The following is a 46,657-nucleotide window of genomic DNA, read 5'->3' on the forward strand; positions in this document are numbered from 1 at the left end:
CTCTGTCAGTGATGAGCAGGCAAAAACGCTTTTCCCTCAGGGATGGAAGACTCTCAAACCCTATCTGCGTTTAGTGAAACTTTCATAAAACACGCAGAAACAGAGTAACCAAAGGGGACTATCAGGGTGCGGCACAGTGTCAACAAGCGAACGCCAGAAGTAAAATACGCAAGAACCATGCCTTCTGTGGTCAAAAGTAAAGCTGTGTCGCAATCAGCGTTTTTAATGCAAAAATTAGCGAAACAAAGAGCGTTTTCTTTGCAGGCTAAGCTTGAGACTACTGATGACGTGCCTGCGGATATTGTCCGTCATCTTTCTACGTCTCTCGCAGCGTTTGAACTTATTATTGTACCTGGTTTAGATGGCTCTGCCCGTCATCATTGGCAGTCTCTTTGGCAGGCACTCTTTCAGGCAGAAGGCATTCCCGTTGGAAGGGTCAATCAGGAAATTTGGTCAAGGCCCCACTATAAAGGTTGGATAATGACGCTGGTTGCTACTGTCAAAAAAAGTAAAAAACCGGTGCTGTTGGTGGGGCACAGTGTAGGCTGCGTGCTGATAGCGCATGCTGTTAAGGAGGGCCTCTTGCCAGATACAGTGGCAGGAGCCTTGCTGGTTGCTCCAGCTGATGTCGAGAATGGGCCAGAACAGGATATTTCTCGTGTTGCGGCGTTTAGCCCGGTGCCGCTTTCTTCGTTACCTTTTCCTGCATTGGTCGTTGGCAGTCGTAATGATCCATGGCTGAGTGTTACGCGGGCTCGTACGTTTGCCCGGCATTGGAACGCTTCTTTTGTTGATGCCGGTCGTAAGGGGCATATCGGTAACCAGTGTGATCTGGGATACTGGCTGGATGGTCTGATGTTTCTGGATCGGTTGGCCCAAACTGTTCTGATCGAGAAGACGGGCTTACGGCGTCTGCATAAAAAAACACTGCAATAGAGAGCAGGTGATGATTTTTCATAACGCTGACATTCTATGGGTTCTTTCTTGTTATGGACGCTGTGTGGGTTAACAATGAAAAATAATGTTATCTCTTAGAATATAAATTTATTTTTTGGATATTAATAAAACTATTATTGGATAAAATGATTTTTATAATAGCTACATTTGTTTTGTTTTCTGTTCAGCGTAAAGACGGCGCTTTGCGTCTCTTTGGGCGGGCTATTCTTTTTTTGCCTGAGTGTATGCTCTGAAAAACCATTTCCAGAAAATATTCTTTAAAAACGGTTTTGAAAGTAATGACTCATAATGGGCGATCAGGCTTATAGGTCTCGTGAACAAAAATTGGGTAAAAACAATTTATTTTCGGCTGTCAACGCATTCGGAAAGAGTGATCTTGAGACTGTATGGGATCTTCTGCAAGCAGACTCCAATCCACTTTTGGATGGTTTGCTAGCAAGGAGTGGTGGCGGCAAGGTAGCTTCTGAAATACATTTTTCTATGGCATTGTCTTTACTTTTATCAGAGAAATTATTGTTAGAAAAAGAAGAGAGTCTGTATCTGTATCGTTTTTTGCAGGAACTCTATGCGGTGCACCCTCATCTTTCTAGGGCCGCATGCTCTGATTTGATGGCGTTGTACGATCGGAATCCTGCGGTGCGTGACTATGGCACGGCTTTTTTAGAATTTAAAGGCTATCATGCACTGCAATGTTATCGTGTTGCGCATATTTTGTGGGAGGAAAAAAGGGAAACAGCTGCCAGATTTTTCCAGAGCCTCATTTCGGAGCGATGGAATATTGATATCCATCCTGCCGCTGTTCTGGGTGAACGTCTTATTCTCGACCATGGAACCGGAATTGTAATTGGTGAAACAACTATTATTGAAGAGGATGTTGTACTTTTTCAGGGTGTAACACTAGGGGGTACTGGTAAAGAGAGTGGGAAGCGTCACCCAACGGTGCGGCAAGGGGCAATAATAGGGCCTGGCAGCAAAATACTTGGGGCTATTGAAATTGGGCAAGGGGCGAAAGTGGGTGGTGGATCGGTCGTTGTGAAAAATGTTCCGGCTTTTACGTGTGTCTTTGGTAATCCGGCGCAGGTTGTCGGGCGTCATACTCACTTGCCCGCGCTGACATTTGACCAATCTCTTCCGGCCATAGACTATATATTATAACAAAAATAATCGTTATATATTAATACACACAAAAAATTCTGTTTTTTGTTGACGTTTGATAGAGAGGTGTTACGCTCAGAGTTACGGGTTCCTATTCAGGATTACCGACAATATGCTGGAGCGGAAAAATGGTTTATCCGGTTCGTCTACAAATGCGATGTTGTTAAATAGTTGTAAAAATAAATTATTAATATTTTTATAGTATTAAAGCCATAAGGTATAGTTGTTCATGACTGAAATTCAGCCTACATCTGCAGGTGCGTCTGCGCTTGATCGTAATTTGTCAGCAAGGCAGCTTTCTACAGCGCACGTTACCCGCGTCCAGAATTTGGAGCGTACACCGCGCTGGCTGCACCGGCTTTTGCCGTGGGTCAATGTTGGGGGCGGTGTTTTTCGTGTGAACAGGCGCCGCATCATCTCGTCACGATTTGCTGGTGTGGTTTTTGCGGGACAGGGCAATACTGTCGTTCCCACTCCTGAAAGTCTTTCTCTTTTTCCCGGTTTTTCCGGTCAGAAGCCAGCAGATATTCATGCTATCAGTAAGGCGTTTAAATCACAGAAACTACCGACAGGAAAAGAGGTTTCGCTTGATGATGGTAGCCTTCTGATTGTTGTGGAAGGGCAGGTACAGCAAAAAGCGACAACGTTAGAAGGGCGGCAAGTCAGGAATCTGTTTCTAGCGGCCGGTCAAAGTAGTGTTGTTCGGAACGATGCACAGCATGGCCCACTTGTTGCTACTAGTGACACAACAGTGCTTACGCTTTCTCCTGCTCTGGCAGAAGAATATCCCTGGTTGACTGATGCTTTTGACCAGATTGAACGGGAAGGGGAAGCAGGTGTTGGCGTAAACCAGTATGGAGAGGCAGCCATTCAGGTTCTGTCCAGTGTTGATGGTGAACCAAAACTGCCAACAACATTCGTGGATTATCAGGATCATCCACGTGAATATTATCTGCATTCCCTGCAAACTGTTTTGCGTACGCATACGCGCATTACCGATCTTTATAGTAATGAGTTTGACCAGTTGCGCGAGCAGGTTAGGGTGGTCATAGACGTTATTCGGGAGCGTGAAGAGTGGGAGCTTCTCAATAATTCTGAATTCGGTCTGTTGCGGGAAACTGCGATCGCTCAGCGCCTTCCAACACGAAGTGGGCCGCCCACACCGGATGATTTGGATGAGCTACTCAGCAAAGTTTGGAAAAAGCCCGGTTTTTTCTTAGCGCATCCCAAAGCAATTGCGGCTTTTGGCCGTGAGGCAACGCGCCGGGGTGTTCCGCCGCCAACAGTAACCCTTTTTGGTTCACCTTTTTTGACGTGGCGCGGCATTCCTCTTGTTCCATCAGACAAAATTCCGGTCTCGGAACTAGGAGAAACCAGCATTCTACTGCTTCGGGTTGGGGAAGAAGAGCAGGGGGTTATTGGGTTACACAATACGGGCATCACGGGGGAGGTCGAGCCAGGACTTTCCGTGCGTTATAGCGGCACCGACCAGTTCTCTGTCGCGTCTCATCTCATCACACGGTACTTTTCTGCTGCTGTTTTGGTCGAAGATGCCATTGCCCGGCTCGATAACGTGCTGATTGGAAATTACTATGACTACGCACCCTGATGTTGACGGTGCGCCCTCCATCTCGGCGCACCAGTCTTTGCTTGCCCAAGCTTTTCGGGATGTTCTGAACGAGGGAGCGGCTGACGCTGCTCCCTTTGGTAACCAGAAGCTTACATCACCCGCCTTTGCGTCAGGGGCTGATGCATCCCGCTATGAGCCTGTCTGGTCAAGAACTCCCGTAACTGGGCCTGCTGCGCCAGACAGTTCGTTTGGTGCAATTTCAGAAAAAGCTGTCTCACCATTTTTCTCGGGTGCGGTGTCTCTGCCTAGCCACTCTTTTTCGCCTGATACAGCGGCACAGGGATCAACCGCTCCGTATTTTCTGCACGCTTCTCAGAAACCGGGTAGCGTAGTGAAAACCCTTTCTGGTTATGATATCCGGCAGATTAAAAACGATTTTCCAATTCTTAATCAGTCCGTCAACGGACATAAGCTGGTCTGGCTGGATAACGCAGCAACAACACAAAAGCCGCGAGCCGTAATTGACGCCACCTCTCGTTTTTACGAGCGGGATAATTCAAACATCCATCGTGCAGCGCATACTTTGGCTGCACGTGCTACCGACGCTTTTGAAGGGGCGCGTGAGAAACTCCAGCGTTTTATTGGCGCACATGAAGCTGCTGAGATCGTTTTTGTAAGAGGTACAACAGAAGCCATTAATCTGGTGGCGCAAAGTTATGGACGTGCTAATATTGGCGCTGGTGATGAAATTCTGATTACGACGATCGAGCATCACGCTAACATTGTGCCGTGGCAGTTGTTGGCCAAACAGACAGGAGCCGTCTTACGGGTTGCTCCTGTGAACGACAAAGGCGAACTTCTGCTTGAACAGTTCGCAGCTCTTTTGTCCGGACGCACAAAAATTGTTGCCGTGACGCATGTTGCCAATGCGCTGGGTACAATTAACCCAATTGAACAGATCATCGCTTTAGCGCATGCATATGGTGTGCCAGTTTTGGTTGATGCCGCGCAATCCTCGCCCCATTTGCCACTAAATGTGGCCGCGTTGGATGCAGACTTTCTGGTGCTGTCTGGCCATAAGGTTTACGGCCCTACCGGGATCGGTATTCTTTATGGTAAACGCGAACTCCTTGAGGCTATGCCGCCCTGGCAGGGTGGCGGGCACATGATACGGGATGTCACCTTCACTCATACGGAGTTTCAAGGGCTACCCGAGAAGTTTGAAGCAGGTACGCCAGACATAGCTGGCGCTGTTGGGTTGGGGGCTGCGGTAGATTATCTGGAGCAGATAGGCCTGCCGGCCATTGCAGCGCACGAACATGCGCTGCTTGAGTATGCCACTGCTGAATTTGAGCGCTTACCGGATGTTAGGATTATCGGGACGGCTGCGGCCAAGGCGAGTGTTTTGTCTTTTGTGGTTAAAGGGCATGATGTGACCGATGTTGCAAAATATCTGGACAGTTACGGTATTGCTGCGCGCTCTGGGCACCATTGTGCACAGCCTGCACTTAGGCGTTTTGGTGTAGAGGCCACGGTGCGGGCATCTTTCGGTCTCTATAACAGTTTTGAGGACGTAGATACTCTGGTCTCTACGCTCAGGTTACTGGTAAGGCACTGAGCATGGTTCTTGCGGTCTTGAGTGCGGTGGGCGGCGGTATTCTGATTGGGAGTGCCGTCGTTTTTTTGAAAGCGACAACAGGGCATATTCTCGGAGTAAGTGGTATTCTGGGTAATGCATTCTCGCGTCCCGTAGCGGGTTGGCGTTGGGCGTTTCTTGCTGGCGTGATTGGTGCTGCGGTTATCGTGCGCGCTACGGGAGCGCCTGTACCCGAAAGTTTCCGTCATTTGGCATGGCAACGCCTGCTGGTTGCTGGCCTGTTGATAGGCGCAGGCACCCGATTGGCGAATGGGTGTACGAGTGGCCATGGTGTGTGTGGGCTCGGAAATCTGTCAGGACGCTCTCTGATTGCGGTTTTGGTTTTTATGGTAACGGCCGGGCTTATTGTCTTTCTCCAGCATATCGGGGGCTGGTTCTTATGAAGAAGACTATGGTGGCCGCGCTCTGTGGTTTTATTTTTGGCTTGGGTCTAATTGTTTCAGGCATGTCAGACCCCGCCAATGTGTTGGGTTTTCTGGATGTGACAGGCGCGTGGAACCCTCTTCTGGCTTTTGTTATGGGGGGTGCTGTTGCTGTGACACTTCCCGGTTTTTGGTGGCTGCGTAGGCGGCAATTTTCAGATGTGCAACACTGGCCGAGCCGCTGGCCGCCTAATGTGGCCCTTATACTGGGTTCAATCCTGTTTGGTATTGGCTGGGGGCTGACTGGCGTGTGTCCCGGCCCGGCCCTTGTTTTGCTCGGGCTGGACGGTTGGAAAGCGTGGCTTCTGGTTGTGAGTATTCTACTGGGATGGAAAGGCACGCAGTACTTACAGAGCTATTACTCGAGATACAGGGGGTAATCGTCTGCTATCGCTAGGTGTGAAAGCAGACGACCATGAGAAATGCTCTTTAGGTATTGTGCTGAGCTATGCTTTTTTCCGTAAAATCAGAGGCTTCATGGCGTTCCGGTAAGTGTTCTTCTGCGGGGCCGCTTATGCGATTAACACGACGGCCGCGCTGCACTGCTGGGCGAGCTAACAGGCGGTCTGCCCATGCTTTTACATGAGGATAGGCCTGAACATTCAGAAAGTCTGATGCACCGTATAGCCCGCCTTCTACCAGACCGCCATACCATGGAAAAATTGCGATATCGGCGATGCTATAGGTTTCACCAGCAATATAAGGCACGTCCTGTAGGCGGCGTTCAAGAACGTCTAGTTGTCGTTTGGTCTCTAAAGTAAAGCGGTTGATGGGATATTCCAGTTTTTCAGGTGCATATGCGTAGAAATGGCCAAAGCCGCCACCAACGTAAGGAGCACTTCCCACCTGCCAAAAAAGCCAGTTAAGGCATTCTGTGCGGCCGTGAATATCTTGTGGAATAAAGGCCTGAAATTTGTCTGCTAGATAGAGCAGAATAGAGCCAGATTCAAAAACTCGGAGTGGTGGAGTGATACTATGATCAACAAGGGCAGGAATTTTTGAATTGGGGTTAATGGCAACAAAGCCTGACCCGAACTGGCTCCCTTCAGAAATATTGATGAGCCACGCATCATAGTCAGCATCTGCATAGCCAGAGGCTAGAAGTTCCTCAAGCAAAATGGTGACTTTAACGCCATTGGGTGTGCCCAATGAATAAAGCTGAATGGGGTGGCGCCCAACGGGAAGGGCTTTCTCATGGGTAGCCCCAGCAACAGGCCGGTTGGTGGCGGCAAACTTACTACCATCTGAGCCGTGCCACTTCCAGACTTTGGGTGGCTGATAAGGCGTGATCTGGTTGCTCATAAAACTATTCCATCTGTGACATTGATAGTCAAAGTGACATGCTCTTCACCTCAAAACAACGATATAATTCGTCCATATAAAAAACAACGAAATATAACGATTTAATATATTGACTACATTTAAATCAGGTGGAATCATCTGTTTCAGTTTGTGGCCGACTGATGTCACCAGCGGAGTCAAAGTATGATGCGCAGTTACTACCAAATGTCGGTCTGGAGCCGATGTAGGAGCAATCGGTTGGTAGGCCGAAGTGTTTCCCAAATTTGCCGATAGGAAACTGTCGGCTCTGCAAGATGTGCAGAAGGTAGAGTGTTATGGTGACATCCAAAATTCTCGAAATCGATGGTGTTTTTGTCGGTTCCTTTATTCAGGATTGTAAACGGTGTGAAACTGCGATTTTACGCTGTTAATGAAGCCGTGAAATCCTTTCACAATCATATCTCGATCGCTCTGGTGCTCTAAGCCGTCAGATTGTCCGGCAGTTCCGTCAGATTAAAACGTCTTATGCCTTGGCCTGAGAGCAGTTTCGTAAATACCCAAGAAAGTTCAAATACAATGAGTAAATTTCGTCCTTTACAGGACCGTGTTGTGTTGAGGCGTATTACCGCTGCTGAAAAAACAGCTGGCGGAATTATTATTCCTGACACAGCCAAGGAAAAGCCGGTTGAAGCTGTGATTGTGGCGGTTGGGCCGGGGGCGCGTGATGAACGCGGTCAGGTTGTGCCGCTGAGCGTTAAAGAGGGGGATCATGTACTGTTTGGTAAATGGTCTGGCACAGAGGTCAGTATTGCAGGAGAAGATTTGCTGATTGCTAAGGAATCTGATCTTTTCGGTATTCTTGATAATACACAGTAATGTAAAATTTTTATTGAAAGTGGATTAATAAAATGGCTTCTAAAGACGTAAAATTTGCAACAGATGCCCGTGCGCGCCTGCTGAATGGTATTGATATTCTGGCTGATGCCGTCAAAGTGACGCTTGGCCCCAAAGGCCGCAATGTCGTTCTGGAAAAGAGCTTTGGTGCGCCGCGCATCACCAAGGATGGTGTGTCTGTTGCTAAAGAGATTGAACTGGCTGACAAGTTCGAAAATCTTGGTGCACAATTGGTGCGCGAAGTCGCAACCAAGACAAATGATCTGGCCGGCGATGGTACAACTACAGCCACGGTGCTGGCCCAGTCCATTGCCAAAGAGGGTCTGAAGGCTGTTGCCGCAGGTTTTAACCCGCAGGACGTGCGGCGTGGGATTGAGCACGCAACTAAGGCGGTTATTGAGGAATTACGTAAGCGTACCAAAGCTATTTCTGGTCATGAAGAAACGGCTCAGGTCGCGACAATTTCTGCGAACGGTGAAGTAGAAATTGGCCGTATTATTTCTGATGCGGTGCAGAGAGTAGGCAAAGATGGCGTTATCACAGTTGAAGAAGCTAAAGGCTTCGAGACAGAGCTGGACGTTGTTGAAGGGCTGCAGTTCGATCGGGGTTATATCTCCCCCTATTTTGTAACCAATACAGAAAAATTGATTGCTGATCTGGAAAACCCCTACATTCTGATCCACGAAAAGAAACTCTCTTCTCTTCAGCCGCTTCTTCCCTTGTTGGAAACGGTGGTGAAGTCCGGGCGGCCCCTTCTGATTATTGCTGAAGATGTGGATGGGGAAGCGCTGGCCACGCTGGTGGTGAACAAGCTTCGGGGTGGTCTAAAGATTGCTGCCGTCAAGGCTCCTGGTTTTGGCGATCGGCGCAAGGCTATTCTGGAAGATATTGCTATCCTGACAGGTGGTGAGGTTATCAGCGAAGATCTAGGGATCAAGCTGGAAAATGTGACACTGCCCCAGTTGGGTCAGGCACGGCGTGTTGTGATTGACAAAGACAATACTACGGTTGTGGACGGGGAAGGGAAGGAAGAAGCAATCAAAGGCCGTGTCGGTCAGATCCGTGCGCAGATTGCGGACACTACGTCTGATTATGACCGTGAGAAACTTCAGGAGCGTTTAGCCAAGATTGCTGGTGGTGTTGCGATTATCCGTGTTGGTGGAGCAACCGAGACAGAAGTGAAGGAACGACGTGACCGTGTAGATGATGCATTGAACGCAACCCGTGCTGCCGTTGAGGAAGGCATTGTGCCAGGTGGTGGTACAGCGTTGGCGCGTGCCACAGAGGTGGTGGCACATCTGCATTTCCATAATGAAGACCAACGTGTTGGTGGTGATATTGTGCGTAAGGCACTTCAAGCGCCATTGCGCCAGATTGCTACGAATGCAGGTGAAGATGGTGCCGTAGTTGCAGGTAAGGTACTGGAAAGCTCTGATTATAATTATGGATTTGACGCGCAGCTTGGTGAATATAAAGACCTTGTTGCGGCTGGGATTATCGATCCGACCAAGGTTGTCCGGACAGCCTTGCAGGATGCGGCTTCGGTTTCCGGTCTGGTTATCACCACGGAAGTGCTGGTGACAGATAAACCGGAGCCTAAAAGTCCACCCGCACCGTCCGGAGCAGATCACGGGTTCTGAGGATCGTTTTTTGTAAGAGAAAGAGAGAGGGCATCGCCTTATGACGATGCCCTCATCTGTTTTGAAAGCTTACCAATTTTTCAATGAAAGTAATGGAGCTAACTTTATGACAGAAAAGCTATATGTGGTTGATAAAGAAATACAGCGAGACAAATCGGAGTTTGTTTCGTCCGATGTGTTCCGCGAAGCAATGAGCCGCCTCAGTGCGCCTGTGGCGTTAGTCACAACAGATGGGCCTGCCGGTCGGTATGGTCTTACTGTGTCTGCTATATGTAGCGTGAGTGTTGAGCCGCCTACCGTACTGGTTTGCCTTAACCGTGATAACCGGTCTCACGCAGCCTTCTTGAGAAATGGTGTTATTGGTATCAGTATTCTCGAACCCGGTCATGAAGAGCTCGCCTTTCGTTTTGCGTCAAGCAAAACTGATCAGAACGAAAAATTTCTTGGCGCAGACTGGGTTGAACGGCTCGGCGGCGCCTCCGTTCTTGCCAATGCCGCGGTTACGCTAGTCGGGCGTATTGCACAAACGCTCTCATCTGGGTCACACGATATTCTTGTTGCTCATATTCATGATATTGGGTTGCACACGGAGAATACCAAAGGCTTAGTCTGGTTTGACAGAGCGTTTCATCATCTCCCTGCGCAAACATAAGAGTTATATCGTAAAAAATAAGTGAATTATGGGGCGGAATAGCAATCTAAGTTGTTATAATGGCCGCATAAATATAAGCCGTAGTCATAGACACTGCTTTGGTACAGCAGAGTTTATGCGTCCAATCGATGAAGTGTCTGCTACGGCCAGCAAGCATAAAATTGGCTATTATTGCGAATATTTGGAAGAATATGTCGTATTCTGTGCAGCTTTAATTGCGTGGGCTTGTTCTTGGGGGACAGGGACAGTCATGGGTTTAGATCGGTCATAGTACTTCAGGTTGCCAGAGAGCTGCAATATTTTCCGCTCATCCGCCGGAATACCGTTGACGGAAATCAGAAAAATCAAAAAATATGCATAATTCATAAATGCATAAATAGAATCGTAAAATTATAATTGACTACTATTTTTTGTGGTGGAATATTATATTCCATGATTATGCCGCTATGCCTATGAAAGAGGTAGTGACCATGTGTGTGTCCGATGTAGGTGGAGCAGGCTCTCGTAACACCAGACTTGCTAGTCTTACGAGGAAGTTAGTTAACTGCTCTATAAAAATAATAATTCCAACTAGAGTTTTAGAACTGAAATGTGGTGAATTATATGAGGCGGGATTTGCCATGTGGTCCTTTTTATCGGGCGTTAGGCAGATAATAGAAAGCGAACTCTCACCAATAAGATACGGCAATTTAGCGATGTATTGCCAAATATTGAGCGCTAAAAGGCGTAGGTTAAAGGTGTCGTATTATGCGTAAAAATTACACATTAGCGTTCTACAAGGCGCAAAATGTATCCAGTGCCAGTATGGCGCCCACCACATTACTCCGGGTTACGCAGTTGATGACTGCTGTCTGCTTCGTGCAGCCCTTATTTTTGGTTGAAGGCGCGTATGCTCAGCAGATTTTAAAACCACAGAATAAACCCGCTTATTCTCGGGGTAAGAAAACTGGTAAGCTTGGTTCTTCTGCTTCAATTGCGGCATCTGATGCTGAGCAAATTCAGGTCACTAGTTCAGGATCAATAAGAGCCGTCGAGCGGCGCCTAAGGCATAATCCTGGTAATTTTACTGTTATTGACAGTAAAGAGGTGGAAAAAGGTCGTGCTGCTACGTTGGAAGATGCTCTTGCGTTTCAGCCGGGTATCTTTGCGCAGGCAACAACTGGGAGCACGGGGAATAAGATATCGATCCGTGGGTCTGGCGCAGGATCATTTTATGGTGGTTACAGCCTTGGTATGAAATATCTGGTGGACGGGCTGACTGTAAGTGGCGTTGGCGGCTTTCAGGAGGATAGACTCAATAATACCGGATATCAAAGAACAGAAGTGCTGTATGGCGCAAACGCTTTTGATTATGCGGCAACCGCATTGGGTGGTGGTATTAACTTTGTGACCCATACAGGAGTTTCTGCGCCTGGTTTAATGGCCCATTTTGAGGCAGGTAGTTACGGAACACTCAAGGAGCAGGTTAGCCAGGGTGGCACATTCGATCATGGTAAGGGTGATTACTATGTGACGGTCGCGCGTACTAATAGGCAAGGCTTTCAGACCGCTACAGCAATGCACAGAACGGATGTCGTGGCCAATCTAGGCTACCGCTTTACCGATAGGCTGTCAGCACGCCTCCTTTTCCGTTGGGACGAAGGAGCTGGACACTTTGGTGGGTTGCTCACAAAAGATCAGGTAAAACATAGCCCAACCATAAACCCTAATGATTGGGGAAACCGACCAACCCATAGCACAATGCTTGGATTTAAAACTGATTATATATTCGATGATGATTCCAAACTTGAATATGGCATAACATGGAACAACTATCCATTATTTAACGCTACACACACGTACCAGTTTAATTTATGGAGGTCGACCGACCTCAATAACTCTCTAAAATATAATAGGAAAGATAATTTTTTTGGCCATGAGAGTGAAACAAATATTATTCTCAGCGATGTTCATATGGTTGCAGGAGATTCTAGATACTATACATCAACTGCACTTTCGACAGAAAACAACCGTGATACATGGACACTCCGTGACCGTGTAAAATACGCAGGTTCTCATGATTTGGTATTTTCTGTAGGTAATAATTCAAGGTTGTTTAACAAACTCTGGCTTACAAGCGGGTTTTCTGTGATATGGATTGACAGAAATATCAGGTTGGTTGACCGCCTTGTTCCGGCAGATAATCTTCAAAGCCGTGAGCATTATAATAATGTTTTCATAACGCCTAGAGTTGGCTTGCGTTATGAAATCAACAGAAATATTGATTTATTTGCCAATTTTAGCCGGACTATTGATCCGCCGGTAACGTGGCAGTATCACAATGTTCAGGGTGGAAGCCCTTACAATAATACTGGATCTGTTGGCCCACTAAAAGCCCAGCGCGCTAATACTGTAGAAGTTGGTATTCGGGGTAAATTGGGTAGGTTTGAAGGCAGCTTGGCACTCTACCGTAGCTGGGTGCGTGATGAACTGCTTACGGTTGTGGTCACACGGGCTACCAACACGACTGCTGAAATAACGGCAACGTCTAATGCTAGCCCCACCGTGCATCAGGGTATTGAAGCTGGCCTCAATACCAACCTGTTCAACTTTAAACGATATGGGTCGTTAGGATTTAGGCAGGCTTTAACCGTAAATGATTTTCATTACATGCATGATGCAACGCTTGGAACAAACAAAATTCCATCGTTACCAATTTGGATGTATCAGGCAGCGTTACAATATAAACATCCTATTGGTTTATATGCAGATTTTGATTTTAGGGCATCTTCAAGCTATTATGTTGATTACACGAATACTGTCAAAGCACCGAGTTACGGTATTTTCGGCCTTAAAGTAGGATATGAGTCTCCATCGAAAACATGGAGTACATTTCTTGATTTTCGGAACTTAGCGAATAAACACTATGTCACGGCTGCGTACCAATCATATAATTTGGGCGGTAAAGATGCTGCCGTCTTTTATCCAGGTGATGGTCTTAGCGTTTTTGGAGGGGTTACTGTCCATTTTCCGCATGTAGGCAACAGTCTTTAATATTGGTGCTGGCATAGGCACCGGATACAGGTCTGTTGTGTCATTTTTTCGTGCAATCATATTGTTGAATAAAATGTTTTAACGAACGAGGTGAAGTAGATGGGAATTTCAACGCAACCTAAGCTTGCTGATGGTTTAACTGTGGATATTTTGCATGCACGTGCGCAAAGGGTGCTTGCCTCTATTGCTCAGGGTGCCGCGGATCGTGAACGTGAAAGGCGACTTCCGTATGAGCAAATCAAGCAGTTAGCATCAGCGCAGTTGCTGACTTTCCGCATTCCTAAAAAATATGGTGGAGCAGGAGGTCGCGTTCAGGACGTAATACGATTTTTAATTGATTTAGCGAGTGTTGATTCTAACACTGCGCAGGCATTAAGGCCCGCTTTTGCGTTTATAGAAGACCTACTTATTGATGGAAGCGAGGCAGAAAAAGATCTTTGGTTTCAACGCTTTCTTGCTGGTGAGGTTGTAGGTAATGCCGGGTGGGAGGTTGGCGGAGCGAATGGTGCTATTGCCACAAGATTAAAACGGGATGGGAACAGTTTTCGGGTTAATGGTAGCAAATATTATAGTACCGGTGGGCTATATGCTGACTGGATTGCGGCAGTAGCGCTTGATGAGAATGATCAACCCACTTCGTTTATCGTGCCGCGTGAACGTGAGGGGTTGATATTGCAAGATGATTTTGACGCAATGGGGCAGAGATTAACTGCTAGTGGGACTACAACACTGCATAATGTTGTTGTTTACCAAAATGAAATTCGTAGACGTCATTCTGAAACTGCTGAACGTACGATTATAACCCCCTTTTTCCAGCTCTATCTTGGTGCAGTTGAAGCTGGAATTGCCCTTAATGTTTTGAAAGATGCAGTTTATTTAGTGAAGAATCATGTGAGGCCGATTAAACATAGTTCAGCTGAAAAATCTGCCGATGATCCTTATGTAAGGCATACGGTCGGTGAAATTGCAGCCCGAGCGTATGCAGCTGAAGCGGTCGTAATACGCGCTGCAACTTCTATCGATCATGCATGGGAAAATAATTTTCAGAACGGAACAGTAAATCAAGCTGCTATAGAGGTAGCAAAGGCGCAATTTGTGGCGATAGAAAATACCCTAAAGGCAGCAGAACTTGCATTTGATGTTGGTGGGGCTTCAGCCACGGCACGGAAACACAACCTTGACCGTCATTGGAGAAATGCAAGAACAGTAGCCAACCATAACCCTAGAGATTGGAAAGCTGCTGTGGTGGGAGCGTGGGAAATATCGGGTGAAGAGCCTCCACGCTCAGGTTTGTTTTAAAAGGTATATATAACCTTCACGCTACAACATGTTGTTGGTTAAGCAAGAGGGTAATTGAAGTGAACTGAATACTTGAGAGAGTGGTTCATTTAGTAAACTCTCTTTCAAATGAGTTTTTTTGAAAGAGAGTTTACTGAGTATATAGAATGATGAGTTGTCAGTTTTACGGATGCACAGATGTTGGGCGATGATCCATTAGTCTGAAGAGAATGAGTTTGCTCATAATTTGTGTCGGGCGGAGCGGGTTAGTAGCGCCACGTTTTATCCATGGTGCGCGAAATATGGCTACATGAGCGCTTCGATAATCCGTTGAATGAAGGCTCTAAAAGAGGAGCATGACACGATTGTCGATCTTCTTGTGGGACTGGCAGATAAGGGTTTTCCTGTTCAGGAGTAGCTTGTCAGTCTTCGTCCAACGCTAGCTTCCCATGGGTCATGTAATGAACGCCATGGGAAGCTCAAAAATCATATTTTTGTCAGAGTAATATTAGTCAAACCCAACAGAAACCCCGGCAAAAATGCCGAACCCATCTCCCACTAGTAAAGCAGATGGTTCTGTATTGCCGCTTCCGTACACAGGAACGACCCCAGTTGCGTAATGCTTATTCGCGAGGTTATGAAAGCTGAGATAAACTTGACGATGCTTTTGGGGCCATTGGTAGCCCATATTGAAGTTGTAAATATGGTAAGGTGCAGCCCGGTATCGATTATCATAAGATGCAAGAACAGAGGACGCGACTTCTGCATCAACGGCTGCATAGAAACCGTTTTTCAGATCCAAATGCAGTTCTCCCTGATAGTAATGTTGGGGAATGCCAGGAATGTGGTTATGGCCCCATACCGGGTCATGATTGAACCGAAAGTCCTGATAGGTATAGGCTTGCCGTAAAGAAATGACGTTTCCGGCCCATTGGTAGAGAGTGGAGTGAAGCGCAAATTCGACACCCTGATGTGTAGTGGGCGAGGCGTTACCATAGGTGGCGTTATTATAGAGCTGTGAGGTAGGTGTCATGACAGAAAGTAGTTCGTTATGCACAGCCGAGTGGTAATATGACAAACTCCATTGTGTGCCAGCATAGTCTCCGCTCGTTCCAACTTCAAACGTGGTGGCAGTTTGAGGTTTCAGCATGCTCCAGTCTTTGGTTAAGCCTGTTGCAATACCGCTAGTATAGAGATTGCCGGAAAGATACTGCCAATCCTGTGCTGGTTGGATACTACGGCTTACATTGCCGTAAACCTGAATATGCGGGTTAATGACATATCGGAAACCGGCACGTGGAGAAAAATAAAGAGCATCCTGATGAAAGCGGCTCTTTTCTGGGTATGTCTGGCTACCTGAACGGGGGGAATAATCCAGTGCGCCAGCGACCGTTAACCAGAAGTTATGAAAAACTTCTGTATTGTTGCTAACATGAAAGACATTGTCACTTCCGCCTAGGTGAGAGCGGGTTACTAGCGTGCCCATTGCGACACCCGGATAAGCCTCTGTCCTGCGAACACGATTGTCAATGGTAGCGTGCAAATCATGCGTTGTGTAAACCCCTGCATCGGTGTCGCTTTTTAGGCCGAAGAGGGTGTCATGGCGTTGGTAGCTAAGCACGCCGGATGCGTAATCAATATCATAAAGAGAAGAGGTATTGCCCAGTTCGTGATCCATTGGGGCATTCATGTAAACAAAGCCAAGCATAAGCTTGGAGTTGTCATCTATACGTATGCTGACACGGTCGGCCGCATATTTGGTGCCCGGTTCAATGGTTTTTGTGCCCCAGTAACGGTAGGGTTCCTGTGCTTGTTTAGGGTTTTGTGCAACCTGTGAACGGGTCAGATAATAGGGGTTTCCTTCTGATGTTTGGCGATAACGAAAGAAAAACCGGTTATCGATACGATCATTAAATTTATAGCCATAATTGAAATTGATGCCAAAATTTGTTGATTTTGTGCTTTCCTGATACCCAGAGCGATAAGAATTGGTGACACTGATATAATAGTCGTGTTTGCCAATAACTTTGCCTGAACTGAGCTGTTCCTTAACGTAGCCAAAGCTGCCAGCCTCTACCCGAGCTTGATACGTTTGGACATCATAACCGGTATTGGTGACATAGTTGATGGCCCCACCAAGCATAAGAGAGCCGTAATCAAACCCATTCCCGCCACGCAACACTTCAGTGTATTTTATGCCAAGAGGCTCTTGTAATTCGTTGACGGTGCCAATTGGTGTGGTCAACGGTAAGCCATCAAATAGGAACAGAATACCAGAACGTGTTGCGTTAAGGCCTGTCTGGATGCCTGAACCACGAATGGAAATGCGTAGATCATCTGATCCGCAAGGTGCTTGGGCAAAAACACCAGCTTGATATTTGAAAGAGTCGGCGTTTGTGGCGCTTCGTCCACGCAGCATGACGGATGCATCAATAACGCTGGTTCCGCCGGGGATACGCGATAGCCTGCGCTCTGCTTGCATAACGGCAGGTGTATGGTGGTGTGTGACCAGAATCTGTTCTGCCGTATGGCTGGCATGGGTTGATGTGTGGTCGTGATGCATACCCTCCATATGGTCTTCTTGTGGAGCATTGGCGTGCGTGTGAACGTGAGGGGTTTTTACGTGCGCGGCTGAAATAGTATGTGCACTGCCAGAGGCAGGTTTATGTGGAATTGTACTAGCTAACGCTGTTGAGGCTGTAACCAGTGCTGAACTGGTCAAAAGAAGACCCGTTCTAAAGCGAGGTAGCATAAAAAAGGAACACACACGCGAAGCACGAACCTTAAGGGGAGGGCGAGGTGCGAAGATGTGATCCATACTTTTAATCCGTTAGGGTGAGATATAAGATAATTATGCGAATTGAAAATGTGGAATATAACAACGAATGTTCATGGTAAATATATAAACAACAAAATGTATCGTATGTTGTAAATTTAACACTATGGGGAGGCGTGTCTGGTCTCTGGTTTTTATGAAAACCATACCAAGCAGAGCTTCTGCATGTGTTATTTCAATTTTTTAACTAATGTATTGGAAAACATATTTATTTTTGTTTTTCAGTAAAAATAAAATCTCTCTCATAAAAGGGAGAAATGAGGAGAGCCATACGTTTATATTTAGACAAGAACGAATTACGTAAAAAATAAGTTATATATAAAAAGCACGATATATGTGAAATTGAGGGGTGTTAGCCAGTCTGGTGCTGACACTAGAAAGACCGTTTTAGGTTGGAGAGCAGGTTTGAGAGTTCGATTAGCTAAGGCAGTCTGGGGATGACAGCGAGGTTTTATCTGAGAGAAGGTCGGAGGCTTCTTTCTCCGGTTCTTCTTGTCGCTGGTTGGCAGGTAGCGAGTGCATGCGGTCTCATTTCTGCGCGAATATTGCCTTCTCCGGTTCAGCTTAGCCGTACTCTGTGGGGATTGATTAAGGATGGCTCGTTGCTCACCAATCTGCTGGTCTCTCTTGAGCGGGTGAGTTTTGGTTTTAGTCTTGCTCTCATAGTCGGGGTAACGTTGGCGCTGCTTTCTGGGTTGTCCAGATGGGGGGAGGACATCATTGATGCTCCCCTTCAAATTCTCCGTACCCTTCCGGCGTTGGCGCTGGCTCCTCTTTTCATCTTATGGTTCGGTATTGGGGAAGAGCCAAAAATTCTATTGGTGTTTTTGGGAGCACTTTTTCCAATTTATCTTAATTTACATAAAGGGATTCGGAATATTGATCCTAAGCTTTTGGAGGTGGCCCGTACACTTGGTCTTTCTCGTGCTCAGACCATTAGGGATGTTATTTTACCGGGTGCGTTGCCAGACCTATTACTAGGTGTGCGTTACGCGTTTGGTATTGCATGGCTGATGCTTGTCGTGGCCGAACAGGTGAATGCAGAAAGTGGCATTGGCCATATGATGATGGATGCGGAAGATTTTTTACGAACTGATATTATTTTGGTTGGCTTGATAGTTTACGGCTTGCTGGGATTGATTTCTGACCGACTTGTAAGGACTGCGGAGCGTTGGTTGCTGGTGTGGCAAAGGCAGGGCGGTACGCGCGTATGAACCATATTATTTCAAACGGAGAAGAGGGGCTGCGCCCGTTGGTAAGGGAAGCAGCCGATGTGCGTATTACCAATTTAAGCCGTCAATTTTCTGGCGGCCCTCCCGTGTTGGATCATTTATCTTTGACTATTCCGGCGGGAGAATTTGTTGTGTTGTTGGGCCGTAGTGGCTCTGGCAAGTCTACCTTATTACGCACGTTAGCTGGGCTGGATCCGGTCGAGTGTGGAGAGGTGCTCCGACCCGCGGCAGTTTCAGTCGTATTTCAGGAAAGTCGTCTGCTGCCATGGCGGCGTGTCTGGCAAAATGTGGTTTTGGGACAAAAAGGGCCTGCAGCAAAACAACGAGCACTGAGCGTTTTGGCAGAAGTTGGTTTGGAGCATCGGGTTGAAGCATGGCCGCTTACTCTTTCTGGCGGCGAAGCGCAAAGAGTGGCTTTGGCACGTGCGCTTGTGCGTGACCCCTCTTTTCTGATGTTGGATGAGCCTTTTGCCGCGTTGGATGCGTTGACCCGCATTCAGATGCAGGCACTTGTTTTAACATTATGGCGAAAACACCAGTGCACCACTTTGCTAGTAACCCATGATGTAGATGAGGCCCTGATTTTAGCGGATCGGGTATTAGTGTTGGAAAACGGGCGGATCAAGATTGATCTTCCAGTTCCTCTGTCGCGCCCCCGTCGGCATGCTGACCCTGTGTTTGAGGGGTTACGATGCGAACTGTTGCATGCCTTAGGCGTGCATGACAGCGAATAATTTCTATTTTTGAAAGGGAGAAAACGATATGACCAAAGCACCAGAACGTTCAACCGACACCTCTGCCAGCTCTTTTATAGCAGATCGCTGGTCTCCTCGTTCTTTTGCGCCTGCTCCGATATCTCATGAAAATTTGGTGGCTTTTCTGGAGGCTGGACGCTGGGCGCCATCAGCTTATAACGGCCAACCATGGCGCTTTCTCTATGCCAGACGGGATACGCCAGATTGGGAGCGTTTTCTCTCATGGCTTATTCCGTTTAATCAGGCATGGGCACAACATGCGTCTGCCCTGGTCTTTATTGCGTCTCAAACAGTCACATTTTCCAATAGCACCGGAGAGCCGGTTCCCGCACCTACGCATGCGTTTGATGCCGGTGCTGCAGCGGTTCTGATTCAGCTAGAGGCTTCTCATGCAGGGTGGGCAACACACCCTATTAGCGGGTTTGATCATGCGTTGGCGCGTGCCGGGCTGGAATTGCCGGAAGATTATGCGCTGCATGCAGCACTTGTGATTGGTCAGCAACGCGATAAGAGCTACCTGCCGGAAGCCTTACAAGGAAAGGAAACCCCTTCTGGCCGCCGGCCTTTGTCGGAACTGGCGTTTGAAGGGCGTTTTCCGGTGCGCGAGGATTAACTTTTCCAAATTACGTCCTGCACTTGGAGGCTATGCGGTATAAGGGCGTTTTGGGCCAGCAGGTCGGCAGCTTTTTGCTGTTCGGCCTGTGTTTGCGTGTCCATGAAGTCAATGTCGAGTGAAAGGCGTGAGAGCGCTGTTTGAATAACGCCTGCCTCAAGACCTGTGCTAGCGGCCAGCGTGTGAACCAGAGTGTTTTGATTCTGTGTTGCCCATGGTTTCAGACCAGAAAGGACTGTAATAATGCGTCTTACAGTATCAGGATTTTGTTCTGCAAAAGTACGGGTGGAGAGCAAGAATTGCCGATTGGGAGACAGATTTTCGGCATTGGCTAGAAGTCTGGCTGAAGGAAGGGCCTCACCTGCGGCAAGATAAGGATCCCAAATGGCCCATGCATCAATCTGACCGGTTTCAAAGGCGGCTCGTGCCGCAGCGGGGGTGAGGTTAACAGCATGAATATCGGCAGGTGTTAAGGCAGCGTGAGAGAGGGCGTTCAGGAGTAGATAATGGACATTTGAGCCTTTATTGAAAGCGACTTTTTTACCTTTTAGATCTGCAAGCGTTTTTACCTGTCCGTCTTTTTGAACCAATATGCCTTCGCCTAAGGGGGCAGGGCCGCTGTGCCCGATATAGACCAATCTGTCTGGCCAGTTGGACTGTGCAAAGATGGGAGGGGCATCACCTGTTTCTGCAATATCAATAGCGTTGGCAGCTAAGCCCTGTAGCATTTGTGGCCCTGCAATAAATTCAGACCATTTCACATTCCACCCTGCAGAAGAGAGGGCATGTTCGAGCAACCCTGACTGTTTGAGGATAATGAGGGTTCCATACCGCTGATAGCCAATATGAAGCGTTTTATCAGCACTCTGAGCCAAGCTGTGCTGGGGCACGACCAGTGTTGGGCCTGCTGTAACAGCGAGTGCTGCGGTAAGAAACGACCGGCGGCGGAGTTTCGATGTAAAGAGAGTGTGGGGGGGAAGGTTAGGGGAGCGTGACATGCAGAAATATCCTTTCCGATTTTTATTTTATAGGGCTTCTTTTTTTCATCACGATGCAGGTAGGTCGCTTATCTAACGACAGAGCGGGTATTCCTTTTATTCTCTATTAAATTCGGATAAAATATTAAATAACTAAAATAATTAGTTGAATAAAAGAGTGTAGGGTCAAGGAAAGACGATCTTTATGATGGTGCAGGATAGAGACGAGCAGAGTGCAGGTTTTCAAAAAAGACTATCTGACATACTTCCTGAACTGAAAATCAGGGCGAGAGAAGCAGACCGAACTGCCATTTTCCCTTTTGAAACAATGCAGCTTCTTGCTCAATGCGGAGTGCTGGATCTCGTATTGCCGCGTTCACAAGGGGGGGCAGAATGCGACCTTGCAACGGCTCAGGCGTTGATCGGCACTATTGCGCAGGCTGACCCTGTCGCTGCTCTTGTTTTGGTAAACCATTATATGGTGCATGCTGAATTGCGCTCATTACCATCTTATCCTGTTCCGCTTCAGGGAAGAGAGGCGATGGCAGGTAAATTGATCAATGCGTTGCTGGCTGAGCCTGACCAGGGCTCGGCATCACGAGGTGGTCTGCCGGGAACGGTAGCGCAAAAAACTGCTCAGGGATGGTACCTGACTGGCCGTAAAGCTTACGTAACAGGTATACCTGTACTTTCTTGGTTGTTGGTGCGGGCCAGAACAGAAAGCCCAGAACCGGAAATTTGCTTTTTTTTACTACCACAACAGGCTTCCGGTATGACCGTTCTTTCGACATGGGATCATGTTGGTATGCGTGCCTCGGCCAGCCATGAGGTGACGCTAACGGACGTTTTTGTACCGAATGATCATCTCATTTTTAGGGAGAAAGCTGGGCAGGCATCTCATTTTGGTAAAGTGCTGGCCATGTGGAACCAGGGGCTTCTGGGGGCACTTTATGATGGTATTGTGCGGACAGCCGTTGGTTGGACCGAAAATTTTCTTAAAGAGCGTAAGCCATCCAATCTGGGCGCCTCTCTTGCAACTCTTCCGGCTATGCAGAATGTGATCGGTGAAATACGAATAGCGCTTGATCTAAACCAAATTATTTTACGGTCTTTTGCAGAAGCCGTGGCGTTTAAAGATCAAGACCGTATTCAAAAAGAAGCTGCTTTGGTTAAGATACAGACGGTTGATGGTGCCGCAGGTTTAACACAGTCTTTGTTAGCTATAGCGGGAAATGCAGGTCTTTCTGCTCGAAATGATTTGGAGCGTTGCCATCGGGATGCTTTATGTGGGCGTATACACGCCCCCCATGCTGAGCTTTTGCGCACCAAGGCAGGGCGGCAGGCCCTAGGTGTTTAAACCCCATATTGTTTAGGAAAAGTGCTCTCCAGTTGCATCTCCTATAAACTGAGCAGCGGCAACCAACTGTTGTGTAAACGGATGGCGTGGATGCAGCAGGATGTCTTGGGCAGAGCCTCTTTCAATAATCCGCCCCGCTTGCATGACAATGAGGTCATCTGCGATGTTTCTTACCACATTCAAATCGTGAGAAATGAACAAGTAGGAAAGATGAAGGCGCTTTTGAAGAGTACCCAACAGATCAAGAATTTGCGCCTGTACGGAAACATCCAGTGCAGAGACAGGCTCATCACAGAGAATAACAGAAGGCTCTACCGCCAAGGCGCGTGCTATGGCGATACGCTGCCTTTGCCCGCCAGAAAGGTGCAGAGGGTTTTTGCCTAGTAGGGTGCTGGGCAAGCGTACTAAATCCAGAAGTGCAAGACTACGAGATAGCCTTTCTGTTTTTGGAACATGGATAACAGAAAGAGCATCATCCAGAATAGTCTGCACCGTCCACCGGGGGTCAAACGAACTGAGAGGGTCTTGATAGATGGCAGCCAATCTGGGCCGTCGGCTACGGCGAGAAGCTTCTGTTATACCCGTTTTCTCTGACCGAGACCAAGGCTCCCCTAAAAAATCTATGAACCCTGTTTCTGGTTTCTGAAACCCCATAATCATACGAGCCGTAGAGGTTTTACCTGACCCTGACTCCCCGATCACAGCCAAAGTTCGACCGGGAAAAAGAGAAAGGCTGATATCCTGCACGATGTATTTTCTGGTGCCATTCTTTTGTTTGACTGAGAACGACAAATTATGTGCTTCAAGCAGCGGTAAGGTGGTTGGGTTGATGGGTACTGCCGGGCGAGGAGGTCTTCTTCCCGGTTCAGCGTCAAGCAACCTGCGGGTGTAGGAATGTTGGGGAGCACAAAGAAGGTCTGCTGTTCGGCCTTCTTCCACCATATGCCCATGATGCATAACAATCACGCGGTCTGCCAGTCTAGAGACAAAACCAAGGTCATGACTAATGATCAGAATACCATGCCCCGCTGTGCGTAATTGTTTGAGCAGTTCCAGAATCTGCACTTGAACGGAAGGGTCTAGGGCCGTTGTGGGTTCATCTGCAATCAAAAAAGGTGGGTTCATGGCAAGTGCGTTGGCAATCAGCGCGCGTTGGCGTAGGCCACCCGAAAGCTGATCTGCACGAAGGTGAATACGCTCTTTTGCCAAGGGAATGCCAGCCTGCGTTAGTAACTGTAACACATGCTCGTTGCGTGTATTTTTGGTGCCCCATTTATGGGCTGTCAGGGCTTCGTTAATTTCTGCGCCAACGGAGCGTAAAGGGTCGAGTGCTACCAGTGCATCTTGCAAAATAAAGCCGATTTCTGCACCGCGTATTTTGCGCCATTGCTGTTCTGTATTTGCCAGCAGAGATTGCCCGTTCAGAGAGAGCTGGTCGGCTGAAGTCTGGGCGTTAGACCCTAAAAGACCTAGTAATGCACGCGCAGTAACGGTTTTACCTGAGCCCGACTCACCAACAAGCGCGACAATTTCTCCTGAGGTGAGGGAAAAGGAAAGAGAATGCACGGCTGTATGCGTGACACCACCCGTAGCAAATTTTACAGACAGGTTTTTTACACTTAGCCCAGACTGAGGTGCGCTAGAAAATGTGTTCATGACGTGGTGGTCTCAAAGCGATTTTTCAGGAAGCGCCCCAAGGTGGTTGTTGCCAGCATGGTGAGAACAATAGCAACGCCAGGGAAGAACGTGATCCACCATGCTTCGGCAATATAGTCGCGGCCCATAGCCAACATGGTACCCCACTCTGCGGCGGGAGGTGGTGCGCCAAGCCCAAGGAAGGAGAGGGATGATGCCCATATAATGGTCTGCCCAATCCCCATTGCGCCAGCAATAAGCAATGGCCGAAAGGCATTGGGAATTAAGTGACGTGTTAAAATTTGTGCAGGAGAATGGCCGAGTGAGCGGGCCGCTTCAATAAAACCGGCATGGCGGATTGTTAGAAACTGTCCGAAAAGCATCCGTCCATACCCCGGAGCCGCGCCAATACCGACCGCGACAATAAGAGGAAATGTGCCGGAAGAGAAAAGGGCCGTTAGCAAAAGGGCAAGGACAACAGTTGGAAATGAAAAAAGGATTTCGAAAACCCATTTAACACATTGTTCAGCAAATGGGCCGCCAAAGGCACCGGGGATTGCCAGACTTAACGCTACGCAGAGAGCAAGTAGAATGGAGCCTATGCCAATAACCAGAGAACTGCGCGCCCCGAAGATAAGGCGTGTCCACATATCGCGCCCAGATTGATCTGTGCCAAGTGGGTGCTGCCAGCAGGGCGCGGTAAATGCCTCGCGCGGCGCAATACCATAAGGGTTGCCATGCGTGAGAAAATGTGGGGCAATAGCGGCAAGAATGAGAATAGTTAAGTAGAGAAACGCTAAGGTAAGCCCGATATGTTGGCTACCCGGCAGCCATAGCCGTGGAGAGGGTTTTAAGGACAGCGGGAGAGAGTTGGTTGCGCTCATGCTCTTGCCTCCTGAATGCGCGGATCGATGATCACGTAAAGAGTATCGGCCAGAAAGGATGCGATGACATAAATAACGGAGATAAAGAGAATTATGCCTGTTACCAAAGGCATGTCATGCATGCTAACGGCCAGAAAAAGTTGACGCCCTAAACCTTGCCGCGAAAAAATGAATTCAACAGCAACAGCATTTCCGACAAGCGCACCGATAGCCCATGTTGATAAACTGACGCCCGGTAGGAGAGCATGACGTAAAACATGCCGAAACCGGACAGCAGTGTCAGAGAGGCCTCTGGCGCGGGCGGTGAGAACAAAGGGTTGGTCAAGTGTCGTTTTAAAAGATTCCCGCATTACCTGCGCGAGAAAGCCACCCAAGGGAATGGCTAGGGAGAGGGAAGGGAGTATGAGTGATGAAAAACCATGTGTGCCTGCAGGAGGCAACAGGCCGAGTTGGTAAGCAAAGAGCCAGAGCAGAATAATACCAATCCAAAACTGAGGGAGCCCGGCAAAAAAAGTTTCAAGAGAAGAAAATGCGGAATCAAAAAGTGGTTTTTTGGCAGACAGTGTCACGGATAAAATAGCGAAACCCCATGCCAGAAGGAGGGAGGAGAGCATGAGCTTGAGAGTGGGAGGAGCCTGCTGCCAGAGAACATCTTTAACCGGCATATGCTGAGAGAATGAGGAACCGAGATGACCTGATAGTACATGCCAGATATGGAGCGCATATTGCACTATAAGGCGTTTGTCCAATCCATATTCCGTACGAATTTCTTTTATAGTTTCAGGCGTTGGATTGGCGGAGCCCCCCAAAATGGCTGTAACAGGGTCACCCGGAGCAAGCTGTAACGTAATGAAGGTCAACGTTGTTGCGGCAAAGAGAACCAGACAGGCTCCGCCAACACGGAGTATGAATTTTTTCAGAATAATAAATGAGGTATTGGGGAGCAGGATCATTGTTCTACCCATGCATCGTATAATGTTGTGACATTCAGCGCAGGTTCCAGCCGTATATCATGTGCACGTTTGGAAACGGCTAGCCGTGTTGTCTGGGGGAAAGTTGTGATCTGAAGAAACGCAGCAGAAACAATTTTCTGGGCTTGATAATAGAGGGCCCTGCGTTGTTCAGGATCGGTTGTTAAAAGTGCGTCATTGATAATTTTGTCAAAATAAGGATTGCTGAAACCGGATTCATTTTGGTGGTGTCCTGAAATTCCGGCCGCATCAAGAAATTCAGAAGAAAAGACAATACGCAGAACATCGGCGGTATTTGTGTTCCAATAACCAATCCGAACGTCATAGTCCCATTTGCCTTCGCGGGTGTTGACGGAGGTATCGTCGGCATTTTCTAGCAACACATCAAAGCCAGTCTCTCGTGCTGTGGCTTGAACCTGTTCCCACAATGTGCGCTCAGAATTTGAAAGCGAGGATCGGAGGGGAATATGAACAGTTAAACGCTGGCCATTTTTGGTACGGATACCATCTGTGTCTTTGGTGCTCCATCCTGCTTGGTCAAGCAGCACATTTGCCGTTTGTGGGGCATAGTCTGCCGCGTGTTCAAAGTCGGGGGAATAAAAAGGCGTTGTGGAGGTAAGTGGGCCACCTGCACGGCGATAATGATGAAAAAAAACGCTTCCGAGTGCGCCGTCTATGTCTGCAGACCGTAGGAAAGCTTCTCGTAATCGCACGTCATTAAATGGCGCTCGTCGTATGTTAAGAGTGCCATTGGTTGGGTTGCCAGGGCGATCTGCCATTAAAAGCCAAAGATCAGCATTATGCTGAGCGGGCGTTTGTGCTTCGGGGGGTAGGCTGTCAATGGCATCAACCTCTGCTGCTTGCAGGGCTGCAAAGCGGGCAGAAGGCTCAGGGATAAAGCGCCACTCGATACGGTTTAAATAGGCTGGCCCATTGTGCAAGGCATAGGGAGGAGCCCAGTGATAAGCCGGGTTTCGTTCAAGGAGGATTTTGTTCTGTCTATCCCAGCGGACAATACGAAATGGCCCCGAGCCTACAGGTGCCTGACAGTTCATATCTCGCGGGCGGGCCAGAGCTTTTGGTGATTCAATGCCCAGAAAGCCTTGCGCCAGAACTTCCAAAAATGCGGCATAAGGGCGGCTAAGGTGGACGACGGCAGTATGTGCATCAATAACATCGGTTGAATGATACTGACGAATATAACCACCTGCCGTGCTGGATTGCGTAGCTGGATTAGCCATATGGTCAAGGTTGGCTTTCACGGCATCTGCCGTGAAAGGTGTGCCATCTGTAAAGGTAACGTCAGACCGCAAATGGAATGTGTAGGTCAGTCCATCTGGTGAAATATCCCAACTGGACGCCAGCCACGGGTGAATACCGCCAGATTTGTCCATTGAGACAAGTGAATCAAGATATTGCTGTGCTACAAAAACCTGCGGCATGTCGCCTTGAACATGCGGGTCTAGGCAGACAGGTTCACGGTCTGTTGCATAGATCAGAGTGCCGCCTGAAACGGGAAGTGTGGCACCCTGTTTATGTTTGTTTTTATGACATGCAGCCAAAGGCAGACACAGGGCTACCAGCAGAGCGCTGAGGGAGTATGCGTTGCGTGTGTATGTGGCCGTGTGTCTGGTGGGCATGGATGTTTAACCAGTCAGTAAAGTGGTCAGGCTGGTGCAAAATGAGGGGTATTTTTTGCTTCCGCATCTGCTTTGCGGGTCCAGCCGGAATCTAAGGGGGTGCCATTTAGTTCCCAGTCTCCTAGTTCGCGGGCACGCTGAATGGCTGGATTATGGGACGCTAGAACCCGTGCATTGCGCCAGAATCTGTCCAGTCTCCGTTTTTCTGAACTAGCGGAAGCGCCGCCCACTTCAAACAAGCTGGTGGTTGCATCAAGCACTAAAGGAATAATAATTTGCTGCGCTTTAAAGGCTTCTAGTTCAGCCTGTTGAGAGACTGTATCTGGCAGCCCTTGTTCTCGCAGCAGAGATGCTTGTTCAAGCGTTGTAGAAACCCGATCAACCAGTGTTTCTGCCGCAAATGCCAGACTGGAAAGACGACCGATCACTGTTTGCACAAGCGGGTCTTCACGTTGAAAAGATTGCCCCGGCACCCCGAAGACACGCGTGCGGGGGCGCACAAACTCTATGGTTTCGTGCAGGGCTGCCTGCGCAATACCGGCGAGCGTAGCCAGATGGAAGTTTTGATAAAATGCAGTAAAAAACCGATCTATAGGCGAGGCGTCTTTTGGAAGGACATGATAAATCTGATCTTTTGAGAGTTCAACATTATCAAAAATAGTTGTACCGCTGCCCGTTAGGCGCTGGCCAAAACCGTCCCAGTCATCCAGGCGGGTAACACCTGCTGCGGTGGTGGGTACAGCGACACGGTAGCGTTTATCATCATGCACAGCGACAACTGCAATCCAGTCAGCATAAAGGCTACCGGTAGAATAATATTTGGTACCGTTCAAAAACCACTTATCGTCTTTTGGGGTCAGAGTAGTGTTGGTTTCAGCTGCTTTGCCTAACTCGGCCATAGCTGCGCCAAAAACCGCACCTGCATGAATTGTTTCAAGCCATTTTCCGGCTGAGGCCTCAGCGCCGGTTTCGGTTAGGCGTTGGCGTTCCCCTTCAACAAAAGCGAAATGCGCCCTTATAATTTGGGGAAGATTTGAATCTGCTGCGGCTAGTTTCACCAGAAGGCGAAATGTTTCCCGTAAAGATAAATTCTCGCCCCCCAATTTTTGAGGAATACGGACGGCGGTAAAACCACTTTGGCGCAGAGCATCTACCGCATCGTAAGGCAGAATACGATTTTGCTCGCGCTCTATCGCGCCGTTAGCAATCTGGTCAAACACAGCCTGAAAACGGTTGGGGGCGGAGGGGGTGGAAAGCGTGGACTGGCTCATAGTAAGACTCGCTATATAACGAAATAAACACGAAGAATAATTATATAATTATATTCTATCGTGTTTATTTTTCAGTCAACAAAATTCCACTATAATATACGGAAATGATTCAAAAGATGACGTGTGGAAAGAGAGGTTGTGATGGTCTAGGCCCTATGCGTGGTTAAAAGTCTTTATTTTCAAAAGGTAAAATTATGGCATTAGCTCCATGCGTGAAGCGGCGGAAATGTACCGTTAAGATAGTAATCTCCTACTATTGCATATTTCCACCGAACAGGATCGTGTAATGTATGGGTTCGGGCGTTGCGCCAGTAGCGATCCAGATTATAGCGTGTGTCTGTCGCGGCGGTGCCCGCAAGTTCAAACAATTTGTTTGTGGCGTCTAATGCTAATTCTGTTGTGAAAATTTTTGCCTCAGCTGTTGCAATCTGGGCTGCCGCGACAGAGGTAGGTGTAGGGCGCGCAACGGCTGTATCAATTGTCTGCCCTGCTACATCCAGTAAGGCACGGCATGCGCTGAGGCGGGCGAACAAACCGCCCAAAATATGGCGTGTGTAAGGGTCTTCGTATGCATGATCCTGATGGCTATCTATCCATGCGCGTGTGCGGGTTTTTACAAAAGAGATAGTGTCTTCAAGAGCTCCCTGGGCTATCCCGCCATCAATACTGGCCTGAATAAACTGCGAGATTGCACTATCTGGGCGAGGATTTTCAGGAAGGTAGGCTTTCCATGCAGGGAGTACCCGCGTCAGTGGCACTCTCACATTTTCAAGAAGAACCGTGCCGCTGCCTGTTTGGCGCTGACCAAAGGCTGACCAGTCATTTAATACTGTCAGTCCTTGTGTATCTCGGTCTGCTATGGCTAGCCAGGCTACTCCCTGATCATCAACGGCTACAATCGGCACCAAATCTGCTGCCAACGCACCGGTGCAGTAATATTTTTTACCGGTTATGATGACATGCTCTCCCTCCCGCACAAGTTGTGTCTTGAGATCGGTTAGTGTCTTGTTCCCGCGTTCAGAAAAAGCATTTCCGCAACGTTTTCCTTCAAGAATGAGGCCAAATAATTCCTCTTTCTGACTGTCGGTGCCGCATGAAGTAATGACAGCAACCGCAGCCCAGTGGTTTTGGGCTATCTGTGCCAAAGCGCCGTCTGCCGCAGCAATTGTTTGCACCACCTTGCCGAGTGTGGAGTAGGACACGCCTGCACCGCCATGGGAGCGCGGTACTGTAATGCCCCAAAGGCCGGAGGTAGAATACAAATCCAGCTCTTCAAGTGGGAACACATTAGATTGCTCCCTTGCAGCAGCATTTTGTTTCAGGTGGACGGCTAAATCCTGCGCGATACGCAGAGCATCTGCATCAGTTTCTATGCGAGCTGTTGGTATAGCGCGGGGCCAGAGCGGTGGTGGAACGGGTAAGCCTGAACCCACAATAAACGGATTAGATAAAGACATAACAGAACACCTGATATTATTGGGCTGAAGCTAAAGAGGAGGGTAAGTGAGTTTTTCGGGCAGCATGAGTGGCAGGAAGATGGTCTCCTGCTCCAAAAAGCTTGTTTCGAAGCGTTCCGGGTTGATACGCGAGCTTATAAAGACCACGTCGTTGGAGTTCGGGTACAATGAGATCGACAATATCTTCAAATGTTTCTGGCGCGACGGCATAAGCCAGATTGAAACCATCAACACCGGTTTGATCGATCCATTGCTCCATTTGATCGACAATTTGCGTTGGGCTGCCGACAAATGTGACCCCCATACCACCAATGGCTGCATGGCGTGCCAGTTCACCTACAGTCCAGATTTTGTCTGGGTTCATGACTGTCAGAGAATCAATGGCGGAATGAATGGCATCATTTCGGATATGACGTATGGGGTCTGTTAGTTTGTATGTAGAAAAATCGATACCAGTCCACCCGGACAGCAGAGTAAGCGCTCCCTCTTCACTAATGTAGCTTTGGTAGTCATGATATTTCGCGAAAGCTTCTTCCTCCGTGGGGGCTGTAATAATAGTGAGGAGAGAGAAAACCAGTGGCGTATTCTTTGGTCTGCCAGCCTGCTGTGCCTCTGCCCGAAGAGAACGAACAGTTTTGGCTACAGTGTCCTGCGAAGGGCCAGCCACAAACACACACTCAGCATGTGTTGCCGCAAATTGTTGACCGCGTGCCGATGCACCAGCTTGGAAAAGAACAGGAGTGCGTTGGGGAGAGGGTTCAGCAAGGTGGATGGCATCTAATGAGAAAAAAGGGCCATCATGCTGAATACGGTGAACTTTTGAGGGATCGGTAAAAATGCCTCGTTGTTTGTCACGTAAAACGGCGTCTTGATCCCAGCTTTTTTCCCAAAGTTTATAGACAACGTCCATATAATCATCAGCGATGGCGTAACGCTGGTCATGTTTGGTTTGTACCTGGTGGCCAGTGCTTTTGGCTGCACTGTTCAGGTAGCCTGTTACAATGTTCCAGCCAATCCGTCCTTCCGTCAGGTGATCGAGCGTGGACATACGCCGCGCAAATGGAAAAGGGTGCTCGTAAGATAAGGTTGCCGTAAGGCCAAAGCCAAGATGCTCTGTAACGCTTGCCATAGCAGAGAGTAGCATGGCGGGGTCATTGACCGGAATTTGAGCGCCGTTGCGCAAAGCGGCATCTGGGCTTTGGCCATAGACATCATAAACGCCCAGAACATCAGCAAGAAAGAGGGCGTCAAACAATCCGCGTTCTAATGTGCGAGCAAGATCCGTCCAATATCGGAGTGAGCGATACTCTGCGGATCGGTCACGGGGGTGCCGCCATAGCCCGCTGGCTTGATGAGAGACGCAGTTCATATCAAAAGCATTTAGGCGTATTTCGGTCATTTCCGTCTTTCTTGTTCAGTTGAAACTGAGAGAGATATTGTCAAACACACCGAAGTTACCGCCGGGTCGCATGACAGAATGAAACAGCTCGTTCATGCAATGTCTGGAAGAAAAAATGGGATATCAGGAGGCAATAATGGTGTTGTCTGGTGCGGTTATGGCGGCTTGTGCGCGAATGGTACAAGCAAGCTTTTCAGCGTATAGGGTGACTTCTGGCAGTCCCATCAGTTCACCAAAACGCCCGCGAGCTAAAGGCCCTGCAACGAAGAGGGATATATCTTTTCGGGAACCAACCTGTGCGTTTCCATCTGCTGAGACATGTAAGCCCAGTGCAGAGGAATCCATTTCGATATACCCTTCTTTTACAAGGGATTTTAAGAAGGGTTGTGAACTCAGGATATTGATGTGGGCTGGGCCAGTTGTAGATATAATGGCATCTACAATCTGATTTTCTATCTGCCCACAGCGAGTGCGCAGTGTAACCTGAAAGGTTTTCCCTTCTTTCTCAACTGTGAGAACACGGGCAGCCTTAATTCGAAGAATACCCTTTTGAATAGCCATATTAACAATATTTTCGGTAGGCGGAGAAATGCGGAAGCGATGCGTATCCCAGAATGGACGTAAGTGACGAATAAGCCGACGCCGTTCGGTTTGACCAAGATGTTCCCAAATTTGGGGGGCCTGCTCGCGAACACGATCCAGAAACGCCTGCCAAGGCGTATCCGGATTATCAGCAATGATTTGACGTATTCGTTGCAGAAGCTCTTTGGCGCTAACGGCAGGAGGAGATAAAAAATCTCCTGTCGCTGTAACAGGTGTTGGGCTATGCCCTTTTGATCTTTGGCCCCGTCGGGAAATGGCGAGAATAGGTGCGTTGTGCTTGTTGGCGATTAGACTGGCAACCGTATCTGCCATGCTTAAACCTGTACCAATAATCAGAACCCTGTCTTCTGGTTTAATGCTCGTGAGAGCGTCAGATTTCCAAGGGTCATCTATTAATATAGGATATGTTTTAGCAGACAGAGGCACTTCAAAAGATACAAGTTGCTTGGGGAGTTGTGGTGCAGGGTGACTGGTTGCGATAACAAGTGTATCGGCTTCAAAAGTTTCCCCTCCCGAAGTTGTTAGTATCCATTTTCCAGTTGGTAATTTTTGTACATCCGTGACCAGACTAGGGATATGCGTTAGGAGGTGGGCCTCCAGTAAGGGGGCAAGCTTGGTGGCTACATAGTGCCCAAAAACCTTGCGGGCTGGATAGATCTGGCCATCAGGTCGGTGAGCGCCTTTGTCCTCACGACTTGCGCTGGTTGCAGCCAGCCATTCCAGAAAATCAAGAGGGTGTTTTGTATCAATGCTCATGCGGCTGGCGGGAACATTGATACGATGATTGGGATCTTCTGCACTATAAGCGACACCGCTGCCCAAAAGAGCGCGAGGTTCAAAAATGAGAACGCTCAGCGGGACAGTCGGCTTCTTTAGGAGATGCCACGCGAGTGCGGCACCACTGAAGCCACCGCCGATAATAGCGACAATGTTGGAGCGCTGGGTCGTCATAATCAGGCTGCGTGCGAACCGGGGCGATGATCACCAGCAATGGTTTCACCAAAGGGCCCCATGTTGTTTAGGTTAGATGTTGCCCGGATTGGGTGTGCTGTGGGCAGAAGCGGTAGAACGAGTTCTCCAAACTGATAAGCTTCTTCCAGATGTGGATAGCCAGAGAAAATAAAGGTATCTATACCCAGTCGACGATATTCATCGATACGCTCGGCAACAGTGTCAGGGTCGCCTACCAGAGCGGTTCCCGCACCGCCACGTACCAAGCCTACCCCGGCCCATAAATTGGGGCTGATTTCCAGTTTATCTCGTTTTCCACCATGCAGTGCGCTCATTCGGGCTTGGCCTACGGAATCCATACGAGCGAAAACTTTTTGCGCTTTTGAGATTGTTTCATCACTCAGATGGCTAATAAGCCGATCAGCTTCTTGCCACGCTTCACGCTCAGTTTCTCTCACAATGACATGGAGGCGAATGCCAAAAGAGACCTCACGGCCTTGTTTTTCAGCAAGGTGACGTACTTTGCTTATCTTTTCTGCGACTAATGCCGGTGGTTCACCCCATGTCAGGTATTTATCAATATGCTTGGCCGCCACATTCGCTCCGGCTTCAGACGAGCCACCAAAATAGAGAGGCGGGCCATTGTTCTGAAAAGAGGGAAACAGAACGTGGCCATCGTCTATTTTAAAGTGCTTTCCTGCGTAATTTACATGCTCGCCACGCAAAAGAGCTCGGTAAATATCGAGAAATTCGTCTGTAATTTCATACCGTGTTGTGTGGTCAGCAAAAAAACCGTCACCAGCGTTTTCTGCCGGATCTCCCCCGGTGACAATATTGATTAATAAACGCCCTTCCGAGAAGCGGTCTAGTGTTGCGGTCATCCGTGCGGCAAGTGTTGGGGAGAGCAGCCCTGGCCTTACTGCAATAAGATAGCGCAGTTGTTTTGTAATAGGGGCGAGAGCTGAGGCCACGACCCAACTATCTTCACAACTGCGGCCGGTTGGGATTAGTACCCCATAATACCCAAGAGTGTCTGCTGCTTTTGCTACCTGCTGTAGGTAGGGTAGATCTACTGGACGCCCGCCTTTCTGGGTGCCGAGATAACGGCTGTCACCATGTGTTGGCAGAAACCAGAGAACATTGATTTTATCAGGAATGGAAAAAGACATGTCAGGACGCCTTGGAAAGGGGCAAGGAAGAAAAAAGCGGGGCTGCTGGCACTGTTAGATTTTGTGAATCTCGGTAGCGCGCGGCAAAATGGGATGCTGGCAGACGTGCTTGTCCGGGTTCGAAAAGGCGCTCACGCAGGGTTTCGCCCGGCGTGTAAGCCGTACGGTACCGGCCACGCTGCTGAAGTTCAGGCACAACGAGGGAAATAAAATCCTTTGCTGTATCAAAGGAATGATACTGCCGTAGGTTGATGCCATCGATGCCATCAACGTCCAGCCAAGTCTCGATATGATTGGCAACAGTTGTAGGAGAGCCGACGGCAAAGAAGCGGCCTTCATCAAACGAAGCAATCTGTTTCAGCGCGCTGCCAATGGTTTGATCGGGGCGGAAGCGACGGCCCATGTTGCCAAAACTCTGGCCCTCTCGGAGCAGCACATCTCCTATGCGCTCGTTTACATCATAGCGGCGCAGGTCAATTTCAGCCTGAGCGTGAACCAGCGCCCCTTCTACACTGTAGTAGCTGCGGTAGTGTTCCAGCTTTTTGGCGGCAAGAGCATCTGTTTCATCAACAATAATACCTGCCATGACAATGAAGCGAATATCGTTAGCATTGCGCCCATGGGCAACGGCTCGTTCGCGTGTTTTGGCAATGTTGGTGCGTACCTCTTCAGTTGTACGGCCACCAATAAACACGACCTCTGCATGACGTGCGGCAAATTCTAACCCTGCTGGTGACCCAGTTGCCTGAAATAGCAAAGGCGTTCTTTGGCGGGATGGTTCTACAAGATGCGGTCCTGCAACGCGAAAATGGGCCCCCGCATGGTTAATGGCCCTTACAGCCGAAGGGTTTGTATAAATGCCTGCAGCAGCATCTTTCAGAACGGCGTTGTCATCCCAACTGCCTTCCCACAGTTTGTACAGGACATCCATATATTCGTCTGCAATGACATAGCGGTCATCATGCGGGATTTCGTCGTCCAGACCGAAATTTTGCGCGGCACTTCTTAAATAGGAGGTGACAATATTCCAGCCCACCCGCCCTTGTGTGAGTAAATCAAGCGTGCCCATGCGACGCGCGAAGGCGAAAGGGGGCTCATACGTTGTAGAAAACGTGACACCAAAGCCGATATTTTTGGTGACAGCAGCCATGGCAGGAACGAGCAAAAGCGGGTCAAGATTGGGGATTTGTACAGCTTCCCGCAGGGCTGCATCATTGCTTTCTCCAAACCGGTCATAAGTGCCGATGACATCAGCTAGAAAAATAGCATCAAACAGACCCGCCTCGGCCAGTTTGGCAGTGTCGAGCCAATGCTCCATTTCACTATAACGATGGCGATTATTACCCGGTACCCGCCACATGCCATGCACGATGTGGCTGACGCAGGCCATTTCAAACAGATTTACGTGTAACTGCTTCATAGTTTGGCTCAAGCTGGAGTGTGGTGCGGGCGAAAAGAGGAGGGGGGGAAGGCAAGAAAATGAAACACCGCAGACTCCTCAAACAACCATTAATTATAGTTTATGCATGATAACAACAATTTGGTATCGTGAGTCAATTATATAAACGATAAAAAAGTTATATGAAAAAATATCTCTTCATGATGTTAAAATTTGGCCTTATGGCGGTTCGTGCGGGTTGAGTGAGCGTTTAAAGCTTTCACCTAAAGAGGTATGGGGTCATGACGGTGAACCTGACAGACGAATGTTCCCGTGAGATTATCTGGTCAGGCTTGCGTATGTTGTCGTGGCCAGTGCCGTTATCAGGCTAATGCGCTGGAACCGAAAAAACACCGCACAGGAAACGATGCTCTTTGTTTACGGCTCTGTTCAGGAAAGCGGGCACTGCGTTGTACAATTCTTGCAGCGTTGACTGCCCGTTACGCCATTCCCAGATGGTTCGTCTTGCGACGAACACACCCGGTCAGCGCTATTTGCGCTTAAAATGCGACTATGGTGTTAGTTGAAACCAATATCGACGCCTGCGAAAACACCGAACCCGTCGCCGGGCATCTCAGCAGCAGCATCTCCGTTGGTTGCGGTGTAGACGGGAACCACGCCCATTGCGTAATGTTTGTTAGCAAGGTTATGGAGCTGTAGATAAACGCGACGGCTTTTCTTCGGCCAGAGGTAGCCGAGTGTATAACTGTAGATATGATATGGTGCGGTTTTTGCCTTGTTGTCGTAAGATGCGGTGATCGAAGATGCGGCCTCGACGTCAAAGGTCGTATAGAAACCATTTTTAAAGTCTGCATGCACCTCGCCCTGATAATAATGTACGGGCACACCAGGAAGACGATTGTGACCGAAAACCGCGTCGTGATTGTAGTGAAAATCGGAGTAGGTGTAGGATTGCATGTAGGTGATGTCGCCGCCGTTCCATTTATAGAGCGTGCCGGTTACTCCGGCCTCCACGCCCTGATGGGTCGTACGAGAGGCATTGCTGAAAACGGCGCTGTTATATAGCTGGGACACCGGCGTTACGACTTGTAGGAGTTCGTTGTGTACGGCGGAATGGTAATATGACAGGCTCCAGTGTTGACCGCGCCAGGTTCCTTCTGTACCGACCTCAAAGGTTGTTGCTGTTTGGGGCTCAAGTTTCTGCCAACCTTCGGTCATGCCCGTAGCAGGGCCCGTAGTGTAACGCGAGCCGGAAAGAAACTGCCAATCCTGTGCAGATTGGACGCTACGGCTTACATTGCCATACAGCCGAATGTCTGGCGTGATTTGATAGCGGAACCCGCCACGCGGTGCGAAGTTGAGCGGGTGAGTGCTAAAGTGATTAACAACCGGGTAGCGAACGGAACCAGAACGTGGATCGTAGCTCAGCGCACCACCTGCGGTCAGCCAGAAATTCTTGAATATCTCGGTGTTGTTGCTGACATGGAAGACAGTGCTGCTGCCGCCAAGCTTCTGCCGGTTCAGGAGCGTGCCTAAGGGAATAGTGGGGTATGCGGCAGCCCTACGGACGACGTTATAAAACTGGCTTCCTGGCAAATCACCCGTGGCGTAGACACCGAGAGTCGTGTCGCTTTTATGGTCGAATATTTTATCATTCCGAAGATAACGCACAACGCCGCTTAGGTAGAAGTTGTCGTAAATCGAGGCCGTATTTCCCAATTGATGATTCATTGGTGCGTCGATATAGGTCGCGCCGATCATAAGGCGTGAGTTATCGTCAATGCGGATTGTTGTACGGTTACCGAAATACTTTGTTCCAGGCTCGATTGTGTAAGTACCCCACGTGTTATAGGGAGCCTGAGCCTGTTTAGGATTTTCCCTAATCTGGGCACGGGTCAAATAATACGGGTTGCCTTCGTAGGTTTGGCGGTAACGAAAGAAGAAGCGTGTATCAACAGAATCGTTAAACCGGTAGCCATAGTTAAAGTTTATGCCAAACGCGGTGGATTTTGTCTGCTCCTGATAGCCGGAGCGATAGGAGTTGGTTACACTAATATAGTAATCAGATTTCCCGAATACATGCCCAGAGGAAAGCTGTTCTTTGACATAACCGAAGCTACCTGCCTCCACACGTCCTTGAAAGGTCTTGGCATCGTAGCCGGTAAAGGTGTGATAGTTGATCAGGCCGCCAAGTTGAAGCGATCCTCGGTCGAACCCGTTTCCGCCGCGTAGAATTTCTGTGTAGTTGGTACCTAGTGGCTCCAAGAGTTCATTGAATGAGCCAATGGGTGTGGTTGCTGGCAGATCATCGAAGAGAACGATAATCCCTGCGCGCGTTGCATTTGAGCCAACCTGAAGACCAGACCCACGGATAGACAGGCGAATATCGTCTGACCCTGCCGGAGCTTGCGCATAGACACCCGGCTGATAACTGAGCAGGTCTGCTGCTGTGGCGTTACGTTGTTTGAGCACCATTTTTGAATCGACGACGCTTGTCCCTCCAGGAATAGAGAGAAGCCGCGCGGCTGCACGCCGGATAGGCGGCACATGTGTGCCTTTAACGTTCACCTCTTCCGCATCTGTTGCCCGGGCTCCGCCATGATACATTCCTTCCATCTCGTCATGTTCGGCAGGTTTTGCTGTGGCATTTGCCGAGCCAGCCTGTGTCTTAGCGGGGTGAGGGTGGTGATGGAGCATATCTTCGGGAGACATCCCCTCCATCTCGTCATGTTCGACCGGTTTTGCGATAGTCTTAGTCGCCCCGGTTTGTTTACCGGTTGTGTGGTGATGGTTGTGGAGTGAATGCTCGTAAGACGCATCCTGAGCATAGGCGCTGCGGAAGCTTTCGAGATCTGCCGTCAATAGGATAAGAGCGACAGCATATCTCTTTCGGCGCCTTGAAAAATGTAACATTACGCGCGTGTAGTCAGACATAAAGAGAGCTCCAGAAAAGACAGTATGTTTTTGCGTTGTTTTGAGGTGCGAATTGCATCTCGCGTCAGTCTTAATGCTCGAACGAAAATGGCCGCGTTTGAGGTTGTATTCGCTCGGCAATTGCGTATTTCTATTGCGATGGATTGGCTGCGTATGTTCTTCCACTGCCATTTTGTGGCAGGTAAACCCACCTTCAGTGTCCCGCTAACACTCAAAGCCCGATATAAAGAGAGGTTTAGAGTACTAGCGCTTTCTGGTTACCATGACGGCATAGCTGTATCGGGTGTGGAAGAGTTACTCACGCACAAAGAGTGTCTTTACGACATCGTTCCAAGGCGTTGCTGGCCACACTAAAAAAGCGGAGGGCGATGTCGATGGAAATGCTCGCCACAGTCATCTCGATTGCCGGAATGCCTGTTGCAGCCGTCGCCTTGACCTGAGGGCCAATCGTTTCGAATCCAAATAGGCTGCCCCTATAATGCCCAACAGTGTGAGGCGTAGGCAGAATGGATGACTTCTTGAATCTCGTTTTTAGAAAAAGTGTTTTATGAGGTATGGTTTCCATTCCAGTCGCTTCTTCTACGAAATTTTTAAGTTATTTTCTTCTAACGAATCCATTAGCACATTTTTTGGTGCGTAAATATTATTTTTTATCGTATATTTTGGTGGAATATTTTCATAACTTTCCATATGGTGTTCTGTGATATTCGCTGCACAGGTTAAAAAGAGATCATGGCTTCACAAAAAGGGTCTTATGCTGACGACTTAAAAGAGCCGGTTCCTGATGCGCGGAGTGGCTCTTTAACTAAGCGTGGCTTAATCTCAGGAGCATGCGCACTTTCGACTATTGGCCTCGGGGCTTACCTATTTGGTAGGGCTGTAAAAGCATCTCCATTACCTTTTCCAAAATCTGCTCAGGGTTTAACGAGGCTTCGTGTTTCATTGCCTATGAGTGCTGTTTGTGTTGCTCCCATTGTGGCAGCTGAGCATTATGGAATATTCCGTAGCTATGGCATCGAACCGTCATTTCTAAGCTGGACGAAAACAGATGCCCTGCTTGAAACGCTTGCAACAGCTAAAGCCGACATCGGTATCGGTATGATCATGCAATTTATGAAGCCTCTTGAACAAGGATATAATGTCAAACTGGTAGCGGGTACGCACGGTGGTTGCATGCGCATTGTTGGCTCAAAAAAACAGGGGATTAGCAGTGACATAACAAGCTTGAAAGGGAAAACTATTGGCTTAACTGACATTAATGGGTTCGCTTATAATACTTTTGCTTTACTTTTACATCAGCATGGTATCAACCCTAATAAGGATGTGGCATGGCGCAGCTATCCAGATCCTTTACTGCCCATGGCGCTAGAAAAAAGAGATATTCAAGCCTATGCAGGCTCTGACCCCCTTATGTATCTCGCTCAGGAAAGAGCTAATGGTGACTTGATTGAGATACTTTCCAATCTTTCTGGCTCTTGGCATAATTTAGCTTGTTGTGTTGTTGCAACGGGCACGGATACTCTTAAAAGAGACCGTCAAACTATCTATAATTTTTCTATGGCAGCATTGGCGGCAGCCGAGCTATGTGCCAATGATCCCGAAAAAGTAGCGCAATTTTATAAACAATATTCCAAATCAAACGCTAATTTAGACGATATTGTTAAAATTCTTACTATGCAAACTCATCATGTTCATCCGATGAAAGAAGATTTGTGTAATCAAATAAGACTTTATACTCAACAATTACGAGATATTGGGGTTTTCAACTCAACAACAGATCCCGGTGTATTTTCCAAACGAATAACAGAAAATCTTGTTGCGGAGCGCAGATCATGATCACAGTAGCAAAAGAGCTTGCTCCACATAAAAAAACAATAGGCATATTTTCTTTTTTCAAAGAAAACTATACAATTATAGGCTTTTCATCGTGGTTTTTGGTTTCATTATGCTCATTTTTTTCTTTGAAAGAACATAATTATCCTGGAACATATTTTTTGATATGGAGTAGTTTGTTTTTTAGTTTTTTCCTTTTTTTATTGCCGTTTCTAAAATTCACCCACAATAATAGAATAATTAAATTTGTTTTTTTACATATTCGGTGGTTCGCTGTATTGGGATTTATCATTTTTTTTTGGGAAATGGTAACTGCATACGCTAAACTACTACCTTTACCTTTTTTCCCTTCTCCGCAAGCAGTTCTAAATATTTATCTCACAGATTTTTTCCGTCTATCTGAAAGCGTTTTAAGTTCTTTGTTAATCCTTGTCCCTGGTTTTTTACTGGGTAGTTTTTTAGGATTTTTTGTAGGCGCTGCAATTGGTTGGTCAAAAGAAATACATTACTGGCTACATCCCGTTATTCGTTTTGCTGGGCCACTGCCTGCTATAGCATGGTTACCAATTGCGCTCTTTATTTTTCCTACAATTTACACGGCAAGCGTTTTCCTTGTGGTTATTTCTACTGCTTTTCCGGTGGCAATTTTAACAGCATCTGGCGTTTCCGCTGTTGAAACTGGTTATTACGATGTGGCTCGAACACTGGGTGGCTCTCCTTATTTTTTACTTCGCCATATCGCACTACCTTCGGCTTTACCCCAAGTTTTTGTGGGTCTTTTTATGGGATTAGGTGCGTCGTTCGCTGTGTTAATTGTAGCAGAAATGGTCGGAGCTAAGGCGGGTTTGGGGTGGTATATGGAGTGGGCTCAAGGGTGGGGCGCCTATGCTAATTTATATGCTGTGCTTTGCCTTATGTCGGTTTTATTTTCCACTTTAATAAGCATTCTTTTTAAAGTTCGTAATCACGTCCTTAACTGGCAGAATGATGGTGTAAAATGGTAACATTACCACTCTCCTCCCAAAATACTTCGCCTCACGGGCGTTCTATTCAAATTAGAAACGTAAGCCATTTTTATGAACATTCATCGGGCCATCTGACTGTTTTAAAGAATGTTTCTTTTGATGTTGCTCAGGGTGAAATAATAGCTCTTCTTGGGCCGAGTGGATGCGGAAAATCGACCTTGCTTCGTTTGATATCGGGCCTTGAAACGCCAACAGGTGGAAAAATCGGCGTAGATGGCGTAAGAATTAATGGTCCTTCTCCAGATAGATTAATTGTACTTCAAGATTCTTATTTGTTGCCTTGGAGAACAATAAAACAGAATGTAGCATTAGGCTTTGAAGCACGTAATCTTCCTATTGATCACGGGCAAATAGACCATGTGCTTGATATGGTTGGGTTATTATCGTTTTCAGGTAGCTATCCGCGGCAGCTATCGGGCGGCATGGCACAACGTGCGACTTTGGCACGGGCATTGGTCAATAATCCAGATATTTTGTTACTAGATGAACCTTTTGGAAAATTAGATTCTCTTACTCGGATGAGTATTCAGAATGATTTTTTGAAGCTTTCTCAGAGTAGAACGTTAACCACTTTGCTTGTTACACACGACGTAGAAGAAGCTCTTTTGCTTGCATCGCGTATTATCGTTTTTACACCTAGGCCTGCTCAAATTGTAGACGATTTTGTTATTAATCTTACTGAACCTCGGCATCGGGATAATCGAGATTTTGTTGCATTGCGCCACAATATTTTGGAGGCATTGGGGCATGTTTTTTAGCGTTTCAGAAAATCTTATCATGCCATATATTTATCTTTCATTTTCTTTTCCGTGTTCACTCAAAAAACGAAGTCATTGAATTTTTTCTTATTTTTTAGGCCGAGCAATGCTTACTTTAGTTCGATCGATTGTGCTTGCTATGCTGTGCTTTGTGAGCTTTACGGTGCTTCTGAATATAGAGGCAGATGCGTCGACTTATTCATTTGATCAAAAAAACAAAACAAAAAACAATCAACAAAAGAAAACTGTTTATACTGAGCAGATTGTTGTCACGGCATTAAGCCGATCTTCTGCCCTTACACGTCCGGCAGGCCAGACAACTTATAGCTCTGACAGGCGTGATTTCGCGAACCAGATTGGCCAGAGTGTTGCGGATATGGTGGTGACTATTCCCGGTGTCAGCTTTACTCAGGGGAATGGCCCTCGTGATACTGTGGTGTCAGTCCGAGGGTCTGGAGATCGCCAGTCCTATGGCTTAAAAAATCTTCAGGTTTTAGAAGATGGTTTTCCCATGATCCAGCCCGACGGGACTGCCCGGGCTGACTTGATCGACCCTCACGCCTATCAGGGTGTCGATGTTTTTGAGGGGCCAGCCTCAACCCTGTATGGTAATTATGCCATCAACGGCGCCATCAATTTCCGCACCCGGAAGGGAGCAGATATTCACGGGCTGGAACTGGGTTCCGATTTCGGCAGCTTTGGAATGTTCAACAATTATGCAACACTTGGCTTTGGCAACAGACACTACGATCTGATGATCTTTGGCAGCGATGTGCGTGGAAACGGCTTCATTGCCAATAGCCGTTATAATACCTCGACAGAAAATGTGCGGCTGCGTGTTACTCTGACGTCATCGGATCGTCTTATCCTGAAATTCGTCAACAACGTCACGGATGCTTTTCTGCCAGCAAGAGTGTCACTCAACCAGTATCGGGCCAATCCCTACCAGCAAGGGTGCGCCAATGCGTCCAGCGCGATAGTTAGTTGTGCGTCTGTCAATCTGCTGGTCAATGGCCGCTATGGTGCAAAAATTGCTATGAGCCCTGAAGCAGCCGGTCTAGGGCGTTTCGATCGACGCACGGTGATAGGCCTGCGCTGGGAGCATGATTTCAACAGCCACACAATCTGGCGAAACCAGTTTACATACGATCAGCGCCATATCGACCAACCGACTTCGCCCACGGCGTATGTCGGTCCCTATAATTCCTATAATGTAAGCAGCGACATAACCAACCATGGGCAACTTGCTGGCAGAGCGTTGGAAACATTTGCTGGCGTGAATTTTGATTATCTCGATTTTGGTTCGCAGACTTACAACATCATGCCCCTTGGTGGTGCAACACGAGGGGCCATGAGTTCGGAGAGTTATGGGCACCAGTGGAATCTTGGTGCGCGCTTTCAGGAAGACTGGCATTTTGCACCCGACTGGCACATCGTCGCCGGTCTTGGCGGCACATATTCCGATATTGGCGCAACCGAAACACTTTATGGCTACTCCGCGACAGCCATTACCCAACGGGCCATCACAGCCAATCGTTTCTATTTCAATCTCGCACCAGAAGGCGCGTTAATTTACACGCCATCAAAAGACTGGACACTGCATACCCGTGTTGGCACAGCCTATGGCACGCCATCTTCTTCTAATCTTTTCATTACCCCACAGGGGGAATACGGGAACAATACACAGCTGAAAAGTCAGACAAGTTTCGGCATTGATCTGGGCGCTGACTGGCACCCATCTTCCGCCATTAGTATTCAGGCAACAGGTTTTTACGAATTTTATAAAAACGAGTTGGTCAGCCAGTCCGCAGGCGTCAACACCGTTGGTTCCTACACTTTTAACGCACCTGCGTCAGAACATCGTGGTGTTGTTCTGGGTGGGGAGTGGAAGCCGTTGCCAAAAATGCTTCCCGGTGGTCGGGTTAAACTGAGCTACACCTATGATAACCAGATTTATACCAATTATACCGAGGTTCTTTCCAACAGCACGTTCTCACGCAGCTTCAGCCGTAAAGGGCATTATATCCCAGGGGTCATTCCCAATTTCCTTAATGCCCGCTTTCTTTATGATCAGCCTGACGGCCTACTGGAAGGACTGGGCGGATATGCGGAAGTCACGTGGCGGGATTCTTATTGGCTGGATAACGCCAATCGTCTGAAAGCGCCGGGTTATGCGCTGCTTAATCTTGAAATACATTATGATCCCCCCACGCGGTTTGGCTGGGCACATCGTTTGCACTGGTATTTCGAAGTGCAAAATGTGGCCAACCAGATCTATATCGCGGGAGCCACGAACATCAGCGATAAACTGCAATCAGATGGACAACAGGCTGGTGCAGCCACACTCATGGATAGCACAGGTTCCATCTACGCAGGTGCGCCCCGTGCGTATTTCGGCGGCGTGCGCATCAGGTTTTGAGGGATAGTACCATGACCATACACAGTGCAACTCTCTGGCCAGACCGTCGCACGCTCTGGCGCTGGCATTTCTTCGCAGGGCTGTTTTGCCTGCCTTTTGTGGCTTTTCTCTCTCTGACCGGGGCGGTTTATCTTTTTAAACCCCAGATAGATGACTGGATTGACTGGCGCTATGACCATCTGCCCATCGCCTTGTCGCCCTCTCCCGAGCAGGACGTTCAGGCGGCTTTATCTGCAGTGCCGCAGGGGGCTTTTCTGGCTTATGAACTTCCCCGGACATCGCAGAGTGCTGCGCGTGTTCTTGTTAGCAGGCCAGACGGACAAGCGGTGCGGGTCTATGTGGATCGGAATACCCATACCGTTCTGAAAACTGTTCTGGAAGAGAACAGATTTGAGCGGCTTGTTTTTAGGCTGCACGGTCAGTTGCTATTAGGCAATGTGGGGTCTGTCATTATGGAAATGGTTGCATCATGGACCATTGTGCTCATCGTGACAGGCGTGCTGCTCTGGTGGCCGCGCCATCAGCGCGGGCTGGCAGGCATTGTCTACCCACGCCTTCGAACAAAGGGACGAACCCGCTGGCGGGATCTCCATGCGGTCACTGGTGTTTGGACGTCAGTCTTTCTGGTGCTGTTTCTGGTATCCGGTCTTCCGTGGTCCTTCGTTTGGGGACACACTCTACAATCGGTCGAAAACACGGTTGGTCGCCTGACCTCTGTCAAGGACTGGGAAATTGGCGCTGTGCCAGTCGCAGCTGTCATTGCCGGGCACCCGCTCGGACAACCACAGAAGTTTCCCGCAAAAGAGAATATGGATATGCCCGGTATGGACATGCCAGCCGCTTTAACCTCTTTTCCGGAAGGAGATTTGCTGAGTAGTTTGGATACTGTTGTAAAGACTGCGAGCGCTCTTTCCCTGCCAGCTCCGGTAATCATTACACCGTCTGGCTCTCTATGGACTGTGCGTTCCGACACACAAAACCGACCTTTGCGGGAAAGTGTGACAGTAACACCCGACGGCCATGTGGTGAAACCGGAAACGTTTGCCGAGAAAGGTCTTATGGATCGGATCATTGGCTACGGCGTTGCGGCGCATGAGGGTCAGCTTTTTGGAGGGGTGAATCAGGCTATCAACCTTTTAGTGGCAGCCAGCTTACTCATGATGAGCTGTGCAGCAACAGTGTTGTGGCTTAAACGCAAACCTGCGGGCTCTTTGGGGGCACCGCTCGCTTTGCCTACCCAAACTTATGGGCTTGGTGGTATTATTGTCCTCATTATACTAGCATTATTTCTACCAGAGTTGGGGTTATCGTTAGTCGTTCTGGCTTTAGCGAGCTTGATACCAATCAAAACCAAACCATGAAAAGCCTGAGGCTTTTGACGACCTGTAGCCTATGACAATGCATTGCTTGAAACCATAAATCGTCTCTACAAAACCGAACTCGTTTATCGGCTATGGCCATTGAAAGCAGGGAACCTATTGAACTGGCAACGCTTAAGGGGGGCTGGTTCAACAATCAAGGTACCCTGTCATTCATTGGAAATATTTTACGAACAGAAACTGAAGCACGCTTTTTTTGCACAATAGGAAACATATCTACTAGCCGCTTAAATTAGATAGAAAATGTTTTCACAAATTTCGGGGCAATTCTTCTTGTCGAGAGGGCGGGTATTCGTGAACTAGGCAAGCTCTGCCTTGACGGTCGTCTCATTAAGCAAGCGTTTGGTCTGTGCCGTAATTGAGAAATTTTTCAGCACCTGCCTGCAGTAGACTATGTTACGGGTCGTGTATTGTTTTGGGCCACGATAACTTACCCCATGAGGTAGGGGCTTACCCGTATCGGGATCAATGTGGCCGCCTGTGACATCAGCAGCAACGGGCTTTGTAGCCTCGACCATGAGAGGAGTGTAAGACCTTCCTCGTGGTGGTGCAAAAACTAAAATTTTTTGGAGGAGTTTCGCCAAAAAACACTGTAAAAACAATGGTATCCCGTACGGGATT

General features: G+C 48.2%; 35 protein-coding genes and 1 pseudogene (1 of these 36 running past the window's edge). 21 read left to right on the plus strand and 15 right to left on the minus strand.

Going from position 1 to position 46,657, the window contains the following annotated elements; all coding sequences use genetic code 11:
* The 7 genes from Abor_RS09065 to Abor_RS09095 all read left to right on the plus strand — a co-directional run.
* Positions 1-88: the end of a peroxiredoxin gene (locus tag Abor_RS09065; RefSeq protein WP_048841538.1), read on the plus strand. The gene continues 542 nt to the left of window position 1, outside the view; 88 of the gene's 630 nt are visible here — the last part of the coding sequence; its start codon lies beyond the left edge, outside the window; the stop codon is at positions 86-88.
* Between the two features lie 170 nt (positions 89-258).
* The gene (locus Abor_RS09070; protein ID WP_158319731.1) at positions 259-936 is read left to right on the plus strand and encodes an RBBP9/YdeN family alpha/beta hydrolase; all 678 of its coding nucleotides are present in this window, start codon (positions 259-261) and stop codon (positions 934-936) included.
* A gap of 309 nt (positions 937-1,245) precedes the next feature.
* Positions 1,246-2,112 (plus strand): serine O-acetyltransferase EpsC, encoded by an 867-nt coding sequence (gene epsC, locus Abor_RS09075; protein WP_084594463.1) that lies wholly within the window; start codon positions 1,246-1,248, stop codon positions 2,110-2,112.
* 229 nt (positions 2,113-2,341) lie between these two features.
* Entirely contained in the window at positions 2,342-3,721 is a 1,380-nt protein-coding gene (locus Abor_RS09080; protein WP_048841540.1) for a family 2B encapsulin nanocompartment shell protein, read from the plus strand.
* The gene (locus Abor_RS09085; RefSeq protein ID WP_048841541.1) at positions 3,705-5,300 is read left to right on the plus strand and encodes a cysteine desulfurase; all 1,596 of its coding nucleotides are present in this window, start codon (positions 3,705-3,707) and stop codon (positions 5,298-5,300) included. Before Abor_RS09080 ends, Abor_RS09085 begins: the two co-directional genes overlap by 17 nt.
* Positions 5,301-5,302: 2 nt before the next feature.
* Positions 5,303-5,722, plus strand: coding sequence for a YeeE/YedE family protein (locus Abor_RS09090; protein ID WP_048841542.1), 420 nt, complete (start codon positions 5,303-5,305; stop codon positions 5,720-5,722).
* Positions 5,719-6,141 carry a DUF6691 family protein gene (locus Abor_RS09095; RefSeq protein ID WP_048841543.1) on the plus strand — a complete coding sequence of 141 codons (423 nt, stop codon included), beginning with the start codon at positions 5,719-5,721 and terminating at the stop codon, positions 6,139-6,141. Before Abor_RS09090 ends, Abor_RS09095 begins: the two co-directional genes overlap by 4 nt.
* Before the next feature lie 49 nt (positions 6,142-6,190).
* Here Abor_RS09095 and yghU read toward each other — a convergent pair whose 3' ends face one another.
* Positions 6,191-7,063, minus strand: coding sequence for a glutathione-dependent disulfide-bond oxidoreductase (gene yghU / locus Abor_RS09100; protein ID WP_048841544.1), 873 nt, complete (start codon positions 7,061-7,063; stop codon positions 6,191-6,193).
* Between the two features lie 555 nt (positions 7,064-7,618).
* Between yghU and Abor_RS09105 the strand changes: the two genes are divergently transcribed.
* The 5 genes from Abor_RS09105 (at position 7,619) to Abor_RS09125 (ending at position 14,560) form a co-directional block, all read left to right on the plus strand.
* Positions 7,619-7,918: a co-chaperone GroES gene (locus Abor_RS09105; RefSeq protein ID WP_048841545.1), complete on the plus strand. Its 300-nt coding sequence runs from the start codon at positions 7,619-7,621 to the stop codon at positions 7,916-7,918.
* A 32-nt stretch (positions 7,919-7,950) separates the two neighbouring features.
* The gene (gene groL, locus Abor_RS09110; protein ID WP_048841546.1) at positions 7,951-9,576 is read left to right on the plus strand and encodes a chaperonin GroEL; all 1,626 of its coding nucleotides are present in this window, start codon (positions 7,951-7,953) and stop codon (positions 9,574-9,576) included.
* Positions 9,577-9,682: 106 nt separating this feature from the next.
* Positions 9,683-10,228 carry a flavin reductase gene (locus Abor_RS09115; protein WP_048841584.1) on the plus strand — a complete coding sequence of 182 codons (546 nt, stop codon included), beginning with the start codon at positions 9,683-9,685 and terminating at the stop codon, positions 10,226-10,228.
* 747 nt (positions 10,229-10,975) lie between these two features.
* Complete coding sequence (locus Abor_RS09120; RefSeq protein WP_232015032.1) at positions 10,976-13,261, plus strand: TonB-dependent receptor family protein; 2,286 nt, start codon at positions 10,976-10,978, stop codon at positions 13,259-13,261.
* A 99-nt stretch (positions 13,262-13,360) separates the two neighbouring features.
* Positions 13,361-14,560, plus strand: a complete 1,200-nt coding sequence (locus Abor_RS09125) for an acyl-CoA dehydrogenase family protein (protein ID WP_048841547.1) — start codon at positions 13,361-13,363, stop codon at positions 14,558-14,560.
* Between the two features lie 487 nt (positions 14,561-15,047).
* On the opposite strand, the gene Abor_RS09130 is transcribed toward Abor_RS09125, so the two are convergent.
* Positions 15,048-17,291: a TonB-dependent receptor family protein gene (locus tag Abor_RS09130; RefSeq protein WP_084594464.1), complete on the minus strand. Its 2,244-nt coding sequence runs from the start codon at positions 17,289-17,291 to the stop codon at positions 15,048-15,050.
* Between the two features lie 521 nt (positions 17,292-17,812).
* Here Abor_RS09130 and Abor_RS09135 point away from each other — a divergent pair.
* Genes Abor_RS09135 through Abor_RS09145 form a run of 3 tightly spaced genes read left to right on the plus strand, consistent with a single transcriptional unit; the run spans position 17,813 to position 19,975 of the window.
* Positions 17,813-18,589: an ABC transporter permease gene (locus tag Abor_RS09135; protein WP_048841548.1), complete on the plus strand. Its 777-nt coding sequence runs from the start codon at positions 17,813-17,815 to the stop codon at positions 18,587-18,589.
* Positions 18,586-19,341 carry an ABC transporter ATP-binding protein gene (locus tag Abor_RS09140; protein ID WP_084594465.1) on the plus strand — a complete coding sequence of 252 codons (756 nt, stop codon included), beginning with the start codon at positions 18,586-18,588 and terminating at the stop codon, positions 19,339-19,341. The genes Abor_RS09135 and Abor_RS09140 overlap by 4 nt, the downstream gene beginning before the upstream one ends.
* Positions 19,342-19,369: 28 nt before the next feature.
* Entirely contained in the window at positions 19,370-19,975 is a 606-nt protein-coding gene (locus Abor_RS09145; RefSeq protein ID WP_048841549.1) for a nitroreductase family protein, read from the plus strand.
* Here the strand turns inward: Abor_RS09145 and Abor_RS09150 are convergent.
* Positions 19,972-20,973 carry an aliphatic sulfonate ABC transporter substrate-binding protein gene (locus Abor_RS09150; protein ID WP_048841550.1) on the minus strand — a complete coding sequence of 334 codons (1,002 nt, stop codon included), beginning with the start codon at positions 20,971-20,973 and terminating at the stop codon, positions 19,972-19,974. The two genes, Abor_RS09145 and Abor_RS09150, sit on opposite strands and share 4 nt — an antisense overlap.
* 184 nt (positions 20,974-21,157) lie before the next feature.
* Between Abor_RS09150 and Abor_RS09155 the strand changes: the two genes are divergently transcribed.
* Positions 21,158-22,309, plus strand: coding sequence for an acyl-CoA dehydrogenase family protein (locus Abor_RS09155; protein WP_052946409.1), 1,152 nt, complete (start codon positions 21,158-21,160; stop codon positions 22,307-22,309).
* A gap of 12 nt (positions 22,310-22,321) precedes the next feature.
* Here the strand turns inward: Abor_RS09155 and Abor_RS09160 are convergent, their stop codons facing one another.
* The 11 genes from Abor_RS09160 to Abor_RS09210 all read right to left on the minus strand — a co-directional run bounded on the left by Abor_RS09160 (position 22,322) and on the right by Abor_RS09210 (position 38,409).
* Positions 22,322-23,965, minus strand: a complete 1,644-nt coding sequence (locus Abor_RS09160; RefSeq protein WP_048841551.1) for an ATP-binding cassette domain-containing protein — start codon at positions 23,963-23,965, stop codon at positions 22,322-22,324.
* On the minus strand, positions 23,962-24,828 hold the full coding sequence (locus Abor_RS09165; protein ID WP_048841552.1) for an ABC transporter permease: 867 nt from the start codon (positions 24,826-24,828) through the stop codon (positions 23,962-23,964). The genes Abor_RS09160 and Abor_RS09165 overlap by 4 nt, the downstream gene beginning before the upstream one ends.
* Positions 24,825-25,781 carry an ABC transporter permease gene (locus Abor_RS09170; RefSeq protein WP_084594466.1) on the minus strand — a complete coding sequence of 319 codons (957 nt, stop codon included), beginning with the start codon at positions 25,779-25,781 and terminating at the stop codon, positions 24,825-24,827. Before Abor_RS09170 ends, Abor_RS09165 begins: the two co-directional genes overlap by 4 nt.
* A complete protein-coding gene (locus Abor_RS09175; RefSeq protein ID WP_048841554.1) occupies positions 25,778-27,439 on the minus strand; it encodes an ABC transporter substrate-binding protein in 1,662 nt (553 codons plus the stop codon). Before Abor_RS09175 ends, Abor_RS09170 begins: the two co-directional genes overlap by 4 nt.
* Before the next feature lie 26 nt (positions 27,440-27,465).
* Entirely contained in the window at positions 27,466-28,710 is a 1,245-nt protein-coding gene (locus Abor_RS09180) for an acyl-CoA dehydrogenase family protein (protein WP_048841555.1), read from the minus strand.
* A gap of 200 nt (positions 28,711-28,910) precedes the next feature.
* Positions 28,911-30,167: an SfnB family sulfur acquisition oxidoreductase gene (locus Abor_RS09185; protein ID WP_048841556.1), complete on the minus strand. Its 1,257-nt coding sequence runs from the start codon at positions 30,165-30,167 to the stop codon at positions 28,911-28,913.
* A gap of 16 nt (positions 30,168-30,183) precedes the next feature.
* Complete coding sequence (locus Abor_RS09190) at positions 30,184-31,566, minus strand: LLM class flavin-dependent oxidoreductase (protein WP_084594467.1); 1,383 nt, start codon at positions 31,564-31,566, stop codon at positions 30,184-30,186.
* A gap of 123 nt (positions 31,567-31,689) precedes the next feature.
* Positions 31,690-33,120: an FAD/NAD(P)-binding protein gene (locus tag Abor_RS09195; protein ID WP_048841557.1), complete on the minus strand. Its 1,431-nt coding sequence runs from the start codon at positions 33,118-33,120 to the stop codon at positions 31,690-31,692.
* Positions 33,121-33,122: 2 nt separating this feature from the next.
* Positions 33,123-34,289, minus strand: a complete 1,167-nt coding sequence (ssuD, locus tag Abor_RS09200) for an FMNH2-dependent alkanesulfonate monooxygenase (protein WP_048841558.1) — start codon at positions 34,287-34,289, stop codon at positions 33,123-33,125.
* 1 nt (position 34,290) lies between these two features.
* Positions 34,291-35,721, minus strand: a complete 1,431-nt coding sequence (locus tag Abor_RS09205) for an LLM class flavin-dependent oxidoreductase (protein ID WP_048841559.1) — start codon at positions 35,719-35,721, stop codon at positions 34,291-34,293.
* 525 nt (positions 35,722-36,246) lie between these two features.
* On the minus strand, positions 36,247-38,409 hold the full coding sequence (locus Abor_RS09210) for a TonB-dependent receptor family protein (protein WP_408734818.1): 2,163 nt from the start codon (positions 38,407-38,409) through the stop codon (positions 36,247-36,249).
* 945 nt (positions 38,410-39,354) lie between these two features.
* On the opposite strand from Abor_RS09210, the gene Abor_RS09215 reads away from it, so the two are divergent.
* The 5 genes from Abor_RS09215 to Abor_RS09235 all read left to right on the plus strand — a co-directional run bounded on the left by Abor_RS09215 (position 39,355) and on the right by Abor_RS09235 (position 46,018).
* Positions 39,355-40,458: an ABC transporter substrate-binding protein gene (locus Abor_RS09215; RefSeq protein WP_084594468.1), complete on the plus strand. Its 1,104-nt coding sequence runs from the start codon at positions 39,355-39,357 to the stop codon at positions 40,456-40,458.
* A complete protein-coding gene (locus Abor_RS09220; protein WP_052946410.1) occupies positions 40,455-41,459 on the plus strand; it encodes an ABC transporter permease in 1,005 nt (334 codons plus the stop codon). Before Abor_RS09215 ends, Abor_RS09220 begins: the two co-directional genes overlap by 4 nt.
* Positions 41,453-42,238 (plus strand): ABC transporter ATP-binding protein, encoded by a 786-nt coding sequence (locus Abor_RS09225; RefSeq protein ID WP_048841561.1) that lies wholly within the window; start codon positions 41,453-41,455, stop codon positions 42,236-42,238. The genes Abor_RS09220 and Abor_RS09225 overlap by 7 nt, the downstream gene beginning before the upstream one ends.
* Before the next feature lie 106 nt (positions 42,239-42,344).
* On the plus strand, positions 42,345-44,657 hold the full coding sequence (locus tag Abor_RS09230; RefSeq protein WP_244877886.1) for a TonB-dependent receptor family protein: 2,313 nt from the start codon (positions 42,345-42,347) through the stop codon (positions 44,655-44,657).
* An 11-nt stretch (positions 44,658-44,668) separates the two neighbouring features.
* Positions 44,669-46,018 (plus strand): PepSY-associated TM helix domain-containing protein, encoded by a 1,350-nt coding sequence (locus Abor_RS09235; protein WP_048841562.1) that lies wholly within the window; start codon positions 44,669-44,671, stop codon positions 46,016-46,018.
* 317 nt (positions 46,019-46,335) lie between these two features.
* Here the strand turns inward: Abor_RS09235 and Abor_RS13030 are convergent.
* Positions 46,336-46,657, minus strand: a pseudogene (locus Abor_RS13030) (hypothetical protein); the annotation flags it as partial.

Origin of the sequence: Acetobacter orientalis (assembly GCF_000963965.1) — a bacterium.
GTDB classification, from domain to species: Bacteria; Pseudomonadota; Alphaproteobacteria; order Acetobacterales; family Acetobacteraceae; genus Acetobacter; species Acetobacter orientalis.

Bases quoted from the DNA above. Each gene is read 5' to 3' on its own strand.
- Abor_RS09195 (WP_048841557.1), bottom strand. From the start codon at position 33,120: ATGACGACCCAGCGCTCCAACATTGTCGCTATTATCGGCGGTGGCTTC.
- Abor_RS09115 (WP_048841584.1), top strand. From the start codon at position 9,683: ATGACAGAAAAGCTATATGTGGTTGATAAAGAAATACAGCGAGACAAA.
- yghU (WP_048841544.1), bottom strand. From the start codon at position 7,063: ATGAGCAACCAGATCACGCCTTATCAGCCACCCAAAGTCTGGAAGTGG.
- Abor_RS09220 (WP_052946410.1), top strand. From the start codon at position 40,455: ATGATCACAGTAGCAAAAGAGCTTGCTCCACATAAAAAAACAATAGGC.
- Abor_RS09160 (WP_048841551.1), bottom strand. From the start codon at position 23,965: ATGAACACATTTTCTAGCGCACCTCAGTCTGGGCTAAGTGTAAAAAAC.
- Abor_RS09175 (WP_048841554.1), bottom strand. From the start codon at position 27,439: ATGCCCACCAGACACACGGCCACATACACACGCAACGCATACTCCCTC.
- ssuD (WP_048841558.1), bottom strand. From the start codon at position 34,289: ATGTCTTTTTCCATTCCTGATAAAATCAATGTTCTCTGGTTTCTGCCA.
- Abor_RS09145 (WP_048841549.1), top strand. From the start codon at position 19,370: ATGACCAAAGCACCAGAACGTTCAACCGACACCTCTGCCAGCTCTTTT.
- Abor_RS09095 (WP_048841543.1), top strand. From the start codon at position 5,719: ATGAAGAAGACTATGGTGGCCGCGCTCTGTGGTTTTATTTTTGGCTTG.
- Abor_RS09090 (WP_048841542.1), top strand. From the start codon at position 5,303: ATGGTTCTTGCGGTCTTGAGTGCGGTGGGCGGCGGTATTCTGATTGGG.
- Abor_RS09235 (WP_048841562.1), top strand. From the start codon at position 44,669: ATGACCATACACAGTGCAACTCTCTGGCCAGACCGTCGCACGCTCTGG.
- Abor_RS09225 (WP_048841561.1), top strand. From the start codon at position 41,453: ATGGTAACATTACCACTCTCCTCCCAAAATACTTCGCCTCACGGGCGT.
- Abor_RS09085 (WP_048841541.1), top strand. From the start codon at position 3,705: ATGACTACGCACCCTGATGTTGACGGTGCGCCCTCCATCTCGGCGCAC.
- Abor_RS09185 (WP_048841556.1), bottom strand. From the start codon at position 30,167: ATGTCTTTATCTAATCCGTTTATTGTGGGTTCAGGCTTACCCGTTCCA.
- Abor_RS09140 (WP_084594465.1), top strand. From the start codon at position 18,586: ATGAACCATATTATTTCAAACGGAGAAGAGGGGCTGCGCCCGTTGGTA.
- Abor_RS09210 (WP_408734818.1), bottom strand. From the start codon at position 38,409: ATGGAGGGGATGTCTCCCGAAGATATGCTCCATCACCACCCTCACCCC.
- Abor_RS09105 (WP_048841545.1), top strand. From the start codon at position 7,619: ATGAGTAAATTTCGTCCTTTACAGGACCGTGTTGTGTTGAGGCGTATT.
- Abor_RS09150 (WP_048841550.1), bottom strand. From the start codon at position 20,973: ATGTCACGCTCCCCTAACCTTCCCCCCCACACTCTCTTTACATCGAAA.
- Abor_RS09080 (WP_048841540.1), top strand. From the start codon at position 2,342: ATGACTGAAATTCAGCCTACATCTGCAGGTGCGTCTGCGCTTGATCGT.
- Abor_RS09135 (WP_048841548.1), top strand. From the start codon at position 17,813: ATGACAGCGAGGTTTTATCTGAGAGAAGGTCGGAGGCTTCTTTCTCCG.
- groL (WP_048841546.1), top strand. From the start codon at position 7,951: ATGGCTTCTAAAGACGTAAAATTTGCAACAGATGCCCGTGCGCGCCTG.
- Abor_RS09125 (WP_048841547.1), top strand. From the start codon at position 13,361: ATGGGAATTTCAACGCAACCTAAGCTTGCTGATGGTTTAACTGTGGAT.
- Abor_RS09180 (WP_048841555.1), bottom strand. From the start codon at position 28,710: ATGAGCCAGTCCACGCTTTCCACCCCCTCCGCCCCCAACCGTTTTCAG.
- Abor_RS09190 (WP_084594467.1), bottom strand. From the start codon at position 31,566: ATGACCGAAATACGCCTAAATGCTTTTGATATGAACTGCGTCTCTCAT.
- Abor_RS09165 (WP_048841552.1), bottom strand. From the start codon at position 24,828: ATGAGCGCAACCAACTCTCTCCCGCTGTCCTTAAAACCCTCTCCACGG.
- Abor_RS09230 (WP_244877886.1), top strand. From the start codon at position 42,345: ATGCTTACTTTAGTTCGATCGATTGTGCTTGCTATGCTGTGCTTTGTG.
- Abor_RS09155 (WP_052946409.1), top strand. From the start codon at position 21,158: ATGATGGTGCAGGATAGAGACGAGCAGAGTGCAGGTTTTCAAAAAAGA.
- Abor_RS09215 (WP_084594468.1), top strand. From the start codon at position 39,355: ATGGCTTCACAAAAAGGGTCTTATGCTGACGACTTAAAAGAGCCGGTT.
- Abor_RS09170 (WP_084594466.1), bottom strand. From the start codon at position 25,781: ATGATCCTGCTCCCCAATACCTCATTTATTATTCTGAAAAAATTCATA.
- Abor_RS09130 (WP_084594464.1), bottom strand. From the start codon at position 17,291: ATGCTACCTCGCTTTAGAACGGGTCTTCTTTTGACCAGTTCAGCACTG.
- epsC (WP_084594463.1), top strand. From the start codon at position 1,246: ATGGGCGATCAGGCTTATAGGTCTCGTGAACAAAAATTGGGTAAAAAC.
- Abor_RS09120 (WP_232015032.1), top strand. From the start codon at position 10,976: ATGCGTAAAAATTACACATTAGCGTTCTACAAGGCGCAAAATGTATCC.